Below are 49,662 nucleotides of genomic sequence, written 5' to 3'. Positions count from 1 at the left end.
CCGGTCCCATTCCGAACCCGGTCGTTACGGCTTCCAGCGCCGATGGTACTGCACTCGAGAGGGTGTGGGAGAGCAGGACACCGCCAAACATTTACGTATGGAAGCGCCCTACCGCAATGCGGTAGGGCGCTTTTTTGTGTCCTGGAGTCAATGACGCGAATAGAGCAATGGCCGCAACCCACTGGGTTGCGGCCATTGCTGTTTTGCGCTTAGACGTACGGGCCCTCGAGGTGCTCGCCGGCGTGCTGGCGGTACCAGAGGCCGCGGTAGCAGCGCCATGGTTGCGGGCGCAGCTGGGTCGGAGCGAAGATCTGCTCGAGGAGGCGCCGCGCTTCGAGGAAGAAGTCGAGGCGTTCATCGGGCGCCGCCACGTGCTGCGAGTCGTCCACGGGCGATTCGGCCGGGAGGATCGTGAGCGAGGGCCACATGGTGGTCTGCTCGGCGAGCGGCAGGAGCCAGGCGCGCATCTCGTCGAGCGGTTCGCTGCCGACGGTGTAGGTGAAGGAGGTCCGGTGCCCGGCTTCACGGGCTGCGGCGAGGATCTCCGAGAGGCGTTCCGACTGGCGGCTCGTGACCGGGACCAGCGGGTCCGCGGCTGCGGCGTCCTCAGGGACCGATGGTTCGGCCTCTGAGGCGGGAACGTCGTCCTGGAACGTCTCGGTCGTCAGGAAGAGCAGGACCGGGCCGACCTTCGCGGACAGCTCGGTGAAGGCGTTCTGGCTGTGGAGGGCCGGGGTGAGGACGCCGAGCGTCGTCGTCTCCGGGAGTCCCTCGGCGGTCATCGCTTCGCGGACCGCGACGAGGTGCTCGACTACGAGCGCTTCGTCGTGGATGCCGGAGGCGGAGAGCGTGACCTCGTCGAAGAGGTGCGGCTCGCCGTCGTCGGCGAGGTCGGAGGCCAAGGCCTGCAACAGGTCGCGGTAGCACTTCACGAGTTCGGGCGTGTCGGTCGCGGCCTGCAGGAGCAGGGTCGCGGCGGTGCCGTCGGCGCGGAGATAGCCGCGGACCTCTTCGCCGGGTTCGGCTTCGATGATCTCGGCGACCGGAGTGCCGTCGACGCAGAGCTCGCTCAGCCCGTGCTGGGGTGAGGAGGGGTCGACGTGGGCGCGGAGGCTGAACGGCGAGGTCGCGCGGTCAGCGGGCAGGACCAGCATGAACTCTTCGTCTTCGGAGTTCAGGCGTAGTCGCATGCCTTCAGAGTTGTTGCCGCGCAACCCGTACAGGTTCAACGCGATGAGCAGGAGTTCGCTCCACTCGAGGTCGTGCCGGACCGCCAGGCGCCGCCAGCGGTGCACCGTCGACGAGATCGGCCCGGCTGAATCAGCAGGCTGTGTCGGCTCTTCCATGACCAGTTCCGATCTTTCCTCTCGTCCCCACCGCAGTCACTCCACGGTACAAGAGACTTGGCCGTACAGGTGGACGCGGTCCACCTCTATGCTAAGGGCGTCCGGAGACAAAAGCACCTGTCGTGAGCACCGGCACGCGGTTCGAGTCCCGCGGAAGTCCAGGCGAACGGCGGCCGCCGCGTCTCCCGCCCCTGCTTGCAGTGCCCCCCGAGCGATCTGGAGTCGGGAATGAGCGATGCCGTCGAACCGAATGCGATCCCGTCGCCGCGTGCGCGCGGGCGCGTCCTCCAGGCGGTGAACAAGACCTGGCCGCGGTTCATCTCCGGCGCGGTGGAGGGCCGGGCGCGGGAACTGATCGACAATGATCAGTACGGGGAGGCCGCCGAGGTCCTGGAGCAGGGCATCGGGAAGTACGGGGCCGGCTCGGTCTCACAACTGCTGCTGGCGTGGTGCCTGCATTTGAGTGGCCGCCAGGAGGACGCGCTCGGGTGGGCCGCGGGGGCGGTCGAGGAGGAGCCGGAGAGCGCGGACGCGCACTGGCTGCACGGGACCATCCTGTTCGAGCTGGGCCGGGCCGACGAGGGCACGGCCTCGCTGTGGCGGGCGGCCGAGTTGACGCCGGACAACGGGCGGTACTACATGCAGTTGGCCTGGTACCGGTACCGGGACCAGGAGTTCGCGAAGACGCGGGAGCTGGTGGAGCAGGCGCTGGAGCGTTCGCCCGATGACGTGTGGGTACAGCACACGGCGGGACGGATCTACGAGCACCATCTGCGGCACAAGCGGGCCCACGCGCATTATGTGCGGGCGCTCGAGCTCGATCCGGACGACGTCTCGGTGCGGGACGACCTGGCCGTGATCCTGCAGACGCGCGGCCGGTTGAGCGCGGGGCTGCGGGTGGCCTGGCAGAGCTTGCGGGCGGCGGAGGCGCGGGCGAAGGTGCCGGGGACCGAGGACGAGCCGGTCGCGGCCGGTGCGGCGGGGACCGAGGACGAGGTGCGGCTCTATGAGATGGCGCTGCGGCACTGGTCGTGGCGGTGGTACGAGCGGGTGCTACGGGGGGCGTTGCTACTCAACGTGATCGACTGGATCTTTCCGACGCCGTGGGTCGAGGCGGGTGCGGTCGCGGGTGCGCTGGTGCTGCTCTACTGGGCCGCTTGGTTCTGGTCGCTGCGGGCGCTGCCGCCGGAGTGCCGTCGCGACCTGGTGGGCAAGGGCCGGCGCGGGCATTTCGCCGGGGCGCTGGTGCGGACGCTGCTGGTGCTCACGGTGATGGGTTTGGTGCTGTGGGGCGAGCTGAGCGCGTTGCAGCACTTGGGGATGCTTGCTTTGATCGTCGGCGGGTACCTGGAGTGGTACTGGCGGGCGGCTCAGATTTCCGGGCGGCCGGTGTTCGGGGTCGACCGGGAGGTCTAACCGCCTCCAGCGAGTTTCTACTTGCCGACCGGCAAGGTAGGCTTCGGGGCGTTGCAAGCGCGCGGACCTGCGGTTCGACGCGCGACGTTCCCCATGGCGGGCCGCTGCGCGGCCCGTCGGTTGCGCAGAAGGAGGCCCAGTGGTCGATCAGGGTGTGGTGTGTTCGGTCGATCCGCTCGTCAGCGGAATCGGACGCGAGGTGCTCGAGAGCGGCGGCAACGCCGCCGATGCCGCGATCGCGGCGGGCGCGGCGCTCACTGTGGTGGCCCCGCATCTGTGCGGGCTCGGCGGTGACCTGTTCGCGCTGGTCCACGTGCCGGGCCAGCCGGTGCCCACGTCGTTGAACGCCTCGGGGCGGGCCGGTTCCGGTGCCGACTCGGAGGCGCTGCGGGCCGAGGGCCATGCGGTGATGCCGTTCCGGAATGACCTGCGGTCGGCGACCGTGCCCGGTTGCGTGGACGGCTGGTTCGCGCTGCACGAGCGGCACGGGTCGCGGCCGATGCCGGAACTGCTGGCGCCGGCGATTGCGCTCGCGTCGGGCGGTTGGCCTGCGACCGCGATGCTCGCCAAGGCGGGCGGGACGCTTGCCGGTGTCGCGGGAGCCGAGGACCTGGTCGGCCTGGAGGCGGGGGCGACGGTTCGTCGCGAGCGCACCGCCGACGCACTGCGCGCGGTCGCCGAGGGCGGCCGGGACGGGTTCTATCTGGGGGACTTCGGGCAGGGGCTGATCGAGCTCGGGGACGGACTGTTCAGCGAGGCCGACCTGGCTGCATCCCAAGCGAACTGGGAGGAGCCACTGAGCGTCGAGGCGTTCGGGCACCGGGTGTGGTCGGCGGGGCCGAACTCGCAGGGGTACCTGCTGCTGCTCGCGCTGGCGATCGCGGACCGGCTGGAGCTTCCGGTGGACGCGGGCGACCCGCTGTGGGCGCATTACCTGGTGGAGGCCTCGCGGCAGGCGGGGTACGACCGGCCGGAGCGGTTGTTCGAGGGCGCGGACGTTACGGATCTGCTGGCGGCGGCCGGGGAGCGGGCGGCGCGCATCAGCGCGGACCGCAAGGCCGAGGTGCCGGTGCGGCAGGGGGCCGGCGGAACGACGTACATGGCGGTGCTCGACGGGGACGGGATGGGCGTCTCGTACATCCAGTCGAACGCGGCCGGGTTCGGGACGTGGCTGTTCGAGCCGCGCACGGGGATCGGGCTGCAGAACCGGGGGACCGGCTTCAACCTGGAGCCGGGGCACCCGGCCGAGTACGGGCCGGGGAAGCGGCCCCCGCACACGCTGGTGCCGGCGCTGGTGACGAGGCCCGATGGGTCACTGCGCCTGGTGGCGGGGTCAATGGGTGGTGATTCGCAGCCGCAGATCGTGGCGCAGCTGATCGCGCGGGTGCTGCACGGCGGCGAATCGGTCGAGTCGGCCGTGGAGGCGGCGCGGTGGCGGCTGCACCCTGGTGAGACCGGCTTCGGGACTTGGACGGGCGAATACGAGATCGACGTCGAGTTGGAGGCCGGGAGCCCGGAGGCGTGGGGCGAGGGGCTCGGCGAGCGCGGTTTTGCGGTGCGGGACGCGGAGGCCGGGAGCGGGTTCGGGCACGCGCATCTGATCGAGGTCGGCGAGGACGGGCACGTCGAGGGCGCGGCGGACCCGCGCGCGGAGACGGGAACGGTCGCGGTCGCGCCGAACTAGGGCGGGTGTGGTGCCGGCTTGGTCTGATCGAGTGCGGGTCGGTCGGGGCGGGTGAGAGCGGGCTCGGCCTGATCGAGTGCGGCTCGGGCTCGCGTATCGGTTCGGCGGGTGCTGCGCGCTGGCGGGTCGGCGATTCGGGTTGGAGGCGTCGCCTCGTGGCGGGGCGGTCCGGTCGCGGGCTCGTGCTTGAGCGCGGTGGCGCTGGGTGGGAGGTCATAGGGCATGCCCCTTCCCACCCGCATCCGCCTCCGACCAACCGAAAAGGACCACACTCCCACATGGGTGCGACATTCGGGCGTCGGTGCTGGTGGCGGGCATAATTCTGGCGTTGGGCGTTGGGCGTTGGGCGTTGGGCGTTGGGCGTTGGGCGTTGGGCGTTGGGCGTTGGGCGTTGGGCGTTGGGCGTTGGGCGTTGGGCGTTGGGGGGACCGGCGGGCCGGGGCTTGGGGTGTTCGGATTGTCGGTGGGCGGTTGTACGGTCTGGGTGACCGCTGTCGTTGTTGGAAGGACCGGATCTGTGCCTGAGTCGTTGCGGCTTGCCGATGCCCGTCGGATCGCCATCGCCGCGCAGTTGCGGCCCAAGGCGACCCGCTTCAAGACGGTGCTGGAGCGGCTCGGGTGCATCCAGCTCGACACGATCTCCGCGGTGCGCCGCGCGCACGAGCTCACGCTGCTCGCCCGGAACCTCGACGTGGACGAAGCCGTGCGGAGCCTCGAGCGGCGCCGCAGTCCCGTGGCGTTCGAGTACTGGGCGCACGCGATGTCGCTGCTGCCAGTCTCCGCCTGGCCCTACCTCGCCCGACGCCGGCGGAACTGGCGCGAGCGCTACGAGGACGACTCGCTGGCGGTCGCCGAGGCCGAGGTGCTGGCGCTGCTGCGCGACCGCGGGGCGATCACCGTCTCGGACTTCCCTTCCGGGGCGATGCACCGCGGCCAGGGCGTCAGCAACATGGGCGACAGCTGGAACTTCCGCACCGACCACAAGCACGCCGTGGAGCGGCTGCTCTGGTTCGGCGAGGTGGCCTGCACGCACCGGATCGGGTTCAAGCGCGTCTACCAGCTCGCCGAGCGCGCGATCCCCGCCGAGCACCTCTGGGACGCCGACGACGAGGCGTGCCTGCGCTACATGGTGTCCACGGCCCTGCGCAACCTCGGCGTGGGCACCAGCAAGGACATCGCCGACTACTTCCGCCTCAAGATCGCCGACACCGAGCGGGTGCTCCGCGACCTCGAGGTCGAGCAGGTCGCCGTCGAAGGCTGGAAGGGCCGCACCTGGATCGACCCGCAGGTGCGCCGCACCCGCCTGCCCGGCGCGGAGCGGCCGGTCGCGGTGTCGATGTTCGACCAGCTGGTGTGGCTGCGCGAGCGCATGGAGCGCCTGTGGGGCCACGGCTGGAAGATCGAGATCTACGTGCCGGAGCCGCAGCGGACCTTCGGCTACTACTGCCTGCCGATCTTCGCCGGCGACGACCTGCCGGGCCGGGTCGCGCTGCGCCGCAGCAACGGCGAGCTCGTGGTGGAGGCCGTGCAGTGGGACGACGCCCGCGCCGACCGGGAGCACCTGCACGCCGCCGTCGACCGGGTCGCGTCGTGGGTGAACGCCGAGGTTCGCTGGAAGGCCGAAGTGCAGCCGCTCGTCCGCTGACAACGGATCCGAGCGCGAACGGGGGCCTTCCTTTCGGAAGGCCCCCAATGCTGTTCGGTTGTGTCGCTGCTTCTAGGTGGTGACGAGGGTCAGGCCCCAGGCGCTGAGGGCCGGGCCGATCGGCTGGAAGTAGGTCGTGCCGCCGGTGCGGCAGTTGCCCGAGCCGCCGGAGGTCATGCCCTGCGCGCTGTTGCCGGTGATGAACGAGCCGCCGGAGTCGCCGGGCTCGGCGCACACGCTGGTGCGGGTCATGCCGTACACGGCGCCTTCGGCGTAGCGCACGGTCTGGTTGAAGGCCTGAATGGTCCCGCAGTGCCACCCGGTGGTCGAACCGGAGCGGCAGACGGAGGAGCCGACGGCCGCCACGTTCGCGTTGGCGACGTCACGGGTGCCGGAGTACATGTTCACGTCGTCGTACAGGGCCTCGCCGGAGCCGACGGCGACCCAGGCGCGGTCGGCGGACGGGAACACCGAGTTGCGGAACGTGCCGGGAGCGGCCTCGCCGCCGGTGACCGAGTCGCCCGCTGCGCCGCAGTGGCCGGCGGTGACGAAGCCGGGGGTCGAGCCCTGGCGGACCGAGAAGCCCACCGAGCAGCGCCAGGAGTTCTCGATGTTGTAAGCGTCGCCGCCGCGCACGAAGTACGTCTGGGGCGCTTCGGCTCCGGCGTCGACGGTGGCGAGGGCCGGGTCGATCCCGGCGGCCTCGATCACGTCGGCGGCGGTGGCGGCGTCGGCGGCCTCGACGACGAGCGTGTTGGCGACGACGTCGATGTAGTTGCCGTAGTAGCCGTCGATGGTGACGGCGGAGAGGGCGCTCGCGGCGTCCTCGAGGGTGGCGAGGTCGTGTGCGACGAGGACCGGGGTGGCGCCTTCGGCGCGCAGCCCGGTGGAGTCGGACGCGTCGGTGGTGGCGACGAAGATCTCGTCGGCGTCCTCCGAGACCCACAGGCCCGCATAGGACTCGTCGAGGTCGGCGGGGACCTCTTCGAGGAGGTCGGCGGCGACGTCCTCGACCGCGAGGCGGTCGTACGCCTCGGCTTCGGTGAGCCCGAAGGCGTCCTGGAGGCCGTCGATCACGCCTTGGGAGACGTTGCCGTGGAGGTCGTCGCGGGCCGCTTCGGCCTTGGCGTCGAGGATCTCGGCCGAGGCGGGTGCCGCGGCCAGGGAGAGAGCGGTGGCGATGGCACCGGCAGCGGTGACTGCAAGCGCGCGTTGGCGATTCATGTGATGCATGCCTTTCGGGTGGGGGCATCGACGGTCGACGGGGAGGCGACCGCCATGGCAGGCCGGCAACGTCCGCTGGTTGCGGACGGGACCGAGATGATGGTGAGCCGTGCCATACAAGGAGACTAGGGCCAAACGGGAAAAAGTGAAAGATCCAAGTAATTCAGTGAATATCAACCTAAGTGGTGTGTTGTTTCAGAATTGTCAAATACTCTGTGAATTCCCAGAATTACCGACGAAAAGGGGCACTGCCGCGATTGCGGCAGCGCCCCTTCGGGTTTCTCGTGTCTAGCGGAACGCGTCGGCGTTCGCGCCCGCCCATTCGACGAACGTCCGGGCCGGGCGGCCGGTCACCCGCTCGACGGTGTCCGCCACGGTCTTCCCCTCCTCGGGCGTGTTGCCGAGCGCCTCGGTCAGGAACGCGATGACGCCCTCGGGCATGCCCTCGCCGCGCCACTTCGCGTGCGCCTCCTCCACAGTGAGCTCCACGAACGGGATCTCGCGCCCGACCGCCTCGCCGAGCACCCGCACCTTGTCCTGCATCGTCAGGACCTCGGGGCCGGTGATGACGAGCGCCTGCTCGTCGTACCCGCCCTCGAGCAGCACTGTCGCTGCGACCGAACCGATGTCGGCCGGGTGGACCATCGCGCTGAGGCGGTCCCCGAAGGGCTCGCGGATCGCCTCGCCGGCCTTGATGACCTCGGACCACCACATGCTCGCGTTCGACATGAACTCGACCGGGTGCAGGTAGGTCGTCTCGATCGCGCTGGCGGCGAGGGCCTGCTCGAGCGGGCCGGTCGCGACACCGCCGAGGACGGTGGCGCGGCGGACGCCGGCGCTCTCGGCGAGGGCGACGAGCCCGGCGGGGTCGGGCAGTGCGCCGTAGCCGTCGCCGGCGAAGTTGATGAAGTGGACGGCGTCGACGTCTTTGAACGCGTCGGTGAGCGTGTCGGGCGAGGCGAGGTCGCCGACGGCGATCTCAACGCCGGCGGGGAGGACCGCCTCGGGGTTGCGGGTGAGGGCACGGAGCTGGACGCTCGCGTCGCGGGCGGTGAGCTGCTCGATGACGTTGCGGCCGACGGTGCCGGTGGCGCCGGTGACGAGGATGCGCATGGGGTTCTCCTTCTTCGAAACTCCGGAACGGAATGTCATGTTCCGATCATAGCAGAGCGGAACGATCTATTCCAATAGTGGGTGGAGTTTTCCTGTATCCCAGCTCAACGAGGAGAGGGGCGGCCGTGGCCGCCCCTCAAGCCGCTAAGGGGCGGCGACCGGCGTCTGCTGGCGCCATCGCGCGGGCCACCAGCCCGCGCGGTCGATCATCGCCATGAGCGCGGGCAGGAGCATGACCCGCACGACCACGGCGTCCAGCAGGACGCCCAGGGCGAGCGCGAACCCGAGCTGCTTCATCTCGATGCGGTCGATGAAGGCGAAGGCCACGAACACCGACATCATGATCACGGCCGCGCTGGTGACGACGCTCGCCGAGGACCGGATGCCCTGGCTGATCGCCTCTCGCGGGGCTGCGCCGCCGAGCGCGGCCTCCTTGATGCGGCTCATGACGAACAGCTGGTAGTCCAGTGAGAGTCCGAAGAGGATGGTGAAGACCAGGAGCGGTGTGCGTGAGCCGATGAACCCGGCGGAATCGAAGTTGAGGAGCCCTTCCGCCCAGGTGTACTGGAAGACCAGTACGAGCGCGCCCCAGGCCGCGAGGGTCGACAGGAGGTTGAGCACCATGCTCAGGAGCGCGAACACCAGTGACCTGAAACTGATGAGCATCGTGATGAACGTGGCGGTGAGGACGAAGCCGACGACGAGCGCCAGCCGCGAGGACTGGTGGTCGGCGTAGTCGTTCGCGTAGGCGGGCTCGCCGGAGACGGCGTAGTCGGCGCTGGGGATCTGGCCGATGGTGGCCGGTACGAGGTCGTCGCGGAGCAGTGCGAGGGACTCGGCGGCGCGGGGGTCGCTGGTGGCGTAGGGGATCGGCAGGTCGAGGCGGATCGCGGTGCCGTCGTCGGCGATGCGGAGGCGGGGATCGCCGTGGGCGGCGAACAGGGCGTCGCCGCGGGTGCGCTGCTGGAGGTCGGCGGCGGCCGCGGCGAGCGCGTCGGCGTCGGCCGGGTCGACTTCGGCGACGATGGAGTGCGCGAGTCCGGCGGCCGGGAACTCGGCGACGAGCGCGTCGTAGGCCGCGATGGAGTCGAGCGACTTGGGGAAGGACTCCCGGCCTTCGACGCTGGTGGTCATGGCCAGTGCCGGGAGGGCGAGGCCGCCGATGACGACCAGGCCGATGACGGCGGTGGCGACGGGGTGGCGCAGGGACGGGCGCAGCAGCGCCGACCACACGCGGCCCTCACCCCGACCCGGTCCGGTACTGGTCGCTTTGCGGCGCAGGAGCTTGCCGCCGTCGATGCGGCGGCCGATCTTGGCCAGCAGTGCGGGCAGGACGGTGAGCGAGCTGATCACGGCGATGGCGACGACGATGATGCAGGCCGTGGCGATCGAGGAGAAGATGACGTCGTCCACCAGGTAGAGGCCGGCGAGGGAGACGATCACGGCGATGCCGGAGGTCACGATGGTGCGCCCGGCGGTCTCGGCGGCCAATTCGATCGCGCGGGCGGGGTCGGCCGTGCCGCCGGAGCGCCGGCGTTCCTCGCGGACGCGTTTGAGGTAGAACAGCGAGTAGTCGACGCCGACGGCCATGCCGATCATGGCGAGGACGCTGGTGACCGCGCCGCCCGCGTCCGGGAAGAAGTGGGAGCTCAACGCGTACACGCCGAGTGCGGCGACGATCGAGGAGATCGCGAGGAGCAGTGGCACGCCCGCGAGGAGGAGCGAGCCGAACACGATGAACAGGATGAGCAGCGTGATCGGCAGGGTGAACCGCTCGACCTGGGCGAGCTGGGTGCCGAGCTGGTCGTTGAGCTCGTTGGACATCGACTTGCCGCCGGTCTGCGCGAAGTCCAGGTCGGGGTGCGCCTCCTGCACGGCCGCAGTGGTCTCCAGCAGCGGGTCGACGTGGTCGGCGGCTTCGTGCGCGGGCATGGACATGGTGACGGCGAGCATGAGGGCGTCGCCGCTCTTGGCGGTGACCGGTCCGGCGACCTCGGCGACCTCGTCCAAAGCGTCCATGCGGGTGCGCAGGTCGGCGGCTGCCGCCGCGGCCGCCTCGGGGTCGAGGGCGCCGTCGGGCGAGGAGATGAGGATCTGCTCGACGGCGGGCGCGTCGAGGCCGTTCTCGAGGGCGATGGTCTCGGCGTCGCCGGCCTCGCCGATCCAGTAGTCGGAGAAGGCGACCTGGTTGGTGCCGGCGGCGGCGCCCGCGCCGAAGCAGACGGCGACGAACACCGTCCACGCGAGGATGGCCTTCCACGGGTTCGTGGCGCTCCAAGTCGCGATGCGGACGGTGGGCGACCGCTTCGTCGAGCCGGTCTGCGGCGGGGGTGCGGTTCGGGTGCTCATTGGTGGCCGATCTCTGGGTCCGGATTTCGGGCAGGGCGGATCACCATGCGGGCCGTGCGGCGCCGCATGCCGCGGGAGTCGGGATTGCGGACCCGCCGCGCGGCGGGTCGGTGTCGACGCTAGTCGGATCGGCCGCGCAGGGCACTGCAGCAGCCCCCACCATTTCGGGTGAGGCCCACTGGAACGGGCCTAATGCTCCCGGGGGTCGCCCGCGGTGATGAGGCCGGTCTCGTAGGCGCAGACGACCGCTTGGGCGCGGTCGCGCAGCCCCAGTTTGCTGAAGATCTTGCCGACGTGGGTCTTCACCGTCTGCTCGGACACGAACAGGGCCCCGGCGATCTCCGGGTTCGACAGGCCGCGGGCGATCAAGCGCAGGACCTCCTCTTCGCGGGGGGTGAGCGCGTCGAGTTTCGCCGACCGCTTGAGCGCGGGCTTGGCCTTGAAGCTCTGCTCGATGAGCCGCCGGGTGACGGACGGCGCGAGCAGCGCGTCGCCCGCCGCGACGATGCGCACGGCCGCGATGAGGTCGCCGGGCGGGGCGTCCTTGAGCAGGAACCCGCTGGCGCCCATGCGCAGCGCCTCGTACACGTAGTCGTCGAGGTCGAACGTGGTGAGCATGAGCACGCGTGGGCGCCGCTCCTCAGGGAAGGACAGGATCCGCCTCGCCGCCTCCAGGCCGTCCATAGTGGGCATCCGGACGTCCATGAGGACCACGCCCGGACGCAGCCGCGTCGTCTCCGTCACCGCGCCCACGCCGTCCTCGGCGTCGCCCACGACCTCGATGTCCTCCTGCGCGTTCAGCAGCGCCGCGAACCCGGCCCGGACCATCGCCTGGTCGTCGGCGATCAGCACCTTGATCGTCACTGGGACTCCTCAACGCTCGAACGGTCCTCGACCGGCAGCACCGCATGCACCCGGAACCCGCCCTCGGCGGTCGGCCCGGTCTCCAGCGTGCCACCGTCCAGCGACACGCGCTCGCGCATCCCCACCAGACCCAGCCCCTGCGAATCCGGTTCCACCCCGCCCCCGGCAGGCTCGCGGCTCGCCGGCCTCGCCGGCGCCGGACCGTTCACCACCGTGACCGCGACCCGCCCGTCGACGAACGCGACCGCCGCGTCCGTGGCCGCGCCCGGCGCGTGCCGCACCACATTGCTCAACGCCTCCTGCACCACCCGGAACACCGTGAGCGCCACCGTCTCCGGCATCTCCGGCAGCTCACCGACCCGCAGCGACACCGGCGTCCCGGACCGGTTCACCGCCTCCGCCAACCCCTGCAGCGCCTCCGGCCCCGGCTGCGGCTCCCGCGCGCCCGCCTCGTCCTCACTGCGCAGCACGCCCAGCAGCCGCCGCATCTCCGCGAGCGACTCCCGCGCCTGGCCGCTGATCGACCGGAACTCCGCCTTCGCCTCCTCGCCGAGGTCCGCGATCCGGTACTCCGCCGTCGACGCCTGCACCGTGATCACCGACATGTGGTGCGCCACGATGTCATGCAGCTCCCGCGCGATCCGCGTCCGCTCCTCCAGCAGCCGCCGCTGATGCCGCTCCGCCTCCGCGACCTGCTCCTCCTCGGCCACCCGCGCCCGCCCCTGCCGGGAAATGCGCACCGTCAACCCGACCAGGAACGTCACCGCGCCGAACAGCGAACCGAGGAGCAGGCTGTCCGTGGCCGGCGTCGGCGTCGGGTTCCACACCGGGTCGGACACGATCGTCACCAACCGGGCGTTCGACATCCAGATCGCGCCCGCACCCACCAGGAAGTACGAGGCCCACGCGCCCACACCGAACCAGGGACGGCGATCGCGCGCCAGCGCGAACAGCACCACCATGAGCGCGAACAGGTTCGGGGAGGTGAGCGGCCACGGGAGCCACCCGACGAAGTCCGCGCCGAACATCGTCGCCAGCAGCGACGCCATGACCAGCATCCACGCCTCGACCGGCCGGAAGCGGGCGAGGACGACCGCCGCGGCCGTCGCGAACGCCGGCAGCGCACCCCACGCGATCTGGTAGTCCTCGCGGAACATCCCGTACTGGGTGAAGAGCAGCACGAGCGCGAACGGAACCGACCCGGGGCCGACGAGCGCGAGCGTCGTCGAAAAGCGCCAGCGCCACGTCCCCGAACCCACGGGTCCAGCGGCGATCAGGTAGCCGACCACGACGCGGATGGCGCTGAACGGGGCCGGCTCGGACTTCGATCGGAACTTCACGCCACCAACCTATGCCGCCCGCAGCCCGCCCGCCCTCACTCCCCGGTACGGGTCGAGCCCCCGCCTCTCACCCCAGGGTATGAGCCCCGAATCCACGCCGCGGACCGAGGGAGACCGCACGTCCGCGCCCCTACCGTTCGCCGCATGAACCAGAACCTGCTCCAATCGCGCGCCGCCGGAGTGACCGCCATGGCCGCGGTCGCCGCCAGCCAGACCGGTTTCGCGGTGATGCACCTGACCCAGTCGCACGCGGTGGACCCGGTGGCGACCCCGGTCTCGAGCTACGCCGTGACCTGGCCCGGGATCGTCCTGTTCCCCGCCTCGGTGCTCGCCCTCGCGCTGGCGTGCGCCGTCCTCGCCGGACGCGGGGTCGGCCTCGCCCGGGAGGGCTTCATCCGCTTCCTGCTCGGCGCCACCTCGGTGATGCTGGTGTGCGCCGCGGTCTTCCGCACCGGCACCCCCGAATCGGGCCTCACCTGGTGGGCGCAGATCCACCGCTACACCGCCGGCGCGGCGTTCGTGCTGCTCACCGTCGTCGCGGCGCTGTGCGCGATCCGGATGAAGGACGCCGACGTGCCCGACTGGGTGCGGCGCGGCACGTGGTGGGCGACCGGCCTGGCGGCGCTGACCTTCCTCACGACGACGGTGAACACGTTCCTGCCCGGCTTCCTCAACGGCGGGGAGTGGCGCGGCGTCGTGCAGCGGGTGCTGCTGGTCGTGCTCTCGGCCCTGGTGTGGATCCTGGTCGCGAACTCGGTCCGGGCGATGGCCCCGGTCGGCGCGGTTCCGGCCCGGATCACAACGCCCGCAGCGACTGCCGCCGCCGGGCGCGTCCCGGCCGGTGCCGGCAGGTTCGCGAACGCGCAGGCGGCCGGCCAGGTCGGCGACGCGGTGCCCGCGCTGGCGGGGACGCGGTCATGACCGGGTTCGGGCGGTTGCGGGCCCGCTTGGGCCGGGCGCGGATGTCGATCGGGAGGTGCGGCGAGCTGCGCGGGCACGGGCCGGTCGGGGCGTGGCGGGACGGCGAGGTCTTCCGCCGCGGCGGGGAGGCCCCGCCGGGGCCGTCCTTCGGCAGCTGGTTCTGATCGAGGCCGCGGCCGGGGCGGTCGAGCAGTACAGTCGAAGGGCCGGGGCCTCTCCAAGTGGGAGGTCCCGGCCTTTCGGCTTAGGGCGGTCTCGGTCTAGGCCGCGCGCCAGTACGCCATGGCGTGCATGCGGTCCTTCGGGAAGCCGATCTCTTTGCGGGCGAAGGTGGTCAGAGCCCGGGTGGACTTGGCTTCGGTGGCGATCCAGAGGTAGGCCTGGGCGGGGTCGGTGGCGAGCTCGGGGAGTTCCTTGCGGACCTGGCTCACGAGCGGTTCGCCGTCGTCGGCGCGGGGGACGAGCTTGAGGTCGTGGCGGTCCGTGGTCCGGTGGGGGAGTTCGTCGTCGGACGCGGTCTCGAACCAGATGGTCGCGGGGGTCTGGGGAAAGGCGTCGAGCAGCGAGTTCACAGCGGGGAGCGAGGCCGCGTCGCCGACGATGAGGAGGCGCTCTGGGGCGGGGTCGAGCGGTGCGAAGCCGGTGCCGTACACCGTGGCCTGGATGGTCGCGCCCGGTTCGACCTGCTGCGACCAGTCGCTCGCAATGCCTTTGTGCAGGGCGAACTCGATGGCGAAGGTGCCGTTCTCGGCGTCGGGGTCGACGATCGTGTAGCCGCGCTGGTGCGGTTTGCCGTGGTCGTCGAACCAGAGGCGGACCCACATCGTGGGGTGGAGGGGCAGTTCGGCGAGGAGGCCGCCGTCGGTGAAGGTGAGTCGGCGGTAGTGCTCGGTGATCTGCGTCGCGCCCGTGACGGTGAACGTGAAGTCCTTGGCGCGCAGCAGTTTCAGTACCGCGCCCTCCCAGCCGTGCCCCATGCCCGATCCCTTCTCGCGTCCCAGTGAAGATCAATGACTTTATGCTTAGGTTAGACTAACCTAACTATGAGCTTCGTGTGCTATCGGGACGCCTGGGGCGTCCCCCACCTGCGCGCGACCGACCCCCAGTCGCTCGCCTTCGCTCAGGGCCGCAACGCCGCCGCCGATCGGGCCTGGCAGTTGGAGACCCTGCTGCGCCGCGCCACCGGGACCTCGGCCGCGGTCTTCGGCGTCGAGTGGCTGCCCTGGGACCGCCTCGCCCGGCAGACCGGAATCGTGGACGCGGCGCGCGCCGCGTTCGACCACCTCGACCGGGAGACCGCCGACTGGGTCCGCGCCTACGTCGCCGGAGTGAACGCGGCCCTCCCCGCAGCGGCCGCCGCGGCACCGGAGTTCCGAAGGGCCCCTGAGACTTGGGAGGCGTGGACCCCGCTCGCGGTCTGGCACGCCGAGCACCTGCTGTTCGGATCCGGGTTCCCGGCGAAGCTCTGGCGCGAGCGCGTCATCGAGCACCTCGGGGAGGACGCGGTCGGGCGGTTCGCCATGGACGGGCCCGCCCCCACCGGGTCGAACGGCTGGATCGTCGCCGAGGGCCTGACCGCCACCGGGGCGCCGATCCTCGCCGGGGACCCGCACCGGTTCCTCCAACTGCCCGGCACCTACCAGCAGATCCGCCTCGCCTGCACCGCGGACGGCCCCGACGGGTTCGACGTGGTCGGACTGGCGATGCCCGGCATCCCCGGCATCGCGCACTTCGGGCACACCGGGAGCGTCGCCTGGGGCATCACCAACGCCATGGCCGACACGCAGGACCTCTTCCACGAACGGCTGCGCCGCACCGACACCGGCGGGATCGAGGCGCTCGGGCCGGACGGCTGGGAGCCGGCGCGGTCGCGGACCGAGACCATCGAAGTCGCCGAACGCGATGCCGTTCCGGTCGAGGTGATCGCCACCCGGCGCGGATCGGTCATCACCGACGCCGACACCGACGGCACCGCGCTCAGCCTCCGCAGTCCGCTGCACGCCGACCCCGAACTCGGATTCGCCGCCCTGCCGAAACTGCTCCGGGCCCGCACGGTCGCCGACGTCGACGCCGCCCTCGACGGCTGGGTGCTGCCCGTGAACGTCGTCATGGCCGCCGACACCGCCGGCGGCCTCCTCCACCGCGTCGCCGGACGGGTCCCCGAACGCGACCGCGAGAACCTCGTCCGCCCCGTCCCCGCCTGGGAACCCCGACACGCCTGGAACGGCTGGAAGCCCCTGGCCGCCAAGCACATCGACGGGTTCGCCGCCATGGCCAACGACCGCGGCATCTCAGGGAGCCTCGGCGTCGAATTCTGCTCCCCGCACCGCGTCGAACGGATCAAAGCGCTGCTCGGCGCGCGCGACGACTGGAACGCCGCAGACATGGCCGCCCTCCACACCGACACCTACCTGCCCACCGCCGACGCGCTGCTCGGCCTCCTCCCCGGACTCGACCTCGACGGGCCCGCCGCGCTCCTGCGCAAGCGACTCCTCGCCTGGGACCGCCGCATGGACGCCGGCAGCGCCGACGCCGCCGCGTTCGCCGCGTTCCGGGCCGCGTTCGTCAGGGGCCTCGCCGCACTGCCCGTCTTCGCGCCGCTCAGCGCCGCCTCCCGGTACCCCGAGGTCTTCGCGCCGTGGCTCGTGCTGGAAGTGCGCATCGGATTCGCCTTGGAGCACCTGCTCAACGGCGACCTGGTCACACTCGCCCAGCGGGACGCCGCGCTCCGCGACGCCCTCGACGCGGCCGCGGCGCTCCCGGCCGTCACCTGGGGCGAGGTCCACCGGCTCGTCCCCTGGCGGGACATCGACCCGCCCGAGGCCCTCACCGGCATGTCCGGCGACGCCGACTGCGTCCTGTCCACTTCGGGCGCACCCGGCATCACCGAGGACTTCGCCCGCGGCCCCGCCGCCCGCTGGGTCTGGGACCTCGCCGACCGCCAGCAGAGCCGCTGGATCGTCCCCTTCGGAACCTCGGGCGCACCCGGCCCGCACCTGCGCGACCAGTTCCCGCTGTGGCGCGACGGCGAACTCATCCCCATCGTCACCGATTGGCCGCAACTGCAAGAGGAGTACCGCATGATCGACCGTCCGGCCGTGTTCGCACAGCACCTGGAAGGCTTCGGCACCGTGTCCATTGTGCCCCTGAGGCCGGCCGAGGACCTCGACCTCATCTACGGCTGGGTCACCGAGGAGCGCGCGAAGTTCTGGGGCATGACCGAGCACTCCCGCGACCACGTGCTCGAGATCTACGAATACCTCGACGGCCTCGACACCCACCACGCGTACCTGATGCTGCGCGACGCCCGACCGATCGCGCTCCTCCAGACCTACGAGCCCGACGCCGACCCCGTCGGCGAGTACTACGAGGTCGAACCCGGCGACTTCGGCATGCACCTCCTCGTCGCCCCCGCCGGCGGCAACGCCCAGGCCGGCTTCACCGGCGTCCTCATGGGCGTCCTCGCCGGGTTCCTCTTCGCCGACCCGAAGCGCCGGCGCATCGTGGTCGAACCGGACGCCCGCAACGAGCAGGCCGCAGCGCGCCTGCGCCGCATCGGATTCACCTTCGGCCCCGAGATCCAGCTGCCGCACAAGACCGCCCGGCTCGCGTTCATCCGCCGCGAGGACGCGCCCGCGCGCCTCCTGCCCTGACGCGCGGGCGCAGCCAAGAGGCGGCGGCCCCCGGCGCCGGTGCACAGCACCGGGGGCCGCCGCCCGAATTCAACGGCGGTGTCGGTCAAGGAGCACCCCGCGCAGCCTAGGTCCCAATCTCGGGCTGCGGGCCGCTGAATTCGTTCAAGAGCGCCGGCACGGCGGCGGCCGGGTCGGCCTTGTAGTCGTAGAAGTCGTGCGGATCGAACGCGTCGCCCTGCTCGCGGACCACATCGCCCCAGGTGCAGTCCACGGTGATGTTGCCGCGCTGGACCAGCTCACCGTCCACGGTGTAGTACGGGTTGTGCGTGCCCTCGTAGTAGCTGTGCTCGATCACCGCGCTGGTGGCGCCGCGCACGTAGTTGCCGTACGCGGAGGCGTGCTGCAGGTAGTTGTTGTACATGTGCAGGTTCGCGATGTTGTCGGCGCTCGGGTTGCGCTGCACGGTGTTCTTGAACCAGTTGTGGTGGATCGTGATCTGCGAGGTCACGTTGGGCGTCCAGCCGATGCCGAAGGTCTTGTTGTTGTCGAAGAACCGGTTCCAGGAGACGGTGAGGAACGTGGTGTCCTTGCGGCTGTCGAGGAGGCCGTCGTTCATTCGGGTGAGGGTGTTGTGGTCGATCCAGATGTGGTCGGCCGTGTCGAGCTGGATGGCGTCGTAGTCGAACTCCTTGTCGTCGGGGTCGTCCTCGGGCATGAGGGTGTCGCGGATGGTGAGGTTGCGGATGATGACATTGTGGACGCCGGTGCCGAGGAAGAAGCCGCCGCCGACGATCTCGCCCTCGGTGCCGACGCCGATGATCGTCTTGTTCGAGGCGACCCTGAGCTCGGTGCCCTTGGGATTGATGTCGATCGCGTCGGCGACGCGGATGACGTACGGCTCGGCGGCGGTGACGTAGCGGTCGAGCTCTGCCATCGTGTCGACGGTGACGGTCTCGCCGGCGGCGCCGCCCGTGGTGGGGCCGCGTCCCAGTCCCGGGAGGGACGCGAAGCCGTCGGCGGTGTCGGACCAGCCGTGCCCCGGCCGGCTGGGCGGCGCGGCATTGGCGCCCGGGAGGGCGGTGGCGGCGGCGAGGCCGGCGAGCACCAGGCCTGCGGCGGCGGTGGCGGCGACGAGGGCGCGGCGCAGCCTCCGGCGGGGCTGATGCCCTGTCTCTGAAGGATTCATGTGACGCTCCTATCGATGGAGTGCGGGCGTCTGCTCGGCCCAGCCTAAGCACGGTCATCGATCTACGTCAATGGGTTGCCAAAACTTCCATTTAATTTCTTTCATGACTTGACATAACCCGCGGCGCGGTCCTAGCCTGGGTCCCATTCATCGAGTTCGATCGATGGCCCGACCCCTCGTCCGTGTGAAGGGACCGCAAGCGTGACCACTGAACGACCTCCCGGCTCCGGTTCGGAGTTCAACCGCCGCAACCTGTTCAAGCTCTCCGGCCTCGGCCTGGCCGCCGTCCCCGGGCTCGCCGCCTGCGGCCGCGGCTTCGGCGGCGGCGGCGATGACGAGAGCGGTGACGGCGTCACCCTCAACATGGTCTGGTGGGGCGACGCCACCCGCGCCGAGAAGACCCAGGCGGCCCTCGACATCTTCACCGAGGCCAACCCGGACATCACGATCAAGGTCGAGTACCAGGACTCGGGCCCCTACCAGGACAAGCTCGCGACCCGCTTCGCCGCGAACGACGCGCCGGACCTCATGGCGATGCGCATGGACTCCCTGCGCGAGTACGCCGACCGGGGCGCGCTCCTGGACCTCAACGAGCACGCCGACGACATCGACCTGAGCGGCCTCAGCGAGAACGCGGCGAATCTGGCCGAAGTGGACGGCAGCGTCTTCGGCGTCCCCGCCGGGCTCAACGCGGTCGGGTTCGTGATCCGCACGGACTTCGCCGAGCAGTACGGCGTGGCCGTCCCGGACGGGAACACGTGGAGCTGGGACGACCTCGCGACGTTCGCGCAGGCGATCAGCGACGCCTCCGGCCAGGCGGTGTACGGGACCGGCTTCGACGCGCAGACGCTCCAGAACCTCGTGGTCTGGGTGCGCCAGCAGGGCGAGGACCTGTTCACCGAGGACGGGAAGCTCGGCGTGTCCGCGGCCACGATGGAGGCCTGGTTCACGATGATCGACGGGCTGCGCCAGTCCGGCGCGTACCCGCCGGCGGGCTTCTTCGAGGAGATCGGCGGCGGCGCCGACCAGTCGTACATCGCGCAGGGCAAGCTCGCGTCGCAGATCATCCCGACCAACAACTTCCTCAGCTACAACGAGGCATGCGGGGGGAACCTCGCGCTGCTGCGCATCCCGGGCGAGACGCAGGCGGTCCGGCGCGGGCAATCGGTTGACTGCCCGCACCTGTGGTCGGTCGCGTCGGCGTCGAAGCATCCGAAGGAGGCCGTGAAGCTCCTCGACTTCCTCACCAACGACCCCGAGGCCTCGCTCGCGACGGGCACCACCCGCGGCGTTCCGGCGAGTTCGGCCGTGGCCGAGGAGATCAAGGGCTCGCTCGAGCCGGACGACCTCGTCGCGACCGAGTACCTCATCGGCCTGCAGGGGGAGGACCTGCCGCGCTCGTACACGTACCCGCCCGGCGGCAGCGCCATTGCCGACTTCCTCGACGTCATCGCCGTCGAGGTCGAGTTCGGCCGCCAGACGCCCGCCGACGGGGCCGCCCAGTTCATCGCCGAGGCGACGGCGGCGATCGAAGGGTGACCACCACGCCGACCGAGACCGCCGTCATGCCGGGGGCGGTCGCCCCCCCTGCGCCGCAGCGCAAGCCGCTGAGCAAATTTATGGCTCGCAAGCGTCGCCAAGGGGGCAGGGGGGTGCGCAAGGACCGCGCCGGCTACCTGTTCCTGCTGCCCTGGTTCATCGGGATGCTCTTCACCGTGGTCCCGTTCTTCGCGTCGCTCTACCTCGCGTTCACCGACTACAACCTGTTGAACGCTCCGAAGTGGATCGGACTGGAGAACTTCGCGGACATGTTCCGCGACCCCGTGCTGCTCAAGTCGCTGCAGGTCACGTTCATCTACACGTTCGTGTCCGTGCCGCTCTCGCTCGCGGCCGCGCTCGGCGTCGCGATGATCCTCAACCGCGGCATCAGGGGCCTGCCCTGGTACCGGGCCGTGTTCTACCTGCCCTCGCTCCTCGGCGCGAGCGTCGCCGTCGTCCTCTTGTGGCGGTACATCTTCGGGTTCGACGGGATCGTGAACGCGTTCCTCGGCTGGTTCGGGATCGACGCGATCTCCTGGACCTCCGACCCCGACTACGCCCTGACGACCCTGATCATCCTGCACATCTGGACCTTCGGCTCGCCCATGGTCATCTTCCTCGCCGGGCTGCGGCAGATCCCGACCATGTACTACGAGGCCGCCGCCGTCGACGGCGCCTCCAAATGGCGCAGGTTCCGCTCCATCACCCTGCCGCTGCTCAGCCCCATCATCTTCTTCAACCTCATCCAGTCGCTCATCGCCTCGTTCCAGACGTTCACGCAGGGCTTCGTCATGAACAACGGCGGCGGCGGACCGGCGAACTCCACATTGTTCTACAACCTGTACCTCTACCAGCAGGGATTCAACCAGTTCAACATGGGCTACGCCTCGGCGATGGCCTGGACCCTGCTCGTGATCATCGCCGTGTTCACCGCGATCACCTTCTTCACCGCCAAGTACTGGGTCAACTACGACAGCTGAGGTCCCACCCATGTCTCAGACCTTGCAAACCCCGCGGGCCGCCAAGCCCAGCAGCGCCAAGCCCAACGAGGACGCCGACGCGCTCATCGAACGCTTCGGCAGCACCCGCAAGAGCCGCTTCACCCGGCACGTGATCCTCTGCGCCATCGGCCTGGTCATGATGTACCCGCTGCTGTGGCTCGTCTCCAGCTCGCTCAAACCGAACGGCCTCATCTTCGAGGACCTGTCGCTGTGGCCGACCGAATGGAGCCCGTCGAACTACACCGAAGGCTGGAACGCCCTCGAATACGACTTCGGGATCTACTTCTCCAACTCGATCATCATCGTCGTCCTCAGCATCATCGGGAACCTCTTCTCCTGCTCCCTGGCGGCGTACGGGTTCGCGCGGCTCAACTTCACCGGCCGCAAACTCTTCTTCGCGCTCATGCTCGGCACCATGATGCTCCCCGGGCACGTCCTGCTCATCCCGCAGTACATCATGTTCGCGAAAATCGGCTGGCTCAACACGTACTACCCGCTCCTGGTACCGAACTTCCTGGCCACCAACGCGTTCTACATCTTCCTGATGGTGCAGTTCATGCGCTCGCTCCCGCAGGAGCTCGACGACGCCGCCCGCATCGACGGCTGCGGCCCGTTCCGCACCTTCTGGAGCATCATCCTGCCGCTGTGCCGGCCCGCGTTCGCCACCACCGCGATCTTCACGTTCATCTCCGTCTGGAACGAGTTCTTCGGGCCCCTGCTGTACCTCACCGACCCCGAGCTGTACACCGTGCCGCTCGCCCTGCGCCAGTTCATCGACTCCGAAGGCCAATCCCAATGGGGCCAGATGTTCGCGATGTCGGTGCTCTCCCTCGCCCCCATCATCGGCTTCTTCATCGCCGGACAGAAATACCTGGTCAAAGGCATCGCCACCACCGGCCTCAAATAGCGGCCCACACGACGAACGGGAACACCCTTGAGCCATTTCCATTTGCGGCACAGCACTCCCGACAACGGCGACGGCACCTACCGCAACCCGGTCCTGCGAGGCGACTGGTCCGACCCCGACGCGATCCGCGTCGGCGACGACTTCTACCTCACCGCCTCGAGCTTCCACCGCGCGCCGGGCCTGCCGATCCTCCACAGCCGCGACCTCGTGAACTGGACCATCATCGGCCACGCCCTCGACCGGCTCGTGCCCGAAGCCGACTTCCAGACCCCGCAGCGCGGCGGCGGCGTCTGGGCCCCCGCCCTGCGCCACCACGCCGGCCGGTACTGGATCGTCTACCCCGACCCCGACCGGGGACTGTTCTGCACCAGCGCCGAAGACCCGGCAGGGAAGTGGACCACCCCGCACCTCCTCAAAGGCGGCAAGGGACTCATCGACCCCTGTCCCCTATGGACCACCGATGGCACGGCCTACCTCGTGCACGGCTGGGCCAAGAGCCGCGCCGGCATCAACAACCGCCTCACCGTCCACCGCATGAACGACGACGCGACCGCACTCCTCGACGAAGGCACCGTCGTGATCGACGGCGACGACCTGCCCGGCTACCGCACCCTCGAAGGCCCCAAGTTCTACGAACGCGACGGCTGGTACTGGATCTTCGCCCCCGCAGGCGGCGTCACCGACGGCTGGCAGTCCGCCTTCCGCTCCCGCGACCCCCTCGGACCCTACGAGGAACGCATCGTCCTCGAACAGGGCGACACCGACGTCAACGGCCCCCACCAAGGCGCCTGGGTCACCACAAAGGACGAACACGACTGGTTCCTGCACTTCCAGGACAAAGGCCCGTTCGGACGCGTCGTCCACCTCCAGCCCATGCACTGGGACCACGACGGCTGGCCCGTCATCGGCGACAACGGCACCCCCATCACCATGCACCCCAAACCCATCCAAGGCGAACCGTCCACCGCGCCCGCCACCTCCGACGACTTCACCGGAGGCATCGGCCCCCAATGGGCCTGGCAGGCCAACCCCCGACCCCACTGGGCCGCAACCGACAACGGCCTCACACTCACCGGCGTCCCCACCGACGACCCCGACCTGCGCCACCTCCCCAACCTCCTCGGCCAGCGCCTCCCCGACGGCGGCTGCCGCGCCCAGACCACACTCCGCCTCAAAGTCGCAACCGACGCGACCGCAGGCCTCGCCATCGTCGGCGACGACTACGCCTGGATCGGGCTCACCCGCTCCGGCGACACGACCGCACTCACCTGCCGCACTGCCCAAACCGGGAAACCGGAACGAGGCAACGGCCCCGAGCGGCCGGTCGCGACCGGCGCCGACACCGCTGTGAGGGTCGGTGTCGACGTCGATCCGACCGGCCGCTGCCAGTTCCACGCCGCCCTCCCCGACGAACCGACCCAGCCCTTCGGCGAACCCTTCCAAGCCACCCCAGGACGCTGGGTCGGCGCCGCACTCGGCCTCTTCGCCACCGGCCACGGCACCGCCACATTCGACGCCGTACACGTCACCGCAACGGACCCCCATGCATGACCCCCGCACCCTCGCCCAGACCCAACCCCTCATCCTCGGCGGCCGCACCGTCGCCGCATACATCTGGCGACCCCACCTCCCCAACACCCTCTCGCCCCGCCCCTACCTCCACCCCGTACGCACCCTCAACGGCACCCCCGTCACCGAAGCCATGCCACCCGACCACCTCCACCACCTCGGCGCCAGCCTCGCCATACCCGACGCCGGCGGCGCCAACTTCTGGGGCGGCCGCACCTACGTCCGCGACCAAGGCTCAATCCCCCTCCCCAACCACGGCATCCAACGCCACCACCGCTGGGAGACCCGCACCGACACCGTCCTCGCCCACGAACTCCACTGGATCGGCCCCGACCGCACCGCACTCCTGCGCGAACGCCGCCGCATCGCCGCCCGACCCCTCGACCACCGCGCCTGGGCCCTCGACTTCCGCTACACCCTCCACAACCTCACCACCGAACCACTCCACATCTCCAGCCCCGGCGCCAAAGGCCGCACCGGAGCCGGATACGGCGGCTTCTTCTGGCGCGCCCCCCGCGGCCACGGCGACACCACCGTCCACGGCCCCGGCACCACCGGCGCCGACCACCTCAACGGCACCACCACCCCCTGGCTCGCCCTCCGCAACAACGGCCCCACCCCCTGGACCCTCATCCTCATCAACCAAGCGCCCCAACACGACCCATGGTTCGTCCGCGGCGACGACTACCTCGGCGCCGGACCCGCACTCGCCTGGACCAAGCCCCTGACGGCCGCCCCAGGCGACGGCCCCCAGCGTCGTATCATCACGGTAGTCGCGGACGGCGACCTCAGCCCCCGAGCAATCGAAGGCCTGGTCGAAGCCATCGCGGCAAGCCCCGCACCCCGCGAGGCCTAAGTGATTGGAGCCGCAATGGAGCACTCCGGCACTGCCCGCGCACTCGACGCCGACCAACCCCTCCGACTCCAAGTCGACGGCCGCGACGTCGCCGACTACGTCTGGCACTCCGACCTCCCCGCCTCCACCGCACCCCGCCCCTACCTCCACCCCGTCCGCACCCTCACCGGCACCACCGTCACCGACGCCAGACCCCACTCCCACACCCACCAGCTCGGCATCAGCATCGCCGCCCCCGACATCGGCGGCCGCAACTTCTGGGGCGGCCGCACCTTCGTCGCCGGACACGGCCCCGCCTGGCTCGACAATCACGGCGCGCAACACCACCAGCGCTGGCTGCGCCACACCGAATCCGAGCTCGCGCACACCCTCCACTGGGTCGACGGGCAGGGCGCGGCCCTGCTGAGCGAACGGCGCGCGATCGCCTGCGTGCCTTTGACCTCCGACGCCTGGACCCTCGCCGTGCAGACCCGGCTCACCAACGCCACCGACCGGCCGCTGCCCATCCGCAGCCCGGCCTCGCTCGGGCGCGTCGGCGCCGGTTACGGCGGGTTCTTCTGGCGCGGCCCCGCCGTCAACGGGCAGGTGCGAGTGCAGAGCCCGGCCGGGACCGGCGTGCGCGCCGTCCACGGCACCACCGCCCCGTGGCTCACCGTCTCGGGCACCAGCGGCGGCGCAGCATGGACGATGCTGTTCGTGCCCGCCGACGCGACCACCGCCCAGGACCGCTGGTTCGTGCGCGCCCGCGACTACCTCGGCGTCGGCTCATCGCTCACATGGGACCGTCCACTGGTCCTGGAGCCCGGCGAGCACCTCGAACGGCATATCCTCGCTGTCGTGGCAGACGGCAACCTCAGCGAAGACGCGGCCGCCGCGCTCGCCGAAGCAGCGCGGCCCCCGGCATGAACGCCGTCCGCTCCAACGACCCCGCCCGGCAGGAACGCCTGCGCGCGTTGAACCTCGAACTCGTGTTCCGGCACGTCCTCGCCGCCGAGGCCCCGCTCTCGCGCACCGAGCTCGCCGCCGCCACCGGCCTGACCCGGCCCACGATCACCCGCATCGTCGACGAGCTCATCGCCGGACGCCTCGTCACCGAGACCGGCGCGACCCCGGACGGGCGGGCCGGCCGGCCCCGCATGGGGCTCACCGTCTCCCGCAGCGGCCCCGCCGGGCTCGGGCTCGACATCCGCACCGACGGCCTCGCCGCGTGCGTGGTCGACCTCGGCGGCTCGGTGCGCCACCTCGCGTTCGCCCCCTGCGACGACACCGAAGCCCCGGCCTTGCTCGAACGCTTGGGCCGCATGGCGACCGAAGCCGCCGAAGCCGCCGCCGCGGAAGGCCTCACCGTCATCACCGCCACCCTCGCCGTCCCCGGCTCCACCGACGCTGGGCTCGTCCGCACCGCACCCTCCCTCGGCTGGCGCGACGTCGACGCGGGAGCGCTCCTCGCCCAGCACCTCCGCCACCTCGACGTCCACACCAATGTGGACAACGAGGCGAACCTCGCCGCCCGCGGCGAACTCCACCGCACCACCCCCGACCACTTCCTGTACGTCTCAGGCGGACTCGACATCGGCGCCGGCATCATCCTCGACCGCCGCCTCATGCGCGGTTCCCACGGCTGGGGCGGCGAACTCGGCCACCTCACCGTGGACCCCGACGGCAAACCATGCCGCTGCGGCTCACGCGGCTGCCTCCAGACCTACGCCAGCCTCGCCGCGATCCTCGACGGCCAAACCCCGCCCGACGGCCTCACCGCCGACGCCGCCCTCCTCACCTGGGCCGACGCCGGCCGCCCCGAAACCATCGCCGCCCTCGACACCGCCGCCACCGCCCTGGGCATCGCGATCGCCAACGTCCTCAACCTCCTCGACCTCGACACCGTCCTCCTCGGCGGCAGCTTCGCGCTCCTCTCCTCCTGGCTCATCACCGGCGTCGAAACCGAGATCAACCAGCGCGTCCTCTCCGCCCGCTGGGCCCCGATCACCGTCCGCCCCGCGACACTCGGCCCGGACGCGGCCGCGATCGGCGCCGCCATGGCCGTCGTCGACCGCATCCGCCGCGACCCGACCGCATGGCTCGCCTCGGGACGATGACACGTCCCTGCCGGGCAGGGCAGGATGATGAGCGAACGAAGGAGACGTGCAATGACGCACCAGCCCGACGCACCGTACGACGAGGCCATCGACGGCCCCGGCCAGGGAACCCTCTCGATCGCCGCCATCCTCGCCGAATCCGCCCGCCGCCGCCCCGACGCCCCGGCCCTGCACTTCATGGACCAGACCATCTCGTACGGGGCCCTGTGGGACCAGACCCGCGCCTACGCCGGCGCCCTCGCCGCCCGCGGCATCGGACCGGGGTCCCGGGTGGCGATGATCGTGCCGAACGTGCCGGACTTCCCGCGCGTCTACTACGCGGCCCTCGCCCTCGGCGCGGTCGTGGTCCCGGTGCACCTGCTGTTCAAAGCCGAGGAGATCCGGTTCGTCCTGGAAGACGCCGACACCGACCTGCTCGTAGCCGCCGCCCCGCTCCTCAGCGAAGCCGCCCCCGCGGCCGCGCTCGCGGACGTCCCGCTCCTCACGGTCCTCGCCCCCGAGGGCTTCGCTCTTGGCGCCGAACCCGTTGCACGCCTCGAAGACGAGGCCGCCGCAGCGGAACCGATCGAACGCTACGCCTCGGTCCACCCGCTCGCCGCCGCCACGATCCTGTACACCTCGGGCACTACTGGCACTCCGAAAGGCGCGGTCGGCTCGCACCTCGCGGTGGTCGAGCAGGTCCACACCTGCCTCCTCGACACCTTCGAGTACCGGCCCGACGACGTGCTCTACGGCGGGCTGCCGTTCTTCCACACCTTCGGCCAGACCGTGGTGCTGAACGCCGGCTTCCGCCGGGGCGCCGCGATCATCCTGCTGCCGAAGTTCGATCCCGACGAGGCCCTGGCGCTCCTGGTGCGACACCGGGCCACGGTGTTCGCGGGCGTGCCTACGAACTACGCCGCGATGGTCGCGGCCGCGAGCCGCACCGCCGACCGACCGCCGCTGCGCTACGCGATCTCAGGCGGCGCGGCGCTGCCGACGGCCCTGCTCGAAGCATTCGAAACCGCATACGGCGCCCAAGTCCACGAAGGCTACGGCCTGACGGAGACCTCGCCGGTGTGCAGCTTCAACCTCGTGTCCGAACCGATCCGGCCCGGCACGGTCGGCAAGTCGATCTGGGGCGTCGACGTGGCGGTCGCCGACCCGGAGGTCGAGGACCGCATCGACCTGCTGCCGGCTGATTCCCTGGGCGAGATCGTGGTGCGCGGCCACAACCTCATGAAGGGCTACCTCGGCCGCCCCGACGCCACGGCCGCGGCCGTCGTCGACGGGTGGTTCCGCACCGGCGATCTGGGCACTGTGGACGAAGATGGTGTGATCCACATCGTTGACCGCAAGAAGGACATGATCATCCGCAACGGCTACAACGTCTACCCGACCGAGGTCGAGGCGGTGCTCTCACGCCACCCGGCCGTGGCGCTCGCGGCGGTCTTCGGTGTGCCGCATCCGGAGCACGGCCAGGAGGTGCACGCCGCGATCGTCCCGGCCTCAGGCGCTGATGCTGACCCGGCCGACCTCGTCGCGTACATGAAGGCGAAGATCGCCGCCTACAAGTACCCCCGGGTGATCCATGTGCTCGAGGCGCTGCCGCTCGGTCCGAGTGGCAAGGTCCTCAAGCGGGAGCTGCAGCAGCTCTACGGCGGATAGGTCTGCGGAGCAGCAAGAACTGGCGGGCGGCCGGGCTGGTGTGTCCGGCCGCCCGCTGGTGTTCCTCCGCGGTGGAGGTGTGGCCCGTGCGGGGACCGCGCGCGGGCGGCTTCCCGCGCGCGGTCTCGGTATGGTGGCGTTCGCGAATCCCCTCTATCGCCGCCATCCCGCAAGGCCAGATGGCTTTTTTGTACCAACCTTGGCACGCTTCGTGATTGGTCGGCAACCGAAAGTTTCTGCCTGTGGATAACTTTCCGCGCGGGAGAATCCATGCTCGACACGGCCTTGTGGAGGATGGTGGCAAAAGTGGCGTTGCTGCTGTTCTGGCGCATGGATCAACACTGTCACGGGTTGCTCTCGGGTGGCAACAGCTAGTTTCCGGCCTGTGGATAACTTGTGGAGTGGCAGCAGGAGCGCGGACCTGAGCTGCTATTGCTGTTGCGAGGGTTTCCATTCGGGGTCGCGGCCGAGGATGGCGAGGAGGCGGTCAAGGTCGGCGCGGCCCGTATCGAGGGCGACGGCCGGGGCGAACGGCGCGTACGGGCCGTTGCGGGTCGGGCCGTCGAGCGGCACTGCTTCGGCGAGCGGGAGGACCGCCTCCAGGAGGTCGGAGTCGAAGTCGGGCGCGAGACCGATCGACACGGCCACGTCCCAGCCGTGCACGACATAGTCGATGTAATGGAACCCCAGGGCCTGCTTGCCGGGGACCAGAACGGACTGGTCGGCCCCGACGAGGATCGGCCAGTCGCGCTCGACCGCGCCCACCGAGGCGAACGCGGCGACCACCTCGGCGGCCGAAGCCGCGAAGGCCTCGCCCGGCTCGGCCGACACGGGCTGGTCGGCCCAGACGGCCGGGTCGAACGTTTCGCCCCGAGCAGCGGAGGCGAAGCCGTGGTTCTGCCCGATCATGTGAGCGAGCAGCTGCGACAGATCCCAACCGGCGCAAGGGGTCTCCAAGTGCAAGTGGTCGCTGCGGACTTGATCGACGATCGCGGTGGCGATGAGCATCGTCCGGCGGTGAAGGGAGAGCAGGTCGGTCATGATCCGGATCATAGGCGGCCTGCGCCCGGGCTCGCGCAGGTAATATCGCCTGCGGCGCTTTCGCCCCCGGGCGGCGCGCCGTGATCGAAGGAGACACCTCAATCAGTTCCGACACCGACCGACTGGTCGCGTTCAGCACCCAGCTTCGCAATGTCCACCAGCGCCTGCGCCAGGCGCTCGACCTCGCCCGCCGCTCCATCGACGGGGAATTCGAAGAGGAGGGCGGGCAGGACCTCCTCCTGTTCTGCCGCGGCTTCTGCTCGGCCCTGAGCGGCCATCACCGCAGCGAGGACGGCGGGCTCTTCCCGCAGGTCGTCGCTGAGCATCCCGACCTCAAGCCCGTGATCGGCAAGCTCATGACCGACCACAACATGCTCGAGCACCTCATCGGCCAGCTCACCGCCGCAATGGACTCGGACGCGGACCCCGATGAGCTGCACCGCCATCTGGACGGCATCGGTGCGGTCATGGAGACCCACTTCAGGTACGAGGAGAGCCAACTGCTCGTCGTCCTCGACGCGCTGGCCCTCGACGGGGAGCCGACGCGGCTGCTCGGCGATCTCGCCTGAGCCACGCCATGGGTCGGCCGATCCGCTTGCGGGTCGACCGGCCTTTCCGTTCGGGTCCTGGACGGGACGTCCGCGACGCGAATCTCAGTACCCAGTCTTCCTATCTACTGGTAGTCAGTTATCCTACCTAGCATGTTGGATGCTACGAGGCAGCAATGGCTGCACGGATTTCTCGACTTCTGCCTGCTGTGCCTGTTGGGCGAGCGCCGCGACTACGGGCTCGGGCTCGCGCAGCGGCTCGCCGAGTCCGGTTTCGGTGAGATCCCTGGCGGGACGCTGTACCCGTCGCTGCTGCGACTTGAGAAGCAGGGCCTGGTCCAAGCGGACTGGGTGTCCTCGACCGTGGGCCCGCGTCGCAAGTACTACCGGCTGACCGCCGAGGGCCGGGCCGCCGCGGAGGAGCGGGTCGCCGTCTGGAGGGAGTTCCGGCAGGCCATGGACCGCGTCGCCGACCGCGCCGACCTGGCCGAGGTGGAGACCGCATGACCGGCGACGAATGGCACGACTCCTTCACCCGCATACTTCTCGAGCAAGGCGTCGATCCCCATGAGGCGCAGCGACTCTCGGAGGACAGCCGCGCCGAGGCGATCGCGGCGAGGCGCCACCCTGCGCAGCTGTTCGGCCCCGCGGCGGCGTACGCGGTCGCGGTGGCCCGCGCCGCCCGGCCCGCGCCTCTGCTCGCGCCGCTCGCCAGGGCCAAGGGCCCGGTCGTGCTGCGCCTGACCAATGTGACGAAGCGCTTCCGCCGCCGCGAAGTCCTGCGCGGCGTCGACCTGACGCTCCACGCGGGCGAGGTGGCGGCCGTGACCGGCGCGAACGGCGCCGGCAAGTCCACGCTGCTCGACATCTGCGCCGGGACCCTCAAAGCCACCAGCGGCGTCGTCGAGCGCGCCGCCCGCATCGGCTACGCCCCGCAGCAGCACGGCGTCGCCCCCTACCTCACCGCCGACGAGCATTTCCGCCTGTTCGGCGCGGTGCACCGCATGGGCGCCCGCAAGGCCGTCGCGACCGGCGCGCACCTCGCCGCCGGGCTCGGCTGGCGGCCCCGGGCCGGCGTCGTCGCCTCCCAGCTGTCCGGCGGCACCCAGCAGAAGCTCAACGTCGTCCTGGGCGAGCTCAGCCGCCCGGACCTGATCCTGCTCGACGAGCCCTACCAGGGATTCGACCAGGACTCCTATCTGGACCTGTGGGCCCAGGTGTACGCATGGCGCGACGCGGGCGCCGGCGTCCTCGTCGTCACGCACCTGCTCCACGACCTCGACAAGGTCGACCACCTGCTCGAACTCCAAGGCGCGGAGGACCGCTGATGCTGCTCGCGATCGCAGGGACCAGCCTGCGCGAACTCACGCGCCGCCGCTCGGCGCTCCTCCTCGTCATCGCCCTGCCGCTGGCGTTCTACGCCGCCAGGAGCGACGAACCGGGCCAGGCGGTGCGCTTCCTGGCCCTCGGCGTCGGCTGGGCGGTGGCGACGCTCGCCCTGTTCTCCCACGTCGGATCCCGACACCTCGACCGCCGGCTCGCCGTCGTCGGCGCGTCGCCCACGGCGCTGCTCCTCGGCAGGCAGCTCGCCCTCCTCGGCACCGGCTTCACGATCGCCGGCGCCTACCTCGTCCTCGTCGCGGTTGCCCAGGACGTCGAGCGGCTCTGGGCGGTCGCGCTGCTCCTGGGGACCACAGTGCTCGTCGCCGCTCCCCTGGGCGCGGTCGTGAGCCTCGCGCTCCCGCGCGAACTGGAGGGCGCGCTGGCACTGCTGGCCGTCATGGCGACCCAGATGCTCGCCGATCCTGAAGGGACACTCGCGAAGGTCCTGCCGCTGTGGTCGACCCGCGAGCTGACCACCTACGCGGTCGACGCGACGAGCGATGAGTTCCTGCGGCGGGGCCTGCTGCACTTCGCCGTGGCGTTCGCGCTCTGCGCCTGCGGCGCTTGGGCGGCGGCGGTCGTCAGGCTGCGGCCGAACACGCCGCCCGAGCCCGCTCCCGCGTGACCGCGAGTCCGGCGCAGCCGTCAGCCATGGGCGGTGCCGAAGGCGGCCCAGATGATCGGGGAGTTTTCGAGGCGGCCGTGGGTCTCCCATTGGGCGGCGTGGTGTCGCTGCCACGCGCTGAGGGCGGCGACGGGGTCGGGGGACTGGTGGGCCCGGTTCACTGCGAGGACGACTTCGGGGATGGCCGTGGTCTCGGGGGTGGCTCGGGGGGCGAAGCGGCGGAGGCCGGCGTCCGTGGGAAGGGTCCAGCGGGTCGCGGTCACGTACTCCGCTCCCGCGTGAATCGCGGCGGCGACAAGCCCGACCGGTTCGGCGAAGCGGGCTTCGCCGCCGCTTTCGCACGCGATCAAAGCGACCCGGTTCGGCATGCTCCAGCGGCCCGGTGCGTCGGGGCGGTGGCCCAGCACGATGTCCGCGGCGGTGAGGGGGCGGTGGCCCGCGACGACCGCCGCTCGGCCGGTCGTGCCCGGGCCGCAGCTCAAGTGGAGACGGGCGTCCAGGCCGTGCGCGGAGGTCGTGACGTGCCCGACGTAGAGGAACCGGGAAGCGTCGGCGAGCTCGGGTTCGAGGGTGTCGCGAGTCTGGTCCGACCTGCGGAAGGCGGTCTTGTCGAGGCCGAGTCGTTCGGCGAGTGCCGGGCCTTCGGGGCCGAGGACTGAGCCGAGAGCCGCCGCCGCGCCGGGGACCTTCGGGTCGAGCACGGCGGCGACACGGCCGTCCGGGTTCCACGGGCTGATGCGGCGTTCGGGGGCGTTGCGCACGGTCGCCGGTGGCAGGACCGACATGTCGGCGTTGGTCACGAAACGCTCGCCCTCGTCGACTCGCAATGCCTCCCAAGGGACTTGGGCCGTCGCGTGCGAGGGCTGGATGCGCACGTGCGCGCGGATGCCCTGCTCGAGGTAGGCGTTCAGCTCCATCGCCAACTGGTGCGGAATAAGCGCCCGCGCGAGGGACCACGCGAGTTCGAACTCCCGCTCCCGGTCGGTGAGCGGGCCGTTGAGAGACCGTTCGAGGGCCTGCTCGACGGTCTCGCCGGGGAGCGGGGTCGGGAGCGCGGCGGCGAGTTCGTCCAGGACCGGCCGGACGGTCTCGCCGGGGACCACGATGTTCTGGATCGCGCCGAGCTCGTGCTCCCACCGCCACGTGTAGAACAGGTGGTCGGTGTCGATGACCTTGAGTTGGACCGTGGGCGTTACCATGCGTCGATCACCAGGTCGGAGCGGATCGCGAAGCCGTACCACTGCTCGGCTGCGGCGATCCACGGCTCCAGGGCGGAGGGCCGGTTCGGGTTGACGCGCATCCGGGGCGGCAGGGCGAACTGCGGGGCGGGGAAGTCCGCTGAGACGCCGGTGACGAATGCCGACGCGGCGAAGGAGAGCTCTTCGGTTGCAGCGCTGAACATCGAGGGCTCGAGCGCGTCGATGTCGGGGGTGAACGCGGCGGCCGGAGCGTGCGCGTACAGGGACATCGTGCCGCTCATGTGCTCGAGGAGTTCGGAGATCAGCGCCCCGTCCTGCAGGGCCATCGCCATGTGCAGCGCGTGCGCCATCGCGGGGATCGCCACGGTGGCGGCCCACTGCTCCCTAGCCGGGCCGGGCGCGTACGTGTGGCGGATCGCGTCGGTGGCGAGCGCGGAGGGCAGGGAGAGGTAGAGCGACATGTGCACCAGGTGCGCTTGCTCGGCGGGGTCGGTCGCGCGCTCGGCCATGTCGGAGATGGCGATCGCGCGGCGCATGTCGAGCCGCGCGAGGTGGTAGCGCGCGCCGGTCTCCTCGTAGAGCGCGCGCGCCTCGAGGTACGTGTTCTCGGCGTCGTAGAGGTCGGACTGGGCCGCGAGCATGTCGCCTTGGAGGGCGAGGGCTTCGGCGAGCATCACTACGTGGCCCGCGGCGCGAAATGTCGCGATCGCTTGCGGGAGCAGCGATTGGGCGAGGTCGGCGTCGTCGTTCTGGAACGCGGCGTGCGCGCGGCTGAGGCGGATCTCCGCGGCGCGCAGCGGCTGCTCGCCGTCGAGGAACGCCTGCTCGGCGGTGGCGAGGAGCCGGGCGGCGGTGTCGTTGTCGCCGAGGCGGGAGGCGACGCGGCCCTGGTTGGCGACGGCCAGCGCGGCGGCGGCGGTGTCGCCGGCGGCGGTGTGGATCTGCTCGGCCAGTCGCAGGTAGGTCATGGCGGTGTCGTGCTCGTTGTGGGCCTGTGCGATGAGGGCGAGGTTGGAGTAGGGGTGGGCGGCGAGGCGGGGGTCGCGGGCGGTGGCGAGTGCGAGGGTGCGCCGGGCGGCGGCCTCGGCCTCTTCGAGGCGTTCGAGGCGGATGAGCTGCACGGTGCGAGTGTTGTGGAGCATGTACTCGACGAGCTGGTCGTCGCTGCTGTCGTCCGCGTTCGCGGTGAGTTCCAGGGCGGTGTCGAGGTCGAGGAGGGCGTCGTCGTAGCGGCCGAGGAGCTGGTGGGTCTGGGCGCGTTGGATGAGGATCGAGGTGCGGGTCGCGACGGTCCCGTACCGGTTGCCGGCCTCGCGTTCGGCGTTGCCGCAGGCGGTGAGGGCCGCTTCGGCGAGGCGCAGTGACTCGGTGGTGTCGCCGCGCAGTTCGGCGGCGGTGGCGAGGTTCGCGAGTGCCCTTGCGCGGCTGTCGTATCCGGCGGCGTCAAGATCGTCGACGAGGGTCATCCGGTAGGCGGCTTCGAGTTCGGCGACCGCTTCGGCGACGCGGCCCGCCGCGAGGAGGCGGGCGCCGGCGTTGTTGTGTTCGCGCATCGCGGCCCAGCGCGGGCCTGAGCTTTCTTTGCCGTACAGGCCGATCACGTCGTCGGTCATGCGGCGCGCTCGGCGAGGCTGGCGTCGGGGTCGGTGAGGCGTTCGCGGGCGTATTCGATGATCGCGGCCCGGTGGGGTGCTGCCGCCGGTTCGGCCGGTTCGCCGACGAAGTCGGGGGAGTGGACCCAGAGGACGCGTTGGGCGGCGGGGAGCATGAGGAACGCTTGCGGCGCTTCGGCTTCGCCGGTGAAGTTCCCGGAGGCGGGGTCGAGCCGCAGCGGGACGTCGACCGTGCCGATCGCGGCGTCCAGGCGGAGGTCGCGGGCTTCGGGGGCGGCCGGGACGCTGACATGGACGACCAGGCCGCCTTCGCGCTGCGTCAGGGTCCAGGTGGCTCCGGCGGCGGCGTCGACCAGGCCTTGGGGGACCCGTTCCCAGGCGACGGGTGCGCCGCCGCTGGCGAGCGCGAAGTCGACGGCGGGGCCGCCGGTCGCGGCGAGCGCCCAGTCCTCGCGCCGGAGCCCGGCGGGTTCGCGGCGCAGTTCGATGCCGTAGTCCTCGGAGAGGGCTTGGAGTGCGGCGGTGAGTTCGGCGGCGCCGAGGGCCGGGTCGAGGTCTTCCGTTGCGGCCAGGTTCGCATCGGCGAGGGCGCGTTCGACGGCTTCGTCGTCGTCGAGGAGGTGTTCGACGGCGGCGGTGCGCCAGGCGGCTTCGGCCCGCAGGAGGCCGGTGTCGAGGGCGGGGACGGCGGCGGCGTGCGAGGACGGCCACCACGCTTCGGCCCAGCGGAGGTGGGCGAGGCGGCGGGCGGCGTCGAGGACGGGCGATGCCCATTCGGTGGCGATGTGGCTGTCGCCGTTGAGGATCGCGCCCGCGGCGTCGGGTCCGTAGAGTTCCCAGAGCCAGTCGGCGGCGAGGTCGGGGTCGTGGATCTCGGCGGCGGGGTGGGCGGTGCGGTCGAGGACGTCCCAGTAGAGGAGTGCGCCGCGAGCTTCGAGGAGGGCCGTGCGCTCGGGGTGCGGGCGGACGACGCCGGGCGGGTCGGTCCGCCAGGTGCCGACGATGATGACCGCGCGGACGCGGCCGACCCGGTACTCGGTCATGACCGGCCCCCGTCCCGTTCGAGGAGGCGCCTGAGCCGGTCGCGCTGGTCGAGGAGGACTGAGCGGAAGACGCCGTCGAGCAGGTCCCAGACCTCGTCGGCCGCGGTGGTCTCGCCGCGCAGTTCGCGGCCGTGCAGGCGCGCCCAGAGGCGCCGCAGGTAGGGCTCCTGGACGTGGAGGATCTCGTGCTTCAGGTCTTCGGGGACGTTCGCCGATTCGGGGTCGGGCTGCCGGTGGACGGCGTGGACGTACGCCTCTCGGGCGTAGCGGGCCTGCAAGCGGCCGTTGGCGTCCGACCGGGGCGTGCCGCCGCCGGCCCAGTAGTCGATGCCGTTGCTGGCGTCGCGTCCGAGGGCCATGGCGACGCGGCTGGGTTCCTCGGCGAGCTGCCAGGCGGCGGCGGAGCGGTGGATCTCGCCGACGACCATCGACGGGATGTCGGCCATGGACTCGCGCTGGAACACGGCGGTGAACGCGGCGAACAGGCGCTCCATGATGGACCGGTCGAACGGCGGCGGCAGCTGCCGTTTGGAGGCGCGCTCGCCCAGCGCCGGGGGTGCGGGGTGTTCCCGGGCGGTGAGCCCGTAGTCCCGGGCGACGCGCGGCCGGTCGAGGTCGGCGGCCTCGGCGGTGCCGGTCCCGTTGGCGGCCAGGGCTTTCCAGGCGCGCTCGTCGGGCTTGGCCGCGCAGGTGTCGAGGAACGCGGTGAGGTCGTCCTGCGGCGCCGGCTGCGGCGCGGGCCGGTCCGCCCAGGCGTGCTGGAGGAGCCCGGCGAGGCGGACGACCTGGTCGGGGTCGGTCATGAAGCGGCGCAGGCGGTCCACGGTGACCTCGCCGCGTTCGGCCCGCACGTCGGCGACCGTGGCGGCCGCGACTGCTTCGGCGTCCGGTACGCCGCGCGGGTCGCCGTGCTCGTGCGCGAGTTCGTAGCAGCGCTGGAAGTAGAGGTCCTGCGGGTTGCCCTCGGTGACGCCCGCGCGCCGCCGGGCCTTCTTGAGCAGCTGGAACCAGGCCGCGGTCGCGGCCAGGACCGGGCCCGCCTCGAGGAGCGTGCTCCGCAGCTCGTCGACGTGCTCGACGCCGACCATGCCGCCCGCGAACCGCGGATTCAGGTTGGGGCGCAGCACGAGCGGGTCGAGGAGGAGCTTCACGGTGCGCGCGAGCGGGCGGCCCGACGGGTTGCTCAGGGGTGCGACGCCGTCGCCGAGCTGGGCCCAGGCGTCAGCGATGAGCATGCCCCGGGGCACGGCCGCCCCGGCCGCGATGCTCTGCACCATGACGCGAAGTGTAGTCGGGTCCGGCCCCCCGCGGGCGCCGACGAAGTTGTGATCGGTAGGGGCCGAACCGGGGCGACGCTGGTGGCATCAGCGCACAAGGAGACCCGTCATGAGCCACGTCCCCGGATACTCGTCGGCCCGGCCGTTCCCCACCCACCAGCAGGCCGTGAGCTCGCCGTACGGCACCCCGAGCCACCCGTTGACGCCGAAGCCGCGACGCCGGGGGCTCTTGGGCGCGTTCGCGCTGATGTGGGTGCCCGGGTTGGCGATCGGGGCGTTCGCGATCTTCGGGGAGCATGTGACGGCGCCCGACCCGGACGTCGCCCTCCAGTCGGGGATCGGCTTCGCCCACTACGACGGCACCGACCTCGCGCTCGTGCCTTACGACCGCAACGGCTCCGGGGGCCTCATCGCCTCGATCCGGCACGACGTGTTCGAAGTGCGGATCGCCGCGGTCGACCTGGCCACGGGCGACACCGCGTGGGACGTGCAGCTCTCCGATGCGCTCGCGTGGAAGACCGCGGTCGTCGCCGCGGGCGAGCACTACGCGTACCTCGCCTCGGACGACGGCCTGATGATCCTCGACCTCGCTGACGGCGACACCGTCACCGAAGCCGGCGAGGTGCCGGGACTCGAAGGCTCCCAGTCGGTCTCGGGCGCCGCCTACGGCTTCGACCCCGCCCTCGGAGCCGTCGTCGCCCTCGATGTGGACGGCGGCGTCCACACCATCGCCCTCGACGCCCTCGAGGCGACCCCCGCCGACGCCGACACCACCGCCACCTGGTCCGGCATGCTCTTCCCCGAAGGCCCCGTCCCCGACATCGGCGGCATGACCAGCACCGAAGCGCTCCTCGCCGATGGCGAGGCCACAGTGCGGATCGCGCCCCTCGCCGACAACGCACTCGGCGGCGGCCTCGTCCTCGACGGCCCCGAAGGCGAACGCGCCCTGGGCACCCGCGTGTTCTACGGCGCCGGCATCGTCCTCGACCAGACCGCCCTCGTCTCCCAGTTCACCGTCGAGATCGACGTCGACGAGCTCATCGAGGAGTTCATGGAGGGCGCCGCCGCCGCGGGCCAGGACCTGTGGACCGGCACGGGCACCACGGCCGCCGGGGCCGCCTCCGGGCACGTCCTCGTCGAGCACCAGCCCGAACCGGCCGTGGAGGCGTACGCGCTCCACGTCGTCGACCTCGCCACCGGCCAGGTCACCGCCTCCATCGACACCGGGAGCCGCCTCGGCCGCGCCCTCACCGGGCCCACCGGCCACACCGTCGTGATCGCCGCCCCCGAAGGCTCCTACTGGCTCGGCGACCTCGTCATCGTCGCCCCCGAAGGCTCCATCGAACGCGTCGAGATCGGCCGCGACTGACCGAAACCTGTGACCGGTAGGCGCAGGAACCGCCAGAGACTGAACCCCACCACCCGAAAGGACCAGCTCATGTTCAAGACCATCGCCGTCATCGGCACCGTCATCGGCGCCGCACTCACCGTCGTCTACGTCCTCACCAGCCTCGGCAGCGACGGCCCCGCCGCCTGGGCGAACGGCTGGATGGCCGGGCCGATCATCCTGGCCTCCACCCTCCCCTTCTTCTCCATCTCCCGCATGGCCGACGGCGCGATCCGCGAGCTGCGCGGCGGCATCGCGAAAGGCTTCGAGGGCGCCCCGATCGCCATGGGCACCGTCGTCTCCGCCACCCGCACCGGCCTGAGCATCAACGACCAGCCGCAGCTGGAGATCCTCTTCGACGTCGACACCATGGACGGCCAGTCGTTCCGCGGCGTCGCCAAGGCCATCATCGACATCACCGAGCTCGCCGCGGTCGTCCCCGGCGCGGTCCTGCCCGTCCGCTACCGCCCCGGCAGCACTGACGGGATCATCACCATCGCCGCCGACGCCCCGCAGGAGGAGCTGCAGGCCGTCCTCGACCGCGTCCGCGTCGCCAAGGGCCTGGTCTCGCCCCGGCAGCTGCAGATCGCCGAGCACGGCGTCGAAGCGAAAGCGGTCGTGCTGGCGATGAGCCCGACCGGCGACATCCAGGGCGACCGCGCCGTCATGGACCTCCAGTTCCGCGTCACCCGCGCCGACCAGACCACGTTCGACCTCGCGCAGCGCAAGCCCATCGACGCCGGCTCGCTCGCGCAGCTCCAGCCGGGCATGGTCGTGCGGGTCCGGTACCTCCCGCACGACGAGTCGGAGCTGGTCGTCCTCACCGCCCTCAACCCGTGAAGGCGCTACACCAGGGCCTCGATCCCGTCGAGCACGAGATCGAGGCCCGGCTCGAAGTCGTCCGCGAACGCGTAATCCGGCCGCATCAGATGGCCCGCGGCGAGCGCGGCCAGGTACGGGTAGTCGCCGATCGCCTCGCCCGCCTCCGGTTCGGCGTCCGGGAACGCCGCCTCCTGGAGCACGAACCCGTACACGTAGGAGTCCACCACCGTGTAAGCGCGCGCGGCCAGCGCGGGGGAGAAGCCGCCGTTGAGCAGCACTCCGGCGACCGCGTCGTGGTGGGCGAGGGTCGCCGGGCCCGGACTCGACCGGGAGTCCATGAGCGCCAGCGCCCACGGGTGGCGGGCGAGGACCGCGCGTACCGAGACGGACCGGGCCCGCATCTCAGAGCGCCAGTGGCCCTGCGGGTCCGGGCGGTCGATGCGGGCGAAGACGGCGTCGACCATGCCGTCGAGCAGGTCCTCCTTGCCTTGCACGTGGTTGTAGAGGGACATGGGTTTGACGTCGAGGGCGGCCGCGAGCGACCGCATGGTGAGCGCGGCAAGGCCGTCGGCGTCGGCGAGGGCGACGGCGGTGTTGATCACGCGGTCGCGGCGGAGGGTCCTGGGCCGCTTGGGTCTCGGTTCGGCTTCGGGCACGTGAACGCTCCTCGGTGTGCTTGACCGGCTGCCGGCCGCAACGTAACGTACTAAGTAAGTTTACTGATCCCGTCTGGAGCCCCGCATGACCCCTCTCCTCGCCGGCCGCGTCACCGGCGCACTCTTCCTGGCCGCGTTCCTGTGCTACGGCGGCGGCACCGCCCTCGGCGCCGTCCCCGGCGGCATCGCACTGATCTTCCTCAACTCGATCGCCGTGGCCGCCATCGGCTTCCTCGTGCGCGCCCGGCTGCGCACGGAGGCGCCGAAGACCGCTGAGGCCTACCTGTGGGCGCGCGGCACCGAAGCGGTACTGCTCGCCGCCGGCGTCTGGTTCCTCCTCGCCGACCGGCCCGAGACCAACGCGTTGCTGTACGCGGCCGCGATGACCGCGCTGGCCGCCGGGAGCGTGCCGATGCTCCTCGCGCTGCGCCGCCTGGCGTGGTTCCCGGCCTGGTTCACCGCCTGGGGCGTGATCGGCTACGCTCTGCTCGGCATCGGCGCGGTCGCCGACTCCCTCGTCCCGGGCACCGGATTGTTCTTCGCCCTCCCGGGCGGCCTGTTCGAGGTCGTCTTCGCCATCGTGCTCCTGCGCGCCGGCTTCCCCGCCCGCACCGAGGAGGCCGCCTTGATCACCACGCGTTAGCGCGCCTCCAGCGCCTCGCGATAGGGCGCCTGCAGCTTGAGGACCTTCTCGAGCGCACCGGCATCCGTCCACAGGTCGTGCCACTCGTTGTCGCGCGGGTCGGCGACCCGGTCGAAGACCCGCAGGGCCTCCAGGCGCAGCTCGCCGTCCGCCTCGAACGGGTGTGAGGCCAGCAGCTCCTCGGCCGAGCCGCTCGCCGGATCAGCGCCGAGCCGCGCCGCGACCAGCACGGCCGCCGCCACGGCCGCGTCGGCCTTCGGATTCGTGAGGTGGCCGCCGCCCTCGGTGGCCTTGCGCATCACCCTGAGCAGGCAGGCGCGGATCGCGCCGGGATCGGCGCCGGCCAGGTCGGCGACGCAGTCCAGCGCCGTGTCGTTCGCGAACGGCCCGTGGCCCCAAGCCCCCATGTGATGCCCCGTTCTCCAGTGCCGGCGGATGTGGGTGCCACAGTAGACCGAGGGTCCGACACCGGGATAGGATCGCCGGTCCCCGCCCCCCACACCACCGCCCATGAACAGGACCAGCTTGCAGACCCCCGTATGGCTCGCCGTCGACCTCGGCACCACCCACACCGTCGCCGTCGTCGGCCGCGAAGGCGCCGAACCCCGCTCCCTGCTCTTCGACGGCTCGCCGCTGCTCCCCTCCGGCGTGTACCTCGACGCCGACGGCGAGCTCCACACCGGACGCGACGCCCAGCGGCTCGCCGCCGCCGACCCCGCGCGCTTCGAACCGCACCCCAAGCGCCGCATCGACGACGGCGCCGTGCTCCTCGGCGACCGCGAGATCCCGGTCGAGGAACTCCTGGCCACCGGCCTGCGCCGCGTCGCCGAAGCCGCCGCGGCCTCGGGCCAGCGCCCGACCGGGACCGTCCTGACCTACCCCGCCGACTGGGGCCCGGTCCGCCGCGCCGTCCTCGAACGCGCCGCCGCCATCGCCGGGTTCGGCCCCGTCAGGCTCCTCGCCGAACCCATCGCCGCCGCCGCCTACTGCGCCGAGATCCTCGGCCAGGAGATCGCGCCCGGCGCCGCCGTCGCCATCTTCGACTTCGGCGGCGGCACCTTCGACGTGGCCGTGGTCCGCCGCGAGCCCGGCGACACCGGGCGCTTCCGCACCCTCGCCGTCGGCGGCCTCGACGACCTCGGCGGACTCGACGTCGACATGGCCCTCGCCGCCCACCTCGGCCGCATCATCGCCGGACGCGACCCCGAACTGTGGCAGCGCCTCTCCGAGCCCGAGACCACCGCCGACCTGCGCGACCGCCTCGCCTTCTGGGGCGAGGTGCGCGCCGCCAAGGAGATGCTCTCGCGCACCTCCACCGCGCCCGTCGCCCTCCCCGGCCACAACCCGATGGGCCTGCACCTCACCCGCGACGAACTCCAGTCCCTCGCCGACCCGCTCGTTTCGCGAGCGGTCGACGAGACCCGCCGCACCGTCGAACGCGCGGGCGTCGACCCCGGCGAACTCACTGCGCTCCTGCTCGTCGGCGGCTCCAGCCGCATGCCCCTCGTCGCCACCCGCCTGCACGCCCGCCTCGGCATCGCACCCGCCGTACCCGAGCAGCCCGAACTGCCGGTCGCCTTCGGCGCCTTGCGGTTCAGCGTCACCGGCCAGGACGAGGCCGTGTCGAGCCCGCCAGCGACCCCGCCCGCCGGCGAACCCGGACCGCTGCACTACGCGCCGTACCCGGTGGTCGGGCCCCAGACCCCGGCGCCGAGCCCGTTTACCGCGCCGTCGCCGCCCCCGACCGGAACACAGCCGCCGCCGATGCAGACCCCGGCCGGTACGCTGCCGCCGCGCTCCGACTTCACCCCGCAGGAGCCCTTGCGGCTGACCTTCCGCGACAGGCCCAGACTGCCGCCGCCGTTCCGGCGGCACGTCATGTCCGTTCTGGCGGGCTCGGTCGCGATCGTGGTCACCGCGGCCGTCATCATCCTCACCCAGATCGACTGGGACGGCACCGCCGGCGACCTCACGGACGGCATCATCGGCGGCGTCGAGGACCTGGGCGAGACCGGCCCCGAACTCGTGTCCGTCTACGAGCAGCAGCTCAGCACCACCGGCACCGCCGCCGTGACCGCGAGCGAGAACATCGCCTTCATCGCCGAGGTCACCACCGGGTCCACCGTCGTCAGGGCGATCGCCGCCAACGGTGATGCACTGTGGACGAACGAGTACGAGCTCGAACCCGATGAGCTGCACATGATGGTCGTCGGCGGCCTGCTCGTGCTCGACGCCCGCTACTCCGCCACCGACGAAGGCAAGACCATGCGCGCCGTCGCCCATGCCGACACCGGCGAACTGCTGTGGAAGCAGCCGTGGGAGAACCGCAACGACGTCGCCTTCTACGGCACCGACGTCATCGTCGAGCAGCGCGACGGCTTCGAGGACAACGCCGTCATCCGCATCGACCTCACCACGGGCGGCGAGGTGTGGCGCGAGAAGGGACCCGAGAGCCTCTACACCATCGACGACCACCGCATCCGCACCGCGACCGCGTGGGACGAGCGCGCGGAGGACCCCGTCGGCGAAGTCCCCCCGAACTCGTACTCGCTGTACGACAACCTCGTCGCCACCGACCAGATCGTGGACCTCGACCCCGAGGCCGGCACGGGCGTCGTCCGCGACGCCGCCACCGGCGACCAGACCGCCGAAGGCGTCCTCGGCATCGACGACGACCTCTGGACCGTCTTCGACGGCCTCGTCATCGGCCGCGCCTCCGACGCCGTCTCACCCGGCCGCGACACCCTGATCGCCTACGCCCTCATCGACTTCAGCGTCGCCTGGAGCATCCCCCTCGACGCGCCCGTCAGCATCCAGCAGGTCAAACCCTGCGGGCCGCACCTCGTCTGCACGGCCGTCGACCACTCCGAATCCGACGACCAGTACCGCACGTTCGCCGTGAACACCGAGACCGCCGAGGAGATGTGGGAGGTCAAAGTGGACTGGGCGTTCGAGGACGGCTGGTACGCGTCCCCCGAGGGCCTCGTCTTCGGCGACCAGTCCTTCGACACCGTCGCCGACGCGCAGATCCTCGACTTCGACGGGAAGGTCCTGCGCGAAGCGGACGACGCCACGGTCATGGCGTTCCGCGACGGGCAGGCCGTCATCGAGACCGTGGCCTCCGGCCTTTCCGGCGCGACCTTCCAGATCTCCGTGCTCGACATGGCCGACGGCGCCCGGTCCGCCACTGTGGACGTCGGCGACGGTGTGCCCGAGCAGGCTGCGCTCGCCGGGAACCTCCTCGTGGTCCTCACCGGCGACTACAACGCGATGGTCCTCACCGTGCCGGAACTGTGAAGAGGGCACCTGCCGCTGTGCGGTCCGGAGGCGGTCAGGGCTGCGGTCGGAATCGCAATCCGCCCAGGACCCAGGGAACGTGCTCTCTGCTCGCCGCGATCAGGACCTCCTTCGCGCCGTCCCTGCACTCCACGAACAGTGGGTCTTGGAGCGCACCGCAGCGGTGGTCGCCCTTCCTCGCGGGGTGGAGGCGAACGAACGTCAGGGGCGGCAACGGCCGACTTCGACCGGCCGCACCTCGGGGATCCGAGGCCACCGCCAGACCGGTCGGGCCGATGACCAGGTAGTTGTCACCCTCCCGGCTGTAGGGGACCTCTCCCATGACCCGCCCGGGCACTACCGTCCCGGAAGTGGCGGGGCTCACCCAGGTCGCCGACAGCAGGCGCGCGGATCTGCGTTCAGCCTTGCGGCGCGCGCGCCGCCAGAGCAGGGCGCCGACGAGCAGCGTGCCGACGGCGGTGCAGGCCAAGGCCGTGAGCGATCCCGCGAGGCCGGCCGGGGCGGCCACCGCGGCCAGGGCGATGATCGCGTAGACGACGGCCGTCAGGGACGGCACGGTCCCGGTCCAGCTTCCGGTGGATTCGATGCTGCGGCCGGAGCGTTGCAGACGCCGTTCGAAGCGGGCCGTCCACAGCAGGCTGAAGCCGAATGCCAGCAGCGCGACCGACCCCATCATCGGCGCCTTGTAGGCGCCGATCGGAGTGCCGGCGATGCGTATCGATGCGCCGTCGTCGGTGACGATCTCCCGGATCCGGTGGCGCCACGAAGTCACGGTCACCTGATCGCCCAGGTCGAATTCGTCGATGTCGGATTGGCCGCTCGCGAGCCGAACGCGGTACCGATCGCCGTCGACGTCGACCGTCACGAAGTGGCGCTTGTTGTCGCCGTCGCCGGTCACCTCCTTGTCGATCACGGTCGCGTCCCAGACCTTGCGGCACTCGCCGGCGTCGTCGGGCGCGGTGACCGAATCCGGACATGACGGAGCCGCCGTGTACGCGCGCTCCTCGGCCAGCGCCGAAGGCAGCATCACGGGAAGGAGGGCCGCCCCGAGCACCACCAGCGGGATGCCGAGCAGGAGCAGGGCCAGGGGACTGGTGCGTCTGCCTGATCGGCGGGGGTAGAGCATCGGCATGGCCGGGGTCCTCCTTGTCGATGGGCGGAACGGTCGACCGCGCTGGAGAAGGGGGCCGTCGGGCGTATGGGCAGATCCTCCCGCACCCGTGCCATGCCCGGATACCGGGGCGGCGCCTGTCGCGGCCGGCCGCCGACGGCAGCGGAAGCCATGCGAAGGGCCGGGCCCGCGAATGCGGACCCGGCCCCTGCTTGCGATGGATCAGGCCAGTCTGATGTTGTCGAGCTCGGCGTAGCCGGTGCCGCCGTTGAAGTGCGGTGAGCCCTTCGCCAGGCGGATCACGTTGTAGCCCGCCTTCAGGGTCACCGTGACGTTGACGGTGGAGAACTGGCCCCAGCCGGACGTCGGCGGATAGGACACCGTGGACCAGGCGCTGCCGTTGTAGGCCAGCCCGTGCGTCGCGTTCGCTCCGGTGCCGTTGGCGTACCTGATGGTCATCGTGTACGACCGCGCCGTCGGCACGTTCACCGTGAAGTCCACGAAGGAGTCCGAGCGCATGTCCGTGTTGTTGTCGATCTGGCCCACGTAGTAGCCGTTCGACGCGTTCCCCGACCCGAACGTGTTGGCGTTCACCACGGTCTGGTTCTCGGCCTCGTACACCTGCTGCCACGAGGTCGTCGGGCCGTTGACCGGAGTCACCACCAGCTGGTAGGCGGCCTCGGCGTCCATGTTGTTCACCGGCACCGAGATCGCGCCGTTCGATACGTTCATCGTCGTGGTCGAGATGGTCGTCGGCGCGGCCACGTGCGTGTGCCGCCCCGAACCCGGCGTCGAGAGCAGCTGCACCCGCACCTGCGACCCGAACGAGCCCAGCCCTTCGACCCGGACCGTGTTGTTCCCGTAGTCGCCGCCGAAGACCGTGTTCACGATCTGGCGCGACGAGTCGTAGGAGGCCACGCCGTCGAGCCACGAATGCGGGGTCGTCTCGACGATGTTGCCGGTCATCGCGCCGTACCAGCGGTACAGCCAGTACGAGGCCGTGGGCTGGTTCTGCAGGGTGAACAGGCCGTCGAACGTGCCCGCCTCGAACCAGTACGCCCGGTGCGCCTCGCGGGCGCCGTGCCGCTCGAGCACCGCCATCCAGTGAAGGGCGACGGAGGGGATGTCCATCTGGTTGAAGCTGTTGTACTCGTTGATCGCGATGGGCCGGTCCGCGATGCCGAGGGAGTCCTCGATGGCCCGGTAGTCGCGCACGTGGTCGTCGAAGTTGTTCCAGTCCATGTCGGTCAGCTCGTGCCACACGATGACGTCGGGCACGGTGTTCGTGGCCTTCGCGTGCGTCAGGAACGAGACCATCCGGTCGTGGCTGTAGTAGGAGTCGCTGGGGCCGACGATCGGCGTCACCGGGTCGAGCGAGTCCACGAGCTTGTACGTGCGCGCCCAGCCCTCGTTGAACGAGCCGGCCTGGCTGGTGTTCCAGGTCCAGTCCGGCTCGTTCCACAGCTCCCAGCCGTGGATGTTCGTCATGTCGGTCTGGGCGAGGCGGTCCTGGACCTGCTTGCGGACCTTCGACTCCCAGTCGGCCCAGCCCTGCCACTGGTACGGGAACGTGGGGTAGATGTCGGGCATGCGGATGAACTGCTGCGCGCCGGCCCGGATGAGGTTGTCGCCCACGTCGAGCGAGTCGCAGCACGGCTCGGTCGCGCCGTTGCCCAGGTGGGTCGTGCCCGGCGCGGGCTGCGTGAAGCTGGTCGGGTTGAGCGGCAGCAGCATCGCGGTGGTCGGCTGCGAGTCCGAGCCGACCCCGTAAAGGCCGCCGGAGGCGACCTGCGTCGCCGGGCGCACGACGTCGGCGACGTTCACCGTGAGCGTGAGCCCCGCGGCCTCGGCCGGGATCGAGCTCCCGGCCATGACCGCGCCGAGGGCGACGGCGATGACGCCCGCCCGCGTCGCGGCCCGGCGGAACCGGGGAAATCTGAGGGTGCCTTGCATGAGTGCTCCTAGTCGATAGAGTCGAACCGGTTCGACACGTCGATGGAGGTCTGACGCTAGATTCGAACGACGTTCGATGCAAGATCTTCGATATAACAAAGGCATATACACGGGAAACGTTGCCACCCGGCACTTGCGTCAGACGCGTCACGGGGTTAAGCTCCGAACCGGTTCGACGATTCAGCATCCGGTCGAACCGGTTCGGAGGAGGCACAGCATGGTGAACATCGGCGACGTCGCCCGCGCCGCGGGCGTGGCCCGCTCGACCGCGTCCTACGCGCTCACCGGCAAGCGCGCCGTCTCGGACGAGGTGCGGACGCGGGTCCGCCAGGCCGCCATGGAACTCGGCTACACCCCGAACGCCGGCGCGCGGGCCCTCGCGACCTCCCGCTCCAACGTCATCGGGCTCCTCGCCCAGTTCCTCCCCGACGAGTTCGCGCCCGCGATGCTCCAGTACCTCCAAGGCGTCACCGACACCGCCCGCGACCTCGGCTACGACATCCTGCTCAGCTCCGACTCGGACGGGCCCGGCGCGCTCAAGCGCATCACCGACTCCCGCATGGTCGACGGCGTCGTGCTCCTCAACGTCGCCGAGGACGACGACCGCCTGCCCGTGCTCCGCGCCGCCGCCCAGCCCGGCGCGCTCGTCGGCCTCCCGCGCGACTGCACCGGCGTCGACGTCTTCGACCTCGACTTCGAAGAGGCCGGCCGCGCCATGGTCGAGCACCTCGCCCGCCTCGGCCACCGCGAACTCATCCTCGTCTCCCAGCCCGAGCACGTCGTCGAACGCGGCGGCGCCTACGTCTGGCGCCTCCAGAACGCCGCCGTCCAGGCCGCCGCCGCCAAAGGGATCACCCTCCACACCGTGTTCGGCGCCGCCACCCAGCCCGACATCGGCCGCGACCTGCACGCCCTCCTCGACGCCCACCCCGGCGCCACCGGCCTGCTCCTCAACAACGAGGCCGCCGCCGCAGCGCTCCCCACCGTGCTGCGCACCCGCGACGTCGAGACCCCCGCCGACCTCTCCGTCATCGGCCGCTACTCCGACGAGTTCGCGCGCACCTTCTCCCTGCCCTACTCCTCGATCGAGAGCGCCCCGGACCGCCTGGGCAGCATGGCCGTACGCCAGCTCGTGCGCCGCATCGAGAACCAGGTCCCCGAAGGCGACCCGTACGTGGTGCGGTTCGTCCACCCAGAACTCGTCGACCGGGGCTCCACGGCCCCGCCCCATCTTGGCGAAGCTTGCGAGCCATAAATTTCGCCCAGTCCCGGCAGTAACCCATCCCTCAATGCAGTAACCCGTTCAAGGAGGAACACCGAAATGCGAACCACGAGACCCCTCTTCAAGGCCGCCGCCGCAGGCGCCGCCTGCGCCGCACTGGCCTTCGCCAGCGCCTGCTCGTCCGGCGGCACCACCGACCAGGACGCCGACACGTACACCTGGTGGGACCCGTACCCCCAGCACGCCGAGGGCTCCGACTGGGCCGAGCGGGTCGCCGCCTGCGGCGACGCCGCCGGGGTGACCATCGAGCGCACGCCGTTCGACACCACCGCGCTCACCAACCAGGCGCTGCTCGCGGCCCAGGAGGGCACGAGCCCGGACGTCATCCTGCTCGACAACCCGGCCGTCTCCACCCTCGCGGACACCGGGATGCTCACCACCATGGACGAACTCGGCCTCGACGTCTCCGGCGTCGACGAGAACCTCCTCGCCGCCGGCGTCGTCGACGACCAGACGTACGGCATCCCCGTGGGCGCCAACACGCTCGCGCTCTACTACAACGCGGACGTGCTCACCGCCGCCGGCGTCGACCCGGCCACCGTCACCGACTGGGCCAGCCTCACCGCCGCGCTTGCGCAAGTTACCGGTAACGGCGCCAAGGGGATCACCTTCGCCGGCATCGGCACCGAAGAGGGCTCCTTCCAGTTCCTGCCCTGGTTCTGGGGCGCCGGAGCCGACCTCCGCCAGCTCGACTCGCCCCAGGCCGTCGCGGCCCTGGAGCTGTGGACCGGCTGGCTCGAAGCGGGCTACGCGCCCGACTCGGTGATCACCAACTCCCAGAACACCACCTGGGAGGAGTTCCTCACCGGCGAGTACGCCTTCGCCGTCAACGGCACCTGGCAGGTCAACAGCGCGCTCGAAGCCGGCTTCGCCACCGGCGTCATCCCGCTGCCCGGCCAGAACGGCGGCACCGCGCCCGCGCCCACCGGCGGCGAGTTCGCCCTCGCCCCCGTCCAGTCCGACACCGAGCGCTACGACGTCACCCGCCAGATCATCGAGTGCATGACCACGCCCGAAGGGTTCGTCGAGACCGCCACCACCTTCGCGTACTACATCCCGCCGACGGCCGACGGCCAGACCGCGCTCCTGGAGGCCCAGCCCGAGCTCCAGCCGTGGGTCGACGCCGTCCGCGGCGCCAAGGGCCGCACCAGCGACAACCTCGGCACCGACTACCCGAAGATCTCCGAAGCGCTCTGGACCGCCGTCCAGAACGCCCTCTCCGGCTCGGCCTCACCGGCCGACGCCCTCGCCCAGGCGCAGGCCGACGCGGCTGCCGCCACCGAGTAAGACGGAGTTGCCATGACCACGACCTCGGTCACCACGACCGGGCGTGCGTCCGGCACCGGTGCGGCGGGGGCCCCGCCCCCCCCCCCCCCCCCGGGGCGCCCCCCCCAACACCCCACCGCCGCCCCGCCCAGGGCCCCCCCCCGCGGCGCCCCGCCCC

General features: G+C 71.1%; 41 protein-coding genes. 24 read left to right on the top strand and 17 right to left on the bottom strand.

What is annotated here, in order from left to right; all coding sequences use genetic code 11:
- Positions 1 to 209 precede the first annotated feature (209 nt).
- The gene (locus AB0I03_RS25345; RefSeq protein WP_360416982.1) at positions 210 to 1,346 is read right to left on the bottom strand and encodes a hypothetical protein; all 1,137 of its coding nucleotides are present in this window, start codon (positions 1,344 to 1,346) and stop codon (positions 210 to 212) included.
- A 228-nt stretch (positions 1,347 to 1,574) separates the two neighbouring features.
- Between AB0I03_RS25345 and AB0I03_RS25340 the strand changes: the two genes are divergently transcribed.
- The 3 genes from AB0I03_RS25340 to AB0I03_RS25330 all read left to right on the top strand — a co-directional run bounded on the left by AB0I03_RS25340 (position 1,575) and on the right by AB0I03_RS25330 (position 6,091).
- Entirely contained in the window at positions 1,575 to 2,762 is a 1,188-nt protein-coding gene (locus tag AB0I03_RS25340; RefSeq protein ID WP_360416980.1) for a tetratricopeptide repeat protein, read from the top strand.
- A 139-nt stretch (positions 2,763 to 2,901) separates the two neighbouring features.
- Positions 2,902 to 4,446: a gamma-glutamyltransferase gene (locus tag AB0I03_RS25335; RefSeq protein ID WP_360416978.1), complete on the top strand. Its 1,545-nt coding sequence runs from the start codon at positions 2,902 to 2,904 to the stop codon at positions 4,444 to 4,446.
- Between the two features lie 517 nt (positions 4,447 to 4,963).
- The gene (locus tag AB0I03_RS25330; protein ID WP_360416976.1) at positions 4,964 to 6,091 is read left to right on the top strand and encodes a crosslink repair DNA glycosylase YcaQ family protein; all 1,128 of its coding nucleotides are present in this window, start codon (positions 4,964 to 4,966) and stop codon (positions 6,089 to 6,091) included.
- A gap of 72 nt (positions 6,092 to 6,163) precedes the next feature.
- Here the strand turns inward: AB0I03_RS25330 and AB0I03_RS25325 are convergent, their stop codons facing one another.
- From AB0I03_RS25325 to AB0I03_RS25305, 5 genes are all read right to left on the bottom strand, one after another.
- Positions 6,164 to 7,315 carry a S1 family peptidase gene (locus tag AB0I03_RS25325; protein ID WP_360416974.1) on the bottom strand — a complete coding sequence of 384 codons (1,152 nt, stop codon included), beginning with the start codon at positions 7,313 to 7,315 and terminating at the stop codon, positions 6,164 to 6,166.
- Positions 7,316 to 7,603: 288 nt separating this feature from the next.
- Positions 7,604 to 8,428 carry an NAD(P)H-binding protein gene (locus AB0I03_RS25320; protein WP_360416988.1) on the bottom strand — a complete coding sequence of 275 codons (825 nt, stop codon included), beginning with the start codon at positions 8,426 to 8,428 and terminating at the stop codon, positions 7,604 to 7,606.
- A gap of 144 nt (positions 8,429 to 8,572) precedes the next feature.
- Complete coding sequence (locus AB0I03_RS25315; protein WP_360416972.1) at positions 8,573 to 10,777, bottom strand: MMPL family transporter; 2,205 nt, start codon at positions 10,775 to 10,777, stop codon at positions 8,573 to 8,575.
- Positions 10,778 to 10,966: 189 nt separating this feature from the next.
- Positions 10,967 to 11,641 carry a response regulator transcription factor gene (locus AB0I03_RS25310; protein WP_360416970.1) on the bottom strand — a complete coding sequence of 225 codons (675 nt, stop codon included), beginning with the start codon at positions 11,639 to 11,641 and terminating at the stop codon, positions 10,967 to 10,969.
- Positions 11,638 to 12,981, bottom strand: coding sequence for a histidine kinase (locus tag AB0I03_RS25305; protein ID WP_360416968.1), 1,344 nt, complete (start codon positions 12,979 to 12,981; stop codon positions 11,638 to 11,640). Before AB0I03_RS25305 ends, AB0I03_RS25310 begins: the two co-directional genes overlap by 4 nt.
- Positions 12,982 to 13,125: 144 nt before the next feature.
- Between AB0I03_RS25305 and AB0I03_RS25300 the strand changes: the two genes are divergently transcribed.
- Both AB0I03_RS25300 and AB0I03_RS25295 read left to right on the top strand, forming a co-directional pair.
- Positions 13,126 to 13,902: a DUF998 domain-containing protein gene (locus AB0I03_RS25300; RefSeq protein WP_360416966.1), complete on the top strand. Its 777-nt coding sequence runs from the start codon at positions 13,126 to 13,128 to the stop codon at positions 13,900 to 13,902.
- Positions 13,899 to 14,066: a hypothetical protein gene (locus AB0I03_RS25295; RefSeq protein WP_360416964.1), complete on the top strand. Its 168-nt coding sequence runs from the start codon at positions 13,899 to 13,901 to the stop codon at positions 14,064 to 14,066. The genes AB0I03_RS25300 and AB0I03_RS25295 overlap by 4 nt, the downstream gene beginning before the upstream one ends.
- 96 nt (positions 14,067 to 14,162) lie before the next feature.
- Here the strand turns inward: AB0I03_RS25295 and AB0I03_RS25290 are convergent, their stop codons facing one another.
- Positions 14,163 to 14,879 (bottom strand): siderophore-interacting protein, encoded by a 717-nt coding sequence (locus AB0I03_RS25290; protein ID WP_360416962.1) that lies wholly within the window; start codon positions 14,877 to 14,879, stop codon positions 14,163 to 14,165.
- Between the two features lie 66 nt (positions 14,880 to 14,945).
- Here AB0I03_RS25290 and AB0I03_RS25285 point away from each other — a divergent pair, with 66 nt between their 5' ends.
- Positions 14,946 to 17,555: a GNAT family N-acetyltransferase gene (locus AB0I03_RS25285; protein WP_360416960.1), complete on the top strand. Its 2,610-nt coding sequence runs from the start codon at positions 14,946 to 14,948 to the stop codon at positions 17,553 to 17,555.
- Positions 17,556 to 17,661: 106 nt separating this feature from the next.
- On the opposite strand, the gene AB0I03_RS25280 is transcribed toward AB0I03_RS25285, so the two are convergent.
- Positions 17,662 to 18,723, bottom strand: a complete 1,062-nt coding sequence (locus tag AB0I03_RS25280; RefSeq protein WP_360416958.1) for a pectin esterase — start codon at positions 18,721 to 18,723, stop codon at positions 17,662 to 17,664.
- 201 nt (positions 18,724 to 18,924) lie between these two features.
- On the opposite strand from AB0I03_RS25280, the gene AB0I03_RS25275 reads away from it, so the two are divergent.
- The 8 genes from AB0I03_RS25275 to AB0I03_RS25240 all read left to right on the top strand — a co-directional run bounded on the left by AB0I03_RS25275 (position 18,925) and on the right by AB0I03_RS25240 (position 28,338).
- The gene (locus tag AB0I03_RS25275) at positions 18,925 to 20,262 is read left to right on the top strand and encodes an extracellular solute-binding protein (protein WP_360416956.1); all 1,338 of its coding nucleotides are present in this window, start codon (positions 18,925 to 18,927) and stop codon (positions 20,260 to 20,262) included.
- An 80-nt stretch (positions 20,263 to 20,342) separates the two neighbouring features.
- Positions 20,343 to 21,242 carry a sugar ABC transporter permease gene (locus tag AB0I03_RS25270; RefSeq protein ID WP_360416986.1) on the top strand — a complete coding sequence of 300 codons (900 nt, stop codon included), beginning with the start codon at positions 20,343 to 20,345 and terminating at the stop codon, positions 21,240 to 21,242.
- A 157-nt stretch (positions 21,243 to 21,399) separates the two neighbouring features.
- Positions 21,400 to 22,170 (top strand): carbohydrate ABC transporter permease, encoded by a 771-nt coding sequence (locus tag AB0I03_RS25265; protein ID WP_360416984.1) that lies wholly within the window; start codon positions 21,400 to 21,402, stop codon positions 22,168 to 22,170.
- Between the two features lie 27 nt (positions 22,171 to 22,197).
- Positions 22,198 to 23,721 (top strand): family 43 glycosylhydrolase, encoded by a 1,524-nt coding sequence (locus AB0I03_RS25260; RefSeq protein WP_360416955.1) that lies wholly within the window; start codon positions 22,198 to 22,200, stop codon positions 23,719 to 23,721.
- Positions 23,714 to 24,595, top strand: a complete 882-nt coding sequence (locus tag AB0I03_RS25255; RefSeq protein ID WP_360416953.1) for a PmoA family protein — start codon at positions 23,714 to 23,716, stop codon at positions 24,593 to 24,595. Before AB0I03_RS25260 ends, AB0I03_RS25255 begins: the two co-directional genes overlap by 8 nt.
- A gap of 15 nt (positions 24,596 to 24,610) precedes the next feature.
- On the top strand, positions 24,611 to 25,501 hold the full coding sequence (locus AB0I03_RS25250) for a PmoA family protein (protein WP_360416951.1): 891 nt from the start codon (positions 24,611 to 24,613) through the stop codon (positions 25,499 to 25,501).
- The gene (locus tag AB0I03_RS25245; RefSeq protein ID WP_360416949.1) at positions 25,498 to 26,691 is read left to right on the top strand and encodes an ROK family transcriptional regulator; all 1,194 of its coding nucleotides are present in this window, start codon (positions 25,498 to 25,500) and stop codon (positions 26,689 to 26,691) included. The genes AB0I03_RS25250 and AB0I03_RS25245 overlap by 4 nt, the downstream gene beginning before the upstream one ends.
- 51 nt (positions 26,692 to 26,742) lie before the next feature.
- Entirely contained in the window at positions 26,743 to 28,338 is a 1,596-nt protein-coding gene (locus tag AB0I03_RS25240; RefSeq protein WP_360416947.1) for a long-chain fatty acid--CoA ligase, read from the top strand.
- A 429-nt stretch (positions 28,339 to 28,767) separates the two neighbouring features.
- Here AB0I03_RS25240 and AB0I03_RS25235 read toward each other — a convergent pair whose 3' ends face one another.
- Positions 28,768 to 29,379, bottom strand: coding sequence for a TIGR03086 family metal-binding protein (locus AB0I03_RS25235; protein WP_360416945.1), 612 nt, complete (start codon positions 29,377 to 29,379; stop codon positions 28,768 to 28,770).
- Positions 29,380 to 29,459: 80 nt separating this feature from the next.
- Between AB0I03_RS25235 and AB0I03_RS25230 the strand changes: the two genes are divergently transcribed.
- The 4 genes from AB0I03_RS25230 (at position 29,460) to AB0I03_RS25215 (ending at position 31,935) form a co-directional block, all read left to right on the top strand.
- Positions 29,460 to 29,948 carry a hemerythrin domain-containing protein gene (locus AB0I03_RS25230; protein WP_360416943.1) on the top strand — a complete coding sequence of 163 codons (489 nt, stop codon included), beginning with the start codon at positions 29,460 to 29,462 and terminating at the stop codon, positions 29,946 to 29,948.
- A 132-nt stretch (positions 29,949 to 30,080) separates the two neighbouring features.
- A complete protein-coding gene (locus AB0I03_RS25225) occupies positions 30,081 to 30,434 on the top strand; it encodes a PadR family transcriptional regulator (RefSeq protein WP_360416941.1) in 354 nt (117 codons plus the stop codon).
- Positions 30,431 to 31,255, top strand: coding sequence for an ABC transporter ATP-binding protein (locus tag AB0I03_RS25220; RefSeq protein ID WP_360416939.1), 825 nt, complete (start codon positions 30,431 to 30,433; stop codon positions 31,253 to 31,255). Before AB0I03_RS25225 ends, AB0I03_RS25220 begins: the two co-directional genes overlap by 4 nt.
- A complete protein-coding gene (locus AB0I03_RS25215) occupies positions 31,255 to 31,935 on the top strand; it encodes a hypothetical protein (protein ID WP_360416937.1) in 681 nt (226 codons plus the stop codon). Before AB0I03_RS25220 ends, AB0I03_RS25215 begins: the two co-directional genes overlap by 1 nt.
- 20 nt (positions 31,936 to 31,955) lie before the next feature.
- Here the strand turns inward: AB0I03_RS25215 and AB0I03_RS25210 are convergent, their stop codons facing one another.
- From AB0I03_RS25210 to AB0I03_RS25195, 4 genes are read right to left on the bottom strand one after another with little or no spacing between them, the layout of a single operon-like run.
- On the bottom strand, positions 31,956 to 33,134 hold the full coding sequence (locus AB0I03_RS25210; RefSeq protein WP_360416935.1) for a CHAT domain-containing protein: 1,179 nt from the start codon (positions 33,132 to 33,134) through the stop codon (positions 31,956 to 31,958).
- Complete coding sequence (locus AB0I03_RS25205; protein ID WP_360416933.1) at positions 33,128 to 34,747, bottom strand: hypothetical protein; 1,620 nt, start codon at positions 34,745 to 34,747, stop codon at positions 33,128 to 33,130. The genes AB0I03_RS25210 and AB0I03_RS25205 overlap by 7 nt, the downstream gene beginning before the upstream one ends.
- The gene (locus AB0I03_RS25200; RefSeq protein ID WP_360416931.1) at positions 34,744 to 35,790 is read right to left on the bottom strand and encodes a hypothetical protein; all 1,047 of its coding nucleotides are present in this window, start codon (positions 35,788 to 35,790) and stop codon (positions 34,744 to 34,746) included. The genes AB0I03_RS25205 and AB0I03_RS25200 overlap by 4 nt, the downstream gene beginning before the upstream one ends.
- Positions 35,787 to 37,067 carry a hypothetical protein gene (locus tag AB0I03_RS25195; RefSeq protein ID WP_360416929.1) on the bottom strand — a complete coding sequence of 427 codons (1,281 nt, stop codon included), beginning with the start codon at positions 37,065 to 37,067 and terminating at the stop codon, positions 35,787 to 35,789. The genes AB0I03_RS25200 and AB0I03_RS25195 overlap by 4 nt, the downstream gene beginning before the upstream one ends.
- Positions 37,068 to 37,176: 109 nt before the next feature.
- Here AB0I03_RS25195 and AB0I03_RS25190 point away from each other — a divergent pair, with 109 nt between their 5' ends.
- Positions 37,177 to 38,436, top strand: coding sequence for a PA2928 family protein (locus AB0I03_RS25190; protein ID WP_360416927.1), 1,260 nt, complete (start codon positions 37,177 to 37,179; stop codon positions 38,434 to 38,436).
- A 69-nt stretch (positions 38,437 to 38,505) separates the two neighbouring features.
- A complete protein-coding gene (locus AB0I03_RS25185; RefSeq protein WP_360416925.1) occupies positions 38,506 to 39,294 on the top strand; it encodes a hypothetical protein in 789 nt (262 codons plus the stop codon).
- 5 nt (positions 39,295 to 39,299) lie between these two features.
- Here the strand turns inward: AB0I03_RS25185 and AB0I03_RS25180 are convergent, their stop codons facing one another.
- Positions 39,300 to 39,932: a TetR/AcrR family transcriptional regulator C-terminal domain-containing protein gene (locus AB0I03_RS25180; protein ID WP_360416923.1), complete on the bottom strand. Its 633-nt coding sequence runs from the start codon at positions 39,930 to 39,932 to the stop codon at positions 39,300 to 39,302.
- 85 nt (positions 39,933 to 40,017) lie between these two features.
- Between AB0I03_RS25180 and AB0I03_RS25175 the strand changes: the two genes are divergently transcribed.
- On the top strand, positions 40,018 to 40,575 hold the full coding sequence (locus tag AB0I03_RS25175; RefSeq protein WP_360416921.1) for a hypothetical protein: 558 nt from the start codon (positions 40,018 to 40,020) through the stop codon (positions 40,573 to 40,575).
- Here AB0I03_RS25175 and AB0I03_RS25170 read toward each other — a convergent pair.
- Complete coding sequence (locus AB0I03_RS25170) at positions 40,572 to 40,982, bottom strand: DUF4259 domain-containing protein (RefSeq protein ID WP_360416919.1); 411 nt, start codon at positions 40,980 to 40,982, stop codon at positions 40,572 to 40,574. The two genes, AB0I03_RS25175 and AB0I03_RS25170, sit on opposite strands and share 4 nt — an antisense overlap.
- A gap of 103 nt (positions 40,983 to 41,085) precedes the next feature.
- On the opposite strand from AB0I03_RS25170, the gene AB0I03_RS25165 reads away from it, so the two are divergent.
- Positions 41,086 to 43,872: an Hsp70 family protein gene (locus tag AB0I03_RS25165; RefSeq protein ID WP_360416917.1), complete on the top strand. Its 2,787-nt coding sequence runs from the start codon at positions 41,086 to 41,088 to the stop codon at positions 43,870 to 43,872.
- Between the two features lie 34 nt (positions 43,873 to 43,906).
- Here AB0I03_RS25165 and AB0I03_RS25160 read toward each other — a convergent pair whose 3' ends face one another.
- Positions 43,907 to 45,004 (bottom strand): hypothetical protein, encoded by a 1,098-nt coding sequence (locus tag AB0I03_RS25160; RefSeq protein WP_360416914.1) that lies wholly within the window; start codon positions 45,002 to 45,004, stop codon positions 43,907 to 43,909.
- 201 nt (positions 45,005 to 45,205) lie between these two features.
- The gene (locus AB0I03_RS25155; protein WP_360416912.1) at positions 45,206 to 46,936 is read right to left on the bottom strand and encodes a CBM35 domain-containing protein; all 1,731 of its coding nucleotides are present in this window, start codon (positions 46,934 to 46,936) and stop codon (positions 45,206 to 45,208) included.
- A gap of 217 nt (positions 46,937 to 47,153) precedes the next feature.
- Between AB0I03_RS25155 and AB0I03_RS25150 the strand changes: the two genes are divergently transcribed.
- Positions 47,154 to 48,191 carry a LacI family DNA-binding transcriptional regulator gene (locus AB0I03_RS25150; RefSeq protein ID WP_360416910.1) on the top strand — a complete coding sequence of 346 codons (1,038 nt, stop codon included), beginning with the start codon at positions 47,154 to 47,156 and terminating at the stop codon, positions 48,189 to 48,191.
- 66 nt (positions 48,192 to 48,257) lie between these two features.
- Positions 48,258 to 49,505, top strand: coding sequence for an extracellular solute-binding protein (locus AB0I03_RS25145; protein ID WP_360416908.1), 1,248 nt, complete (start codon positions 48,258 to 48,260; stop codon positions 49,503 to 49,505).
- Positions 49,506 to 49,662: the final 157 nt, after the last annotated feature.

The organism is Glycomyces sp. NPDC021274 (assembly GCF_040641195.1).
Taxonomy (GTDB): Bacteria; Actinomycetota; Actinomycetes; order Mycobacteriales; family Micromonosporaceae; genus Glycomyces.
This window is presented reverse-complemented; position numbering and strand designations above follow the sequence as displayed.

What these genes read in the sequence shown, in the direction of transcription:
- AB0I03_RS25345 (WP_360416982.1), bottom strand. Translation starts at nt 1,346, where the DNA reads ATGGAAGAGCCGACACAGCCTGCTGATTCAGCCGGGCCGATCTCGTCG.
- AB0I03_RS25340 (WP_360416980.1), top strand. Translation starts at nt 1,575, where the DNA reads ATGAGCGATGCCGTCGAACCGAATGCGATCCCGTCGCCGCGTGCGCGC.
- AB0I03_RS25325 (WP_360416974.1), bottom strand. Translation starts at nt 7,315, where the DNA reads ATGAATCGCCAACGCGCGCTTGCAGTCACCGCTGCCGGTGCCATCGCC.
- AB0I03_RS25320 (WP_360416988.1), bottom strand. Translation starts at nt 8,428, where the DNA reads ATGCGCATCCTCGTCACCGGCGCCACCGGCACCGTCGGCCGCAACGTC.
- AB0I03_RS25315 (WP_360416972.1), bottom strand. Translation starts at nt 10,777, where the DNA reads ATGAGCACCCGAACCGCACCCCCGCCGCAGACCGGCTCGACGAAGCGG.
- AB0I03_RS25300 (WP_360416966.1), top strand. Translation starts at nt 13,126, where the DNA reads ATGAACCAGAACCTGCTCCAATCGCGCGCCGCCGGAGTGACCGCCATG.
- AB0I03_RS25295 (WP_360416964.1), top strand. Translation starts at nt 13,899, where the DNA reads ATGACCGGGTTCGGGCGGTTGCGGGCCCGCTTGGGCCGGGCGCGGATG.
- AB0I03_RS25290 (WP_360416962.1), bottom strand. Translation starts at nt 14,879, where the DNA reads ATGGGGCACGGCTGGGAGGGCGCGGTACTGAAACTGCTGCGCGCCAAG.
- AB0I03_RS25285 (WP_360416960.1), top strand. Translation starts at nt 14,946, where the DNA reads ATGAGCTTCGTGTGCTATCGGGACGCCTGGGGCGTCCCCCACCTGCGC.
- AB0I03_RS25280 (WP_360416958.1), bottom strand. Translation starts at nt 18,723, where the DNA reads ATGAATCCTTCAGAGACAGGGCATCAGCCCCGCCGGAGGCTGCGCCGC.
- AB0I03_RS25270 (WP_360416986.1), top strand. Translation starts at nt 20,343, where the DNA reads ATGGCTCGCAAGCGTCGCCAAGGGGGCAGGGGGGTGCGCAAGGACCGC.
- AB0I03_RS25265 (WP_360416984.1), top strand. Translation starts at nt 21,400, where the DNA reads ATGATGTACCCGCTGCTGTGGCTCGTCTCCAGCTCGCTCAAACCGAAC.
- AB0I03_RS25255 (WP_360416953.1), top strand. Translation starts at nt 23,714, where the DNA reads ATGCATGACCCCCGCACCCTCGCCCAGACCCAACCCCTCATCCTCGGC.
- AB0I03_RS25250 (WP_360416951.1), top strand. Translation starts at nt 24,611, where the DNA reads ATGGAGCACTCCGGCACTGCCCGCGCACTCGACGCCGACCAACCCCTC.
- AB0I03_RS25245 (WP_360416949.1), top strand. Translation starts at nt 25,498, where the DNA reads ATGAACGCCGTCCGCTCCAACGACCCCGCCCGGCAGGAACGCCTGCGC.
- AB0I03_RS25240 (WP_360416947.1), top strand. Translation starts at nt 26,743, where the DNA reads ATGACGCACCAGCCCGACGCACCGTACGACGAGGCCATCGACGGCCCC.
- AB0I03_RS25235 (WP_360416945.1), bottom strand. Translation starts at nt 29,379, where the DNA reads ATGACCGACCTGCTCTCCCTTCACCGCCGGACGATGCTCATCGCCACC.
- AB0I03_RS25225 (WP_360416941.1), top strand. Translation starts at nt 30,081, where the DNA reads ATGTTGGATGCTACGAGGCAGCAATGGCTGCACGGATTTCTCGACTTC.
- AB0I03_RS25220 (WP_360416939.1), top strand. Translation starts at nt 30,431, where the DNA reads ATGACCGGCGACGAATGGCACGACTCCTTCACCCGCATACTTCTCGAG.
- AB0I03_RS25215 (WP_360416937.1), top strand. Translation starts at nt 31,255, where the DNA reads ATGCTGCTCGCGATCGCAGGGACCAGCCTGCGCGAACTCACGCGCCGC.
- AB0I03_RS25210 (WP_360416935.1), bottom strand. Translation starts at nt 33,134, where the DNA reads ATGGTAACGCCCACGGTCCAACTCAAGGTCATCGACACCGACCACCTG.
- AB0I03_RS25205 (WP_360416933.1), bottom strand. Translation starts at nt 34,747, where the DNA reads ATGACCGACGACGTGATCGGCCTGTACGGCAAAGAAAGCTCAGGCCCG.
- AB0I03_RS25200 (WP_360416931.1), bottom strand. Translation starts at nt 35,790, where the DNA reads ATGACCGAGTACCGGGTCGGCCGCGTCCGCGCGGTCATCATCGTCGGC.
- AB0I03_RS25195 (WP_360416929.1), bottom strand. Translation starts at nt 37,067, where the DNA reads ATGGTGCAGAGCATCGCGGCCGGGGCGGCCGTGCCCCGGGGCATGCTC.
- AB0I03_RS25190 (WP_360416927.1), top strand. Translation starts at nt 37,177, where the DNA reads ATGAGCCACGTCCCCGGATACTCGTCGGCCCGGCCGTTCCCCACCCAC.
- AB0I03_RS25185 (WP_360416925.1), top strand. Translation starts at nt 38,506, where the DNA reads ATGTTCAAGACCATCGCCGTCATCGGCACCGTCATCGGCGCCGCACTC.
- AB0I03_RS25175 (WP_360416921.1), top strand. Translation starts at nt 40,018, where the DNA reads ATGACCCCTCTCCTCGCCGGCCGCGTCACCGGCGCACTCTTCCTGGCC.
- AB0I03_RS25170 (WP_360416919.1), bottom strand. Translation starts at nt 40,982, where the DNA reads ATGGGGGCTTGGGGCCACGGGCCGTTCGCGAACGACACGGCGCTGGAC.
- AB0I03_RS25165 (WP_360416917.1), top strand. Translation starts at nt 41,086, where the DNA reads ATGAACAGGACCAGCTTGCAGACCCCCGTATGGCTCGCCGTCGACCTC.
- AB0I03_RS25160 (WP_360416914.1), bottom strand. Translation starts at nt 45,004, where the DNA reads ATGCCGATGCTCTACCCCCGCCGATCAGGCAGACGCACCAGTCCCCTG.
- AB0I03_RS25155 (WP_360416912.1), bottom strand. Translation starts at nt 46,936, where the DNA reads ATGCAAGGCACCCTCAGATTTCCCCGGTTCCGCCGGGCCGCGACGCGG.
- AB0I03_RS25150 (WP_360416910.1), top strand. Translation starts at nt 47,154, where the DNA reads ATGGTGAACATCGGCGACGTCGCCCGCGCCGCGGGCGTGGCCCGCTCG.
- AB0I03_RS25145 (WP_360416908.1), top strand. Translation starts at nt 48,258, where the DNA reads ATGCGAACCACGAGACCCCTCTTCAAGGCCGCCGCCGCAGGCGCCGCC.